Consider the following 56,137-nt stretch of genomic DNA (forward strand, 5'->3'; position numbering starts at 1 on the left):
GCCTCCTACGGGTCATCGAGGAGAACGACGACCCGGACGGCAGCGTGTTCGCGGAGATCGCCGAGCGACGAGCCGAACTCGACCGTGACCGCGAGATCAAGACCGCCGAACTCGCCCACCTCGAAGAAACCATGCCGACCAACCCCGGCAGCGCCGACATCCTCGCCGACCTTCCCGAGATGGAAATCAAACTCGGCCTGCTACCCACGGACCGTCTCCGTCGCCTCCTGGACGCCTTCGCCGTCCAGATCCACCACGACGTCCGCACCAACCAGGTCTCGTTCCGAGCCACCGTCAGCCAACACGCCGCCCCACACCTGGCCCGGCTAACCCGCGCCACGGCAAGTGGCCCCCGCACCGCCACCCACCACCACACCAGCACAAACGACGCTGCCCCCGCCGACGACGGCGGGGGCAGCGACCATTTGCAGTTCTGTGACATGCCCCGCCGGGGGCACCGCTATGACCCCATCAACCGGCTTGTCGCTCCGCTGGGCAAGGACCGTCTGCACAGTTCGCGGCCTCCGAGATCCCCGATGCCGGTCAGATGCCCGGCCACATTCGGGCGCGGCGATGCTCGAGGTATCCGCGTTCGGCGGGGTCGTGGGTGAGGGCGATGGCGCTGTCGTACGCGGCGGCGGCCTCCGTGTGGCGACCGAGCCGTTCGAGCAGGTGTGCCCGCGCGGCCTTGGCGGGCTGGAACCGTCGGGCCCGGTCGTCCGTCGTGTTCAGCAGTTCGTCGAGTCGGGTCAGTCCGGCCGCCAGGCCCTCGACTTCGGCGGTGGCGACCGCGAGGGCGACGGCGCCGCCGAGCGATGGTGCGAGCGTGTGGAGCGCGCGGTGCAGGTCCAGCAGGGCCGGCCAGTCGGTGGTGCCGGTGTGTCGCCGGGCGCAGTGCACCGCCTGGACGGCGGCTTCGAGTTGGAAGCGTCCGAGGTGTCGGCGGGCGTGGGCGGTGCGTAGGTGTTGGTGTGCCCGGTGGATCAGGCGCTCGTTCCAGCGGGTCGGGTCCTGCTCGGCCAGCGGCACGAACCGTCCGTGTTCGTCGAGGCGGGCGGGTAGGCGCGCGGCCGAGAGCTGGACGAGGGCGGCCAGCCCGTGTGCTTCGGGGTCGTCGGGGACCAGCGTGGTGAGTACCTCGGCGAGGTGCAGCGCCTCGGTGGGCACCGGGCGGGCCTGCGGGCCGGTCGTCGCCCAGTCGATGACGTACGCGCCGTAGATGGCCTCGAGTACTGCGGCCATCCGGCCCGGCAGGTCGCTGCGGTCGGGGATGCGGAACGGGATGCCGGTGGTCTTGATGCGTCGCTTCGCGCGTACCAGGCGGGTCGCCATCGTCGAGGTGGGTGTCGAGAAGGCTCGGCCGACCTGCTCGGCGGTGAAGCCGAGCACGGTGTTGAGCATCAGGGGGGTGTGTGCGGTGCGTTCGATCGCTGGGTGCGCGCAGACGAGCATCAGTTCCAGTCGCCGGTCGGGGATGGCGTCGGGGTCGAGCGCGTCGAGGTGTACGGGGGCGTCCCGCTCGACGTCGAGCGGGACGCTGCGCTGCCACTGTGCCGACTTCCAGTGGTCCCGGAGCCGGTTACGCGCGACGGTCAGCAGCCATCCGGTGGGGTTGTTCGGCACGCCCCGCTCGGGCCAGCTGCGCAGGGCCCGCTCGAACGCGTCGGCCAGGGCGTCCTCGGCCCAGACGATGTCGCTGGTCGAGGTGGACAGCAGGGCGAGCAGCCGGCCGTAACTGTCGCGCGCCGCGACGGCTGCGGCCGCCCGACCTTCGTCGCCGGCCGCGACGGCTGCGACCGCCCGCCCCTCGTCGCCAGCCGGGACGGCTGTGGCTGCTCGCCCCTCGTCGCTGGTGGTCAACTCGTCCAGGCTCCGTCGACGAACGCCGTCGCGGTGGGCCGTACCTCGATCACGCCCCACTGCGCGGCCGGGCACTTCTCCGCCCAGCCGATGGCGGCGTCGAGGTCGGGTACGTCGAGGAGGAACACCCCAGCCAGGGCCTCCCTGGTCTCGGCGAAGGGTCCGTCCTGCACCCGCAGGTTGCCGTCTCTGCGGGTGACGGTGGTCGTGGCGGCGGCGGGTTGCAGGATGTCGGCCGCCAGGAGGACCCCGGCGGCGCTCAGCGCCCGGCCGTACGCGTCGAAGGCGGTTTTCGCCTCCGCGATGACCTCGTCGGTGAGTTCGCCCTCGCCCGGCTCGGGGTAGTGGATCATCAGTGCGTAGCGCATCGGCTTCTCCCAGGCTCTCGGTGCGGTGCCGCCTCGGCACCGGCACTGAGATGACGATCGGCGCGGGCCGGAATCGTCAGCCGTCGGCCTGCGGCTCAATCATCTGCCGGAGAGCCGCGCGCAGCGATCGATCCTGCACTGATCATCGCTCACGGGTTGTGACCTGGTGGGCCCGTCGGGCCTGTCCGATCAGGCCGAGGTGGGTGTGTTCGAAGCCCTCGGTGGTCTTGAGGCCGTAGCCGAGGGCGCGGTCCAGGGCGACGTGGAACACCCAGGCGACGGCGAGGATGCCGAGCCAGTCGATGGGTTGTCCGGCCGCCGCCGCGGCCACCGCCACCGCGCCGAGCAGGGCCGGCAGGGTGTACGAGTGCACCAGGTTGTAGCAGGCGGCGCCGAGGTGCGGGCCGCGCAGGTAGCCGAGCATGGAGAGGTCGAAAAGGAGGAACAGGGCGAGCAGCCACCACCACGCGTACCCGACGGCGACGGTGACGACGACGGCGAGGACGGCGACGGCAGCGGACTCGATGCGCTGTGTCATGACCGGCTTCATGTCCGGCTCCCCTCTCGTCGTCTGCCGGGTCGGGCGGCAGTGTGAATGTACGCCGACCTGGCATTCAACGAGCGTGGCCCCCGCGCGCGGGTGGGCCGGCGACCTGCTGTCGCCGGCCCACTCAAGTGTGCTGGTTACCGCACTCGCAACTGCTGGTGGACGGCGGCGGTGGGGGCGTAGGTCGGGTCACCGGAGTAGGCGACGTGGACCGGGTATCCCCCTGCGGGCAGGCCGCTGGTCGGCAGGTCGACCACGGCCGAGCTGTTGGTCAGCGCAACCACCTGGGTGGTTCCGCCGAAGGTCACGGCGATCTCACCGGTCACCGTCGGCGCCTTCTTGTGCTGGGTCTGGGCCCGCAGGTCGACCGTGAGCGAGAAGGTGCCGCCACGGGCGATGGACGCTGGTGCGGCCTTCGCCTTGACCACGACGCGGGTCGTGCCCGGCGCGGTCAGGCTGACCGTGGCCGAGCCGGACTTGGTCGGGTCGACCACCGATGTCGCCACGACGGTGAGCGTCGAGGCGGTCTCGTTCGCGGCCACCGAGAGCAGCCCGTCCGCCGAGATCGTCGTTGCCGCCGAGGCGGCTCCCTCGACCGACCAGGTCACCGCCGGGCTGACGCCCTGGTTGGTGCTCACGTTGGCGGTGAACTGCTTGCGCCAGTTCCAGCCCTTCGTCAGCTCCTCGGTCGCGGGCGACACCGACACCGAATCGACGCCCGTCCAGAGGTGGTCCCGGGCGAAGATCGTGAACAGCTGGCTCGCCGTCATTCCGTCGTGCGCGCCGGGGACCTGGGTCGTCACGGCGGCGTAGCCGCGTGCCCGGAAGTTGTTCGCGATGGTGTTCTGGGCGTTGAGGTTGCCCTCGAAGACGCCGTTGCCGAGGAACACGAACAGGTCGTCGTCGCCGACGGCGGCGGCGACGTTGTCGTAGTCCTGGGCGGTCAGCGACGGGTTACCGGAGAAGTGCCCGTAGAACGCGAAGGTGGTCGGGTAGCCCCGGATGACGTGCGCACCCGTCATCCCGCCGTACGAGAATCCGGCGTACGCGCGCCCCGCACGCTCGGTCGAGACGTTGTACCTGTCCTCGATGAACGGGAGGATCGTCTGCACCAGGTTGTTGGCGGCGTTGGTCTGGTTGTACGAGGCGAAGCCGAGGCTGGTGCCGGTGAAGTGGTTGCCCATGGTGACCACAACCGTCGGCTCGATCTCGCCCTTGGCCGTCATGTTGTCCAGGATGTTCGGGACGTTCGCGGGGACCATGAAGTCGGTCTCGTCACCGAAGATGCCGTGCGCGAGATACGCGACCTTGTACGGCTCGGCGCGGTTGGCGTCGTAGCCGGCCGGCAGGTAGACGCCGAGGTGGTGGCCGCTGTCGCCGAGGATCGTGGTGTACGGGACGTACTGGACGGTGCCCCGGTGTGCGGGGTCGGCCGCAGGCAGTTCGTATGCCGCGCGTTCCTTCAGCACCGGGTCGTTCTGCTTGTCGGCGTACGGCACGTAGACGGCGTCGAGCACGTCGTTGTTCCTGACCCGGAACGAGGACTCGCCCGGCGGTCGAGGGTTCGTCGAGGCGGGATCCCAGATGCGCTTGTTCGCCCAGCCCTGGGTCGGGTCCCAGACCCGGTACCAGTAGCTGAGACTGCCGGCGTGCAGCGGGACCGAGACCGACCAGTATCCGTTCGGATCCTTGGTCATGTCCCTGAGGAACTCGGTACCGCCGGCGTGGTAGCGGCCCGTCTGCCAGGCTTCCGGCTGGTACCGCGTGTTGCCGGTGTTGACGTCGAGCAGAGTCAGGTCCCCGGCGAGGCGGACCTGCGTCGCATTGGGATTGCGGTAGACGAAATCGACGGTGTATCCGGTCGGTGAGCCGTTGTCCGCCCGGACGGTCGCGCCTTCGACGGGCGCGGCGGCGACAGCGGCCGGCGCGGCTACGACGACGCCTATCCCGAGTGACATGGACGCGAGCAACGAGATCACCCGCCTGAGCGGGCGTACTCCGATCGCTCTCCTCATCGAGCATCCTCCTTTGTAGTCCCTGTTGGTGACCTGATCTGCCTCATACGTCCGGTTGGGAATGGATCTCTCGCGCGTCGGTACTGCCGACCGGCGCGGGTACAACGGTGCTAAATCGAATTAGCGGCCACAGTGTGGCCGGGCTCACCTTCCGGTGTCAAGGGCATGCTCCTGGTCACGGCGGCGATGAGGCCGTGCGGCAGGCACACCACGGCGAGGGTCCACACCGAAGCCCACCGGGCGGCGGCGAAGCGACTACGCGATCGCCTTGCTGGACAACTCGCTCAGGTCGCAGCCAGCAAGTGCATCCGACTGGGGTACGTGGGCGAGGTCGAGGTCGGCGAGCCCGAGGCGTCCGTACGCCCTGTGCAACGCCGCCACCACGGCGCCCAGCGCACCGGACAGGTCCCCCAGTTCGGCGCTGTGCACGGTCGCCGCGGCGGCGGGCACGATCTCCCGCAGCCGACCGCCCAGCCGACCAAGCTCGGGTTTGAGCGCGTGGGAGATGCCCCCGCCGAGGACGATCATCTCGGGCTCGTAGGCCACCACCGCGGCGGTGAGGATGATCAGCAGCGCCTGCTCGACGTACTGCTTGACCGGCACCAGGCGGGAGTCGGTGGAGTGGAACACGTCGGCCGGGTTGTCGAACGGCAGGCCGAGGTCGCGGGCGCGGGCGAGGATGCCGGGCCCGCTGATGATCTGTTCGAGTGAGGCGCCCAGCGGGCCGGCCGGCAGGTGCCCGAATTCCCCGACCAGCCCACTGCGGCCACGGAACAGTCGCCGGTCGATGGCGACACCGGCACCGAGGCCGGCACCGATGGTGAACATGACCGCGGTCTGCGCGTCGCGGGCGGCGCCGAAGCGCAACTCGCCGAGGAGTGCGTAGTTCGAGTCGTTGTCCACCTCGACCCCGGTGGCCAGCCGCTTTTCCAGCAGCCGAAGAAACTCCGGGTCCTCCACCTGGGGAAGGTTCGGCGCGTTGGACACCGCGCGGTCGTGCTCCCGGACGGCGCCAGGCAGCCCCACCGCCACGCAGTCGAGCCGGTCCAGGTTGTCGCCGACGGTCTGCCGGATCAGGTCGGCCAGCCACTGGGCCAGCCGGGGGGCGTCGTAGCTGGCCGGAGTGGGAACGGTCCGGCTCACCAGTGGCGTGGCGGCGAGGTCGGCGACCACGATGCGGACGTTGGACCCGCCGACGTCGACCCCGCAGACGACACCGCGTCCGGCGGCGATCGCCACCCGGGTCGCCGGTCGACCACGTGCGGAGGTCGGGGCGCCGTCGGTCTCGATGAGCAGTCCCTCGTCGAGGAGTTGTTCGACGATGCGCGAGACGGTGGCCGGGGAAAGGTCGGTCTCCTGACCGATGGCCGTACGGGTGACCGGCCCGTGCGTCAGGACGTGGGCGAGCACGGTCGACCGGTTGGCACGCCGCGGTGCTCGGGCCTCCACGTCCACCTCCACCGATTTTTTTTCCGTCCGAATGCTAAGGGCCGCGCCGATGGTAGGCAACAACCAATTCCGGAGCCGCCTGGCGCATCGGCACCACCGAGAGTGACCGCACCTGGCCGATGAGCCGCCGCCGGTACGCGCGTGCCGGCGGGAGGAGGCAGCCGAAATGCGGATCGTCCGGGTCGAAACAAGTGCTTGGGATCTCTGACCAGGGCTCTTGACGGAGTGTGACGACCGCGATAATACTTTCAGCCTGAACGGAAATAGAGGTCACCGGCCCCCATCGGTACCCCGGGGCTGCGGCGCGTGCCCCCGTCACGTGCCGCGCCGGTCGCGTCGGAACCCCGTGTCAGTCCGGGACCACCCGGTCCCGGACCCCGTTGCTGGAGGTAAGAGCAATGAAATTCAGCCGTAGACGTGGGGCCGCCCTGGGCGCGCTCTGCGCCCTGGCGCTCATGGTCGGCGCCTGCTCGAACGAGACGTCCGGCGGCAACGGCGGCGCGTCGAGCGGCCCCCGTACCGAACCGAGCCTGTCGTTCGTGGGCCCCGGTGGGGAGACCCCGACCGCCGCCGACCAGCTTTCGCTCACCCCCGAGGAGCGGCAGAAGGTCAAGGACGGCAACTACTCGGCCGCCTTCGTCTGGCACGAGGGCTCCGCGCTGACCCAGGCGGTGGAGTCCGGGGTCCGCAAGGAGTTCGACGAGCTCGGCATCAAGGTGCTGGCCAGCACCAGCGCCGAGTTCGACCCGGCCCGGCAGGCCAACAACGTGCAGACCGTCCTGGCCCTCAAGCCGGACCTGATCGTCACCATCGCGGTCGACCCCACTGCGGCGGCGGCGGCCTTCAAGCCCGCGGTGGACGCCGGCGTCAAGCTGGTCGTGATGACCACCCCGCCGAAGGACTTCAAGGCCGGGGAGCAGATCGTCGGAATCGTCACCGTCGACCTGACCGCGTTCGGTAAGGCCAACGCGGAGCTGCTCGGCAAGGCGCTCGGCGGCAAGGGCAAGGTCGGCTACGTCTACCACGACGCCGACTTCTGGTTCACCAACCAGCGGGACAAGGCGTTCAAGGACTGGCTCGGCTACCTCTACCCGGACATCGAGATCGTCGAGGAGACCGGCTTCTCCGACCCGGCGCGAACCGAGGACATCGCCACCGCGATGCTGACCCGCCACGCCGACCTCAACGGCGTCTACGTCGCCTGGGCCACCGCTGCGGAGGGCGTGCTCGCCGCGACCCGGCAGCAGGGTCGTACCGACGTCAAGATCGTCACCAACGACCTGGAGGCGAACCTCGCCGCCGACCTGGTCAAGGGCGGCAACGTCGTCGGCGTCATCGGCAACGGCTCCACCCGGCTCGGCCAGAACCTGGGCATCGTCGCCGCCTACGGGCTGCTCGGCAAGCAGGCACCGGAGCTGGTCGTCAGCGCGCCGATGGCGGCCACCAAGGAGAACATCGCCGAGGCCTGGCGCGACGACTACGGCCAGGAGCCGCCGGCCGAGGTGCTCGGCAACTGACCGCAGATGACGTGGGGTTCGGGGCCCTTTCTGGCGGAAGGCCCCGGACCCCACCCCCGGCCACACGGCACGGCCCTCGTCCGTGACGCGGCCGCCGGTGCAGCGATCGGCAAGGAGAAGATCAGATGGGGTACGTCCAGACAGTCCTCGGGCCAGTGTCCCCCGAGTCGCTCGGCCGGGTGCTCAGTCACGAACACCTCGGCGCGCTGGTGCCCGGGCCGTGGCTGTCCGGCGGTGCCGGCGACGACCGCGCGGACCTCGCCGTCGACGCGGTACGCGGCCTGCCGGAGCTGGGCTTCGGCACGATCGTGGACCTGTCCCCGTACGAGGTGGTGGGTCATGACGTGACCCTGCTCCGCGAGGTGGCCCGGCGTACCGGACTGCACGTCGTGGCCGGGTCGGCGATCTACCTGGAGCCGTACTCGCCGGGCTGGGCCCTGAACGCCAGCGTGGACGAGATGCGGGAACGCTTCATCGCCGACGCCACGATCGGGGTCGGCGACACCGGTATCAAGGTCGGCATCTTCGGGGAGCAGGCCACCGGACTGAACGAGATCACCCCGCACGAGGAGAAGTGCCTGCGGGCCGCTGCCCGCGCCCACGTGGCGACCGGCCTGGCGGTGAACACCCACACCACGCACGGCACGATGGCGCTGGAGCAGGTCGAGATCCTCCGCGAGGAGAAGGCCGATCTCTCCCGGATCGTCATCGGCCACCTGGACATCAACCCCGACCCCGACTACCTGCGGGCGGTCCTGGCGACCGGCGTCAACATCGCCTTCGACACGCTCGGTAAGCAGTTCTGGGACTTCGTGCTCGCCCCGCTGCCGGAGAACCCGCCGGAGGGCGAGTTCGGCAAGCGGGCGTACCACCGGCCCGACCGTTCCCGGCTGGAGATGCTCGCCGGGCTGGTCCGCGACGGGTACGCCGACCGGATCCTGCTCTCGATGGATCTGACCGGCGCCGAGGCGTACCTGAACCCGGGCACGCACGGCCGCCTCGGGTACTCGTACCTGGGCCGGGAGATCGTGCCGGGTCTCGCCCGGCTCGGTGTGCCGCCGGAGGCGATCGACCAGATGCTGGTGGCCAACCCGGCCCGACTCCTGACGGTCGGCTGATGGCCCGGCACCCGCAGTCACCGTCCGGTCCGGCCGGCTACGTCGCCGGGGTCGATCTCGGCGGCACGAAGGTCCGGGCCGCGCTCGCGGATCTCGCCGGTCACATCGTGGCCGAGGACGTACTGGCCACCGACCCCCGTGGCGGGGTGGCGGTCGCCGCGCAGATCGACACCCTGCTGCGCCGGCTGGCCGTCCGGGGCGGCGTCGACTGGTCGGACGTACGGATGACCGCGGTCGGTCTGCCCGGCGCACCGGACCCGGCGACCGGCACCGTGGACCTGTCCCCGAACGTCTCCGACCTCGGGGCCCTCGACGTGCGCACCGAACTGACCCGCCGGCTGGGACACCCGGTGGTGCTGGACAACGACGTCAACATGGCAGCCGCCGGGGAACGGTGGCTCGGCAGCGGACGTACCCATCGGCACTTCGTGTTCGTGGCGGTCGGCACCGGGATCGGCATGGGCATCGTGCTGGACGGCGAGTTGGTCCGTGGCGCTCGTGGCGCGGCGGGGGAAATCTCCTACCTGCCGCTGGGCACCGATCCGTTCGACCCTGCGAACCAGGTCCGCGGCGCGTTGGAGGAGGCGGTGGCCGGTTCCGCCCTCTCCGGCCGGTACCAGGCGGCGACCGGCGAGCAGGTCAGCGTGCCGGTTGTCTTCGACCGGGCCGCGGCCGGCGATCAGACTGCCCGGGCCGCCATCGACGAGGAGGCCCGGCTCATCGCCCTGGCCGTCGTCGCGATCACTGCCGTGCTCGACCCGGAGGCGGTCGTCCTGGGCGGTGGGATCGGTGCCCGGGTCGAACTGGTCGAGCCGGTCCGGCGTTGGGTCGCCGCGCTGAGCGCGGACCTCCCGCTGATCAAGACCAGCCAACTCGGCGACCGGGCCGGCCTGCTCGGCGCCATCGCGGTCGCCCGCCAGCAGGCTGGCGCCCAGCTCGATTCCGCGGCTCGGCCCGTAGCGGCCCAGCTCGGCCGGAACACCTCTTACCAATCAGCGGAGGGACGATAGATGACCCAGACCGATGCGGCGGTGAAGGCCGGCAGCGGACCGGCCTGGCGCAGGGTCAACTGGCGCGACTACGTGGTCTACATCGGCTTCGCCGTCGTGTTCCTGTTCTTCGCCATCACCCAGGGCAGCAACGGCTTCCTGACCACCAGCAATCTCACCAACATCATCATCCAGACCGCGCCGATCACGATCATGGCGATCGGGCTGGTCTTCGTACTGGCGGCCGGCGAGATCGACCTGTCGATCGGCTCGGTCGTCGCGCTCTCCGCGCTGGTCGGCGCGGTGACGTTGCGGGAGACCGACAACATGCTGCTCGGCGCGGCTGCGGGGTTGGCTGCCGGCGCGGCGGTCGGCCTGGTCAACGGGCTCTTCGTCACCCTGGTACGGCTGCCCTCCTTCCTGGTCACCCTCGCCACCATGGGAGCGGTGGCCGGCCTGGCCCGCGAGGTCACCGGCCTGCAGTCGGTGCCGGTCAGCAACGACGCGTTCCTCTCCCTCTTCGGCCAGGGCGAGGTCTTCGGCATCCCCAACCTGGTGCTCTGGTCGGTGGTGGCAACGGTCGTCGGTTACCTCGTGCTGCGGCAGACCCGGTACGGGGCACACACCCTCGCGATCGGCGACAACGTGGCCGCGGCCCGGGTCAGCGGCATCAAGGTGATCCGCGTCAAGATCATGGTGTTGATGGGCAGCGCGATGTGCGCCGCACTCGCCGGTCTGCTGTACGCGGGCCGCCTGCAAGGCGCCCGGTACACCCTCGGCGAGGCCGACCTGATGTCCGTGATCGCCGCCGTGATCGTCGGCGGGACCAGCCTGTTCGGCGGCAAGGGCTCCATCGTCGGGGCGCTGCTGGGCAGCCTGCTGATGGGCATGCTCAACAACGGCCTGATCCTGGCCGGGCTCTCCGTATCCCAGCAGATGATGGCGCGCGGCGCGATCATCCTCGTCGCTGTCTCCCTCTCGCTGCGCGAGCGGCGCAGCTGACCCGGAAGGAAGCAAACACATGTTTCTGGATCTGCTGCGACGCCGTAACCCGGGCTTCCTGGCCGCCGCCGCGAACCTGCACAGCAACGGCGATCTGCCGGCCAACTGCTACGCGCTGGACCTGGACACCGTCGCGGCCAACGCCGCAGCCATCCGGCGCGAGGCGGACCGCCTGGGGCTGTCCGTCTACGCGATGACCAAGCAGGTCGGGCGGAATCCCGACTTCTGCCGCACGATCCGCGCCGCCGGAATCACCGAGGCGGTCGGCGTCGACCTACAGTGCGCGCTCGCCGACTGGCACGGCGGGCTCGGCATCGGCCACCTCGGTCACCTGGTGCAGATCCCCCGGCACGAGGCGGCCACCGCCGCCGCGCTCTCCCCCGCGTACTGGACCGTCTTCAACGACACCAAGGCCGGCGAGGCGGCAGCCGCGAGTGCCGCGACCGGCCGGGAGCAGGCGCTGCTCGCCCGGATCATGGCCCCCGGCGACCGCTTCTACCGAGGGCACGAGGGCGGCTTCGCGGCCGAGGAGATCGTGGCGGTCGCCGACCGGCTCGACGCCCTGCCCGGAGCGCGGTTCGCGGGTGTCACCAGCTTCCCGACCCAGCTGTTCGATCCGGCCGCCGGCCGCGTCGTGCCGACACCCAACCTCGACACCCTGCGGACCGCCGCCGCCGCGCTGCGCGCAGCCGGGCGTTGGCAGATCGAGATCAACACTCCCGGTACGACGTCCGTCGCGATCCTGGCCATGCTCGCCGAGGCCGGTGCGACGCAGGTCGAGCCCGGCCACGGGCTGACCGGCACCACGCCCTGGCACGCCGTGACCGACCTGGTCGAGGAGCCGGCCGTGCTCTACGTCAGCGAGGTCTCCCACCTGTGGGACGGCCGGGCCTACGTCTTCGGCGGTGGGCTCTACGTCGACCCGGTGCTCGGTCTGGGCGGCACCCGCGCCCTGATCGTGCCCCGGGGCGGCGATCTCGACGACGCGTACCTGGTCGACGTGGAGATGCCCGCGCCGGAGGCGATCGACTACTACGCGATGGCCGACGTCAGTGACGTACCGGCCGTCGCGCCCGGCGACACCGTCCTGTTCGGGTTCCGGCCCCAGGCGTTCGTCACCCGGGCACTGACCGCAGGCGTGACCGGCGTCCGATCCGGCAATCCGGCCGTACCCGGCATCTGGGCCGCCGACGGTTCGGCGCCGATCCGGCTGGACGACACCGACACCCGCACCCACGTGGCTGGCAACACCGGGAGGGCATCATGAGCGCGGTAACCAAGAACGCCGTCCCGACCGGCGACGCGGCCGGTACGGGCGCCCCGCCGTTGCAGCTGAGCGGTATCCGTAAGCAGTTCGGCGGGGTCGTCGCGATCGAACGCTTCGACCTGGAGCTGGCCGCCGGGGAGATCACCGCCCTGGTCGGCGACAACGGTGCCGGCAAGTCCACCCTGGTGAAGATCATTTCCGGGGTGTACCAGCCGACCGAGGGTGAGCTGCGGATGCACGGCAAGTCGGTGTCCTTCCGGGACGCCTCCGACGCCCGGCGGCAGGGCGTCGAGGTGGTCTACCAGGACCTGGCCCTGGCCGACTCGCAGCCGGTCTACATGAACATGTTCCTCGGCCGGGAGCTGACCCGCGGCCCGCTGCGGCTGCTCGACCGACGCCGGATGGCGCGCGAGACGCAGGAACTGGTGGACGCCTTGGACGTCCGTATCCCCAGCGCCAAGGCGACCATCCGGGACCTCTCCGGCGGACAGCGGCAGGCGGTGGCGATCTGCCGCGCGACCCACTGGGCCAGCGGCCTGGTGCTGATGGACGAGCCGACCGCCGCGCTGGGCGTGGCCGAGACCGCCAAGGTCGAGCAGTTGATCCTCAAGCTGCGTGACCGGGGCGCCGCCGTGCTGGTCGTCAGCCACAACCTCGACCAGGTGTTCCGGATCGCCGACCGGGTCGCCGTGCTCCGTCGGGGACGCCAGGTCGGGGTCCGGCACATCACGCAGACCAGCCGCAACGAGATCGTCTCGATGATCACCGGCGCGTCGGCACCGGACGAGGCACCCTCGTCGTAGCCGCTGCCTGGACAACGACGGCGACGCCGGGCCCCAGGCTGCCCGTGCCGTTCTATCCCGACCGGGTGACGATCCTGGTGGACGGCGAGTCGGTCAGTCCGAACACGTCACCCCGGTGAGTCGCGCCGCCTCCGCCCACATCCGCCGCCCGTTCTCCGGATCACGGGCCGGTGCGCTCGCCCGTACCTCGGTGACCGGTCCCCGGATCTCCTGGAACCCCCGCGGCCCGAAGAACTGGCCACCTCGTACGCCGGTCGCGGTCGCCGCGCACAGTTGTGGCCGGGCACCCTCCCTGACCGGGCTGACCAGCAATGGGTTGAGCCGGCCGACGGCTCGCAGCAGCACGTTGCGGTTGGCCAACGCCCGTGCGCTGAGGTTGGTGTGGGTCATGCCCGGATGGGCGAGCACACTGATCACCGGTGATCCGGCGGCGCGCAGCCGGCGATCCAACTCCAGGCCGAGGATGGTGGCGACGAGCTTGGACAGGGAGTACGCCCGGGGCCCGCGGTAGGAACGCTCGGACATCAGATCGCTCAGGTCGAGGCCGCGCCGCCGGTGCACGATGGAGGACACGGTGACCACGCGAGGCCGCGTCCCGGCAGCCAGCCTGTCGAGCAGAAGTCCGGTCAGCGCGTACGGCCCGAGCGCGTTCGTGCCCATCTGCGCATCGAATCCGTCCACGGTCAGCGGAGGTCGCGGGCCGGTCAGCGCCACGCCAGCGTTGTTGACCAGCAGGTCGACGCCCCCCGGCAGATCCGCCGCGAAGGCCCGGATCGACGCGAGCGACGCCAGGTCCAGCGACCGCACCTCGATCCTGGCGTCCGGCACCGTCCGCCGGATCTCCTGCGCCGCTTCCTCGCCCGAGCCGACGTTGCGTACGGCGAGCACCACCTCGGCACCGTTCCGGGCCAACTCCAGCGCGGTGACCCGCCCGACGCCCGAATTCGCCCCGGTCACCACCGCGCGCCGGCCGCGCTGGTCGGGGATCTGTTCTTCGGTCCAGTTCAGCATGGACGGAACGTTAGGAAGCCGCGCGGACGACCGGAGAGACCTGACCAACCTGGGACCACGCGACCTACCTTGGCGGCTGCTCGCACCGGCACACTTGGTGGTGTGACGACCACGGCCTATGCCCGCGAGCTGGCTGACTTCCTGCGTAACCGCCGGTCCCGGTTGCGCCCCGAGGACCTCGGCCTGGTGCCCGGCCCACGCCGCCGGGTCGCCGGACTGCGCCGTGAGGAGTTGGCCCTGCTCGCCGGGGTGAGCACCGACTACTACCTGCGCCTGGAACAGGGCCGGGACGTACGCCCGTCCGACGACGTGCTGACCGGTATCGCCCGCGCCCTCGCCCTGAACGCCGAGGAGACCCGCCACCTGCGCGCCCTCGCCCGACGCGCGCAACGGCCACCGAAGCCGCGCCGCCGTACCCGTGAGACCGTCCCGGAGAGCATCGGTCGTCTGCTGCACAGCTTGCACACCCCGGCGGTGGTGGTCAGCCGCCATCTGGATCTGCTCGCCTGGAACGATCTGGCCACCGCCCTCTACCCGGGCATCGGCCCAGGCAACGCGCTGATCGACATGTTCACCCACGCCGAGACCCACGGCCGGTGCACCGGCTGGCGGGAGACGGTGCTCGACTACCTCGGCTTTCTGCGAGCTGCGGTCGCCGCCGATCCGGAGCACCCACGCGCTCAGGAGATCGTCGGTACGCTGAGTATCCGCAGCGAGGAGTTCCGGAAGCTATGGGCCCGCCACGATGTGCGCGAGTCGGTCCATGGCAGCAAGACGTTCCAGCATCCGCAGGTGGGCGAGTTGCGTCTGGACTGGGACGCGTACTCGCCGCCGGGACGCACCGGACCGATCCTGATCGCGTACACCGCCGCACCCGGCAGCGCCAGCGCCGAGCGACTGTCACTGCTCGCCGCGTTGGGTGACAGGCGTTCCTGAGACGGCCGACACCTTCGGCAGAACGTGTCGGGGACCGGTGCCGGCCCGCCGCGCTGGCGTGACCTTGGTCAGAAAGTGCCCCTCCAGGGGCGATTTCATACCAAGATCCACACCTTGATACCCCCACAGGGTATTAGGGTGACGGGGAGGAGGCGATGAGATGGCGCGCGACGCACATCGTCCCAGCGGCGACGAGCACGGTGAGCACGGTGAGCACGGCAAACACGGTGGACATGCCGAGCACGGTGGGCATGACAAGCATGCGGGGCACGATCCGGAGGCGTTCCGTCGTAAGTTCTGGCTGAGCCTGGTACTGACCGTGCCGATCGTGGTCACCAGCCACATGGTGATGGACTGGTTCGGCTACGAACTGGACTTTCCCGGGATCGGCCTGGTGGGACCGGTGCTGGGGACCGTGGTGTTCGCGTACGGCGGATGGCCCTTCCTCCAGGGGGCGGTACGCGAGGTCCGCGACCGTGCGCCCGGCATGATGCTGCTGATCGCGATGGCGATCTCGGTCGCCTACCTGGCGTCACTGGCCACCGCGATCGGCGCGTTCGACCTGGACTTCTGGTGGGAGCTGGCCGCGCTGGTCACCATCATGCTGCTCGGCCACTGGCAGGAGATGAAGGCGATCGGCCAGGCCCGGGGCGCCCTGTCGGCGCTGGCCGCGTTGTTGCCCGACGACGCGGAACGACTCGGTGCGGACGGTCGGACGGACCGGGTGTCCGTGGCCGACCTGCGCGTCGGGGACACCGTCCTGGTGCGGCCGGGTGGACGGGTCCCGGCGGACGGCCAGATCGTCGACGGCCAGGCCGAGTTGGACGAGTCAATGATCACCGGCGAGTCGCGGCCGGTGGCACGGGCGACCGGTGATCGGGTGGTGGCCGGCACGGTGGCCACCGACGCGGCCCTTCGGGTACGCGTCGACGCGGTCGGCGACGACACCGCGCTGGCGGGCATCCAGCGGCTGGTGGCGCAGGCGCAGCAGTCCAGTGGCCGGGCGCAGGTGCTCGCCGACCGCTTCGCCGCCTGGTTGTTCTACATCGCGAGCGCGACCGCCGTGGTGACCCTGCTGGTGTGGACCGTGCTCGGCAACCTGGGCGAGGCGGTGGTGCGTACGGTCACCGTGCTGGTCATCGCCTGCCCGCACGCGCTTGGTTTGGCCATCCCTCTGGTGATCGCCCTGTCCACGGCGGTGGCCGCCAAGGGCGGGATCCTGGTCAAGGACCGGTTGGCGCTGGAGCGGATGCGCACCGTCGACACGGTGCTGTTCGACAAGACCGGGACGCTGACCCGAGGCGCGCACACCGTCACCGGCATCGCCGCCACCGCCGACGCAGCCGGCCAGCATGGCACCAACGGCACACCAGGCCAGGACGACACCGCCGAGCCATCAGGCCAGGACGGCGCCGGGCAGGCGACGCCCGGACAACGGGAGGTGCTGGCGATCGCGGCGGCGGTGGAGGCCGACAGCGAGCATCCGCTGGCTCGGGCGATCGTGTCCGCCGCCGAGGCGCAGGGGCTCCGGCGGACGGCGACGGGCTTCCGGTCGCTGACCGGTCGGGGCGTACGCGCCGAGGTCGACGGGGTCGGTTACGCCGTCGGCGGGCCGGCGCTGTTGCGGGAGTTCGACGTCGCCGTCCCCGAGGCTCTGGCCCGGCAGCAGGAGGACTGGTCCCGTCGGGGCGCCGCCGTGCTGCACCTGCTGCGACTGTCCGACCGCCAGGCACCCGACGGCCAGGCATCCGACCGCCAGGCACCCGACCGCCAGGCATCCGACGGACGGGCGGAGGTGCTCGGGGCGCTCGCCCTGGAGGACGAGGTGCGGCCGGAGGCGCGGCAGGCCATCACCGACCTGCGCCGGCAGGGGGTACGGAAAATCGTCATGATCACCGGGGACGCCCGTCCGGTCGCCGAGGCCGTCGCCGCCGACCTGGGGTTCCGGGCCGGCGCGGACGAGGTGTTCGCGGAGGTACTGCCGGCGGACAAGGACGACGCGGTGGCCGACCTGCAACGCCGGGGTCTGCGGGTGGCGATGGTCGGTGACGGCGTCAACGACGCTCCGGCGCTGGCCCGCGCGAACGTCGGCATCGCGATCGGCGCCGGCACCGACGTGGCGATCGAATCCGCCGGGGTGGTGCTCGCCTCCTCCGACCCGCGCGGCGTGACCGGAGTGATCCGGCTGTCGCGGGCCGCGTACCGGAAGATGATCCAGAATCTGGCCTGGGCGGCGGGTTACAACGTGGTCGCGTTGCCGCTGGCCGCCGGCGCCCTGGCCTGGGCCGGGGTGGCGCTGAGCCCGGCGGTCGCGGCGGTGTTGATGTCGGCCTCGACGATCGTGGTGGCGCTCAACGCCCAGTTGCTGCGCCGGCTCCGGCTACGCCCGCAGGACTGAGCGGCAACCACCGGGGCGGAGGTCAGTCCGAACCGACCGCGGCCGGGTAGGCGCGGGTCTCGGCGGCCTTCACCGCGGCCCAGACCGGTTGCCCGGCAGCCAGTTTCAGTTGCGCGGCGGCGGCCGGGGTGACGTCGGCGGCGACCTCGATCGGGCCGGCGAGTTGGATCCGCAGGTTGTCGCCGTGCCGTTGGATGCCGGTGATGGTGGCCGGCCAGGTGTTGCGTGGGCTGCCGTCCGGTTGGCGGGGGTGCAGCGCCACGGCCGCCGGTGCGAAGGCCACGAAGACCTCCCCGTCGTGCTGGTCGCCGGTGGTCAGCACATGACCGCCGGTGAGCCGGACCTGGTGGCCGGTGGCGTGCCCACGGTAGAGGTTGAGCCCCACCAGGCGGGCCACATAGTCGGTACGCGGTTGCGCGGTGATGGTGGCGGCGTCACCTTCCTGCACCACCCGCCCGTCCTCGATGATCACGAGCCGGTCGGCGAGCACCAGGGCGTCGAGGGGGTCGTGGGTGACCAGCAGCGTGGCTCCCGGGTGGGCGGCGAGATGCTGTTGCAGCTGCGCCCGGGTGTCGAGCCGGGTACGCGCGTCGAGGGCGGCCAGTGGCTCGTCGAGCAGCAGCAGCGCCGGCTCGACGGCCAGAGCGCGGGCCAACGCGACCCGTTGGGCCTGGCCGCCGGAAAGCTGGCGCGGCTTGCGCCGGGCGTGTTCGGCCAACCCCATCCGGGCCAGCCAGCCGGCTGCCCGCTGCCGGGCCTGCTGCCGGTGCAGGCCGTGCCGGCGCGGCCCGAAGGCGACGTTGTCCAGCGCGCTGAGATGTGGAAAGAGCAGGTAGTCCTGGAAGACCACGCCGATCGGCCGCCGCTCGGTGGGGATCCAGATCCGGCGGTGCGGGTGGTCCAGGTCGCGGCCGGCGAGGGTGAGGTGCCCGGCGGAGAGCGGGTGCAGACCGGCGAGGGCCCGCAGGGCGGTGGTCTTGCCGGCGCCGTTGGGCCCGAGCAGGGCGACGACCTCGCCGGGGGCGATGGTCAGCGGCAGGTCGAGCCGGAAGCCGCCCCGCTCGACCATCAGGTGCGCGTCGAGCAGCGCGGTCATGGCGCGCTCACCCAACGGTCCCGGAGGCTGGCCAGGATCACCACGGAGACGGTGAGCAGGATGAGGCTGAGCACGATGGCGGCCTCCAGGTCGGTCTCCAGCGCGAGGTAGACGGCCACCGGCATGGTCTGGGTACGGCCGGGGTAGTTGCCGGCGAAGGTGATGGTGGCGCCGAACTCACCGAGCGCGCGGGCCCAGCCCAGCACCGCTCCGGCGGCCACACCGGGCGCGACCATGGGCAGAGTGACGTGGGTGAAGGTGATCCAGCGACCGGCACCGAGGGTGGCGGCGGCCTCCTCGTACCGGGTGTCGGCACCGCGCAGCGCACCCTCCACCGCGATGATCAGGAACGGCATGGCAACGAACGTCTGTGCCAGCACGACCGCGGTGGTGCTGAACGGCACGGTGATCCCGAACGTCTCGTCCAGCCAGGAGCCAACCAGTCCACGACGGCCGAAGACCAGCAGCAACGCCACGCCGCCGACCACGGGTGGCAGCACCAGCGGGACGGTGACGAGGGCGCGCACCAACCGACGGCCGGGAAACGGGACCCGGGCCAGCAGCCAGGCCAGGGGCACGCCGAGGACCAGGCAGAGCAGGGTGGCGAGGGTGGCGGTCTGCACCGACAGCCGCAACGCGGTGAGTACGCCCGGCTCGGTGAGCCGCTGCGGCAGCGTGGCCCAGGGCGTACGGACGAGCAGCCCGACCAGCGGCAGCAGGAGGAACAGCAGACCGATCGCGGCGGGTAGCAGCAGTGCGACCGGCACCCGGCGGGTGCGGCGGCTGTCGGGTCGACGCACCGGCTACGGCACCTGGAATCCGGCGGCGGTGAGCACCGCCCGGCCGGTGTCGGAGCGGACGTGCTCGATGAAGGCGCGGGCGGCGGCCGGGTTGGTGGCGCCGGCCAACACCACGATCGGATAGTCGTTGATCGCCCCGGCCGACTCGGGGAACTCGACGCCGTCGACGTCTTCGGCAGCGGCTCGCGCGTCGGTGCGGTAGACCAGGGCGGCGTCCACCTCGCCGAGCCGTACCTTGGCCAGGGCCGCCTTCACGTCCTGTTCCAGGGTCACCGGGGTCAGGGCGACCCCGGCGGCGTCCAGCGCCGCGCGGGCCGCCGCCCCGCACGGCACCTGCTCGGCGCAGAGCGCCACCTTCCGGTCGGGCCCGGTGAGATCGCTCAGGCTGGTCACCCCGTCCGGGTTGCCCTTGGGTACGGCGATGACGAGCTGATTGCGTACGAAGGTGACCGGCTCGTCGGTGCTGTTGCCGGCGTCGACGACGGTGGCCATGTTGGCCGGTGCGGCGGCGGCGAAGACGTCGGCGGGTGCCCCCTGGTTGATCTGGGCGGCCAGCGTGGAACTGCCGGCGAAGCTGAAGGTCACCTGCACCCCCTGGACGGCCTCGAAGTCCTGGCCGATGCGGGTGAACGACTCGGTCAGCGAGGCGGCGGCGAACACGGTCAGCCCCTCGTCGGCCGCTGACGGGTCGCTGCGGTCATCGGTGCAGCCGGTCACGGCCAGCACCGCGAGCACGGTGCCGGCTGCCAGGGTGGTGCGCAGCCGGGTCACGGGTTGGCCCGCACTCGGCTCCCGGCGGGCGCGGACGGGCGCTCGACCATGACCGTGGTCGACTTGATCACCGCTACGGCCACCGAGCCGACTTCCAGGCCGAGTTGGTCGACAGCTTCCCGGCTCATCAGCGACACCAGCCGGAACGGGCCGGCCTGGATGTCCACCTGGGCCATCACCGCGTCCTTGACCACGGCGGTGACGATGCCGCGCAACCGGTTACGCGCCGAGGACTCCTCCGACCGGTGATCCGGGTCGCCGGCCTGTGCCCGGACGAAGGCGGCGAGGGCCACCCCGTCGATCACCCGGTGGCCCTGCTCGTCGCGGCTCGCGGCGAGCCGACCGCCGTCCACCCAGCGTCGCATCGTGTCGACGCTGACCCCGAGCAACTCGGCCGCCTCACCCATCCGGAACACCGCCACAGCGAGCATGTTAGATGACCGCACCTGCGATGGATACCCGGCCGAACAGACCGCATCCACAGCTACGACAGGCAACCTCACGCTGCACATGCAGCATGTCAACGAATTCCCGTCCGGTCACCTCGGCCGGGGCGACCGAGTGACCACAGTTGCGGAATCGGTGGAACTTGTGGCTGGTCGCGGGCGACCAACTTCACGACGTCGCTCCCTGAGAGGAAACCTATGTCCAGCGCCACCACCGGTCGGTTCGTGCGCCCGGCCGTACTGTTCACCGGGGTTCTCCTCGCCAGCCTGGTCGCCGGCTGCGGCTCGTCCGACGACGACTCCACGGCCGCACCCAGCCCGTCGGCCACCGCCGCACCCTCCGCCACCGCAGTTGCGGCGGACAGCGTGCTGACCGTCCAGGACCCGTGGGTCAAGGCGGCCGACGCGGGGATGACGGGGGCGTTCGCCACCCTGGTCAACAACACCGACGCCGACGTCACCATCACCGGCGCGACCTCCACCGTCTCGCCCATGGAGCTGCACGAGATGACCATGCGCGACGGGCAGATGGTCATGCAGGCCAAGGAGAGCGGTACGGTGATCAAGGCCCGGAGCGAGTATCGGTTGGAGCCCGGCGGCGACCACCTGATGTTGATGAACCTCGCCCAGCCGGTACGGGCCGGCGACGAGGTCAGCTTCACCCTCACCTTCGCCGACGGCCGGACGCAGACGTTCACCGCCGTGGCCAAGCCGTTCACCGGTGCGCAGGAGAGCTACGCCCCCGGCCACGGTCAGGGCGAGCCCTCGCACGCTCCGTCGGCCAGCCACAGCCCGGCACCATGACCGCGACAAACCGGCCGGTGAGCCGGCGCGGCCTGCTCACCGGCGGCGCGTTGGCCGCCGGTGGCACGCTGGTCGGCGCCGCCACGGTCGCCACCGCCCGCAACGAGAGCACCGCAGGCCCGCCGGAACAGGTGCCGGTGGCCACCGTCGGCGAGGCGGTCGAGCCGTTTTACGGCGTACGACAGTCCGGTGTCGCCACCGAGCCCCAGGCGCATGCGGCGTTCGTCGCGTTCACCCTGCGTCCCGGAACCGACCGCGCCGCGCTCGGCCGGATGCTGCGCCTGCTCTCCGACGACGCCGCCCGCCTCACCCAGGGCCGGCCCGCGCTGGCCGACACCGAACCGGAACTGGGACTGCTGCCGGCCCGGCTGACCGTCACGTTCGGCTTCGGTCCCGGCCTGTTCACCGCCGCCGGCCTCGACGAGCGCCGGCCACCGTCGGTGGCCGACCTGCCGCCGTTTCCGATCGACCGGCTGCAACCGCGCTGGTCCGGCGGGGACCTGCTGGTGCAGATCTGCGCCGACGACCCGGTCACGGTCGCCCACACCCAGCGGGTCCTGGTCAAGGACAGCCGCCCGTTCGCCACCGTCCGCTGGGTTCAGCAGGGTTTCCGGCGGGCGGCCGGCGCCGAACCGGGCCGGACCCAGCGCAACCTCTTCGGCCAGCTCGACGGCACCGCCAATCCGAAGCCGGGTGCTCCGCTGGACACGGCCGTGTGGATCCCGGACGGGCCGGACTGGCTGCGCGACGGCACCACGCTGGTGGTCCGGCGGATCAGCATGGACCTGGAGACCTGGGACCTGCTCGGCCGCACCGATCGGGAGTTCAGCGTGGGTCGGCGGTTGGACACCGGCGCCCCGCTGACCGGCACCGCCGAACACGACGAGCCGGATTTCGCCGCCCTCGGCCCCGACGGGCTAACCGTGATCCCGGACTTCTCCCACCTGACCCGGGCCCACGTCAGCGACGACCGGTTCCGGATCCTGCGCCGCCCCTACAACTACGACGGGGTGCCGGCCGCCGACGGCACCGCCGACAGCGGATTGATCTTCGCCGCCTACCAGGCGGACATCGCCCGACAGTTCCTACCCATCCAGCAGCGGCTCGCCGAGCGGGACCTGCTCAACGAATGGACCACCCCGATCGGCTCCGCCGTCTTCGCCATCCCACCCGGTTGCCCTGAGGGCGGCTGGGTCGGCCAGCAGCTGCTCGACTGAGGAGGAGAATCGTCATCATGCGCACCCGACTCCGCCACCTGTCCGCCCTGAGCCTGGCCGCCACCCTGCTGGCCGCCACCGCCCTGCTGGCCGTGCCGGCTTCCCCGGCCTACGCGCACAACGTGCTGCGCAAGGCGACGCCCGCCCAGGACGCCGAGCTGACCAAGGCACCCAAGAAGATCACGCTGGACTTCCTGCAGAAGCTGAACCCGTCGTTCACCACGATCACGCTCAGCGATGCCGACAAGCAGCCGGTGTCCACCAGCGAGCCGGAGGTGGAGGGCACGAAGGCCATCGTGACCATCGACTCGCCGCTGCCCAACGGCGTCTACACAGTGGCGTACCGGGTGGTCTCCAACGACGGGCACCCGGTGCAGGGGTCGTACAAGTTCACCGTGGCCGACCCGACCGCCACCGCCGAACCGAGCCCGAGCCCCAGCCCGGAGGCGACCGAGCCGACGGAGAGCCCCAGCCCGACCGCCGAGCAGACCTCCGTCGCGCCCGCCAGCCCCGCCGCGAGTGACTCCTCCGGTGGCGGTGCGGGTACGGCCGCGCTGCTGACCGGCGCCGCCGTACTGGCCGCCCTGGCGATCGGTGCGGTGGTCGTCCTGCTGCGACGCCGTCGCTCCGGTGACAGCGCGGCGTAGTGAGCACACCGGCGTGACCGGTGCCGTGCACGCGCCGGTGTGCTCAGCACACCGACCGTGCCGCGCCGGTCAGCCGACCAGCCCGTCGGCACGTCGCCGGAACAGCGCCCGTTCGCCGTCGTTGCGGGTGAGTTCGGCGGCCCGGAGGAACTCGTCGCGGGCCGGCCCGGCGTGGCCCAGCCGGGCCAGCAGTTCGCCGCGTACCGCCGGCAGCTGCGGGTAGTCACGCAGCGCCCGTTCCTGCGCCAGTTCGTCGACCAGGACCAGGCCCCGTGTCGGATCACCCGCCAGACCGACGGCCGCAGCCCGGTTGAGCAGCACCACCGGGCTCGGCTGGAGGTGGGCGAGGACCTCGTACAGGGCGACGATCCGTGGCCAGTCGGTCTGCTCGGCGCGGGTCGCCCGGGCGTGGCACGCCGCGATGGCGGCCTGAAGGGTGTAGCTGCCGATGCCCAACGATTCGGCGCGGGCCAGGCCATCCAGTCCGCGCCGGATCAGCAGCCGGTCCCACGACCGGCGGTCCTGGTCCAACAGGGGCACCGGCTGGCCGGCGGCATCGACCCGGGCGCGCAGCCGGGACGCCTGAAGTTCCATCAGGGCCAGCAGGCCGTGCACCGCGGGCTCGGCGGGGAGCAGCCCGGCGAGCAGCCGCCCCAGCCGCAGCGCTTCGTGGCACAGCTCCGGACGCGCCCAGTTCGGGCCACTGGTCGCCGCGTACCCCTCGTTGAAGATCAGGTAGACGACCTCCAGCACCGCCGCGAGCCGCTCCGGCAACTCGGCGCGGGTGGGCAGCTCGAACCGCACGTTCGCGGCGACCAGCGTCCGTTTCGCCCGTACGATGCGCTGGGCCGCGGTGGACTCGGGCACCAGGAACGCTCGGGCGATCTCCGGGGTGGTCAGGCCGCCGAGCAGCCGCAACGTCAACGCGACCTTGGCCTCGCCGGAGAGCACCGGATGGGCGGCGGTGAAGACCAGCCGCAGCAGGTCGTCACCGATGTGGTCGTCCAACTCGGCGTCCCGCTCCGCCTCCGCGTACTCCTGCCGGATCTGCGCGTCCCGGGCGAGCAGGGTGAGCTTGCGCGCGTACCGTTCCTGCCGGCGCAGCCGGTCGATCGCCCGATGCTTGGCGGTCGCCAGCAGCCAGGGCCCGGGATCCTCCGGCACCCCGGTCTGCGGCCAGCGTTCCAGGGCCACGACCAGCGCGTCCTGGGCCAACTCCTCGGCCAGCCCGACGTCGGAGACGAGCCGGGCCAGGCGGGCGATCAGCCGGGCCGACTCGATCCGCCACACCGCCTCGACCGCCCGGTGGGTGGCCCGCCTCGCGTCTTGCGGGGTTGGATCGGCAGCCGTCACGGCTACCGATCCAACACCGTCAGGCCGGCGGTGCGAAGTCCTCCGGCCCGAACACCTTGCGCACCTCGGTCTCGCCCGACCAGCCCGGCCACATGTCCCGGTGCAGTTTCATGAACCGTGACGTCCACTCGACCGCCTCCTCGCGATCGCGTACGTCGTAGACCGCGTAGCTGATGATCTCCTTGGCCTCGGCGAACGGCCCGTCGGTGACGGCCAGCTTCCCGGCGGAGACGTCGACCCGCCAGCCGGCTGCGCTCGGCAGCAGCCCACCCTGGTCGAGTAGGACCCCGGCGGTGGTGGCCTCCTCGCCGAGCTTCATGATCGCTGCCATCAGCTCCGGTGGGGCCGGGGTGTCGGGCTGGATGGCCTTGAGCAGTGCCAGGTACCGCATATCGATCTCCTTCTGGTCGGTAGGTCAGCGGTTCAGATCGCCGCTACCAGGAAGCTCGAACGGGCAGACCGGAATTCGACAGTACGGCCCGACTATTTTCGGCGAATTCGTCGGCGTCGGAGTCAGGCGCCGCGTGGGGCGTACATGATGACGGCCACGCCGAGCAGGCAGATCGCCGCTCCGGTCAGGTCCCACCGGTCCGGGCGGAAGCCGTCGAAGATCATCCCCCAGGCGAGCGAACCGGCGACGAAAACCCCGCCGTACGCGGCCAGGATGCGCCCGAAGTTCGGGTCCGGCTGAAAAGTGGCGACGAAGCCGTACGCGCCGAGCGCGAGCACCCCGGCGGCCACGAACCACAGCCCACGGTGCTCACGCCAGCCCTGCCACACCAGCCACGCCCCACCGATCTCGGCGATGGCGGCCAGCACGAACAGCACGACGGAACGCAGCACGGTCACCCGCGCACCCTACTGCGCGTCACCGGGGCGGCAACGAGTTGCCGGAGCTATTCTCGTCCCCCGTTGAGGAGGTGGTGACCATGCCGCCCGAGCAGCCACCCGTCGATCCGGACGTCGACCTCCGCGTCCCGCGCCAGCGTGCCGAGTTGCGCGGCGGCACCGTCACCCTGCTGGCGGCGATCGCCCTCGGCGGCATGGTCGGTGCCGTCCTGCGGCACGGGTTGGCCGTGGCGTTTCCACACTCCCCCACCGGCTTTCCCTGGGCCACCTTCGCGGTCAACGTCTCAGGCTGCCTGCTCATCGGCGTACTGATGGTGTTGATCACCGAGGTGCGGACCGCGCCTCGACTGGTCCGGCCCTTCCTCGGCGTCGGGGTGCTCGGCGGATACACCACCTTCTCCACGTACGCCGTGGAGGTGCAGCAGGCCATTGCGGTCGGTGCGACGCGGACGGCGCTGCTGTACCTCGTCGGCACCCTGGTCGCCGCGCTCACCGCCGTCCGGGTCGGCCTCACGCTCACCCGCCGGGTGACCGGCGCACAGCGGCTGCGGAGTACGGGGTGACCGTGCTGCTCGTGGCGCTCGGCGCCGCCGTCGGCGCACCGCTGCGCTATCTGCTCGACCGGGCGGTGCAGGCCCGCCACGATTCGGTGTTCCCGTGGGGCACCCTCACCGTCAACGTGCTCGGCTCACTGATCCTCGGGGTGCTGATCGGTGGCGCGGGAGCGGGCGCGGTGTCCGGTTCCCTGGTCGCCCTGCTCGGCAGCGGCCTGTGCGGGGCGCTGACCACCTACTCGACCTTCGGCTACGAGACGATCCGCCTCGTCGAGACGGGTGCCCGCCGGTACGCCCTGGCCAACGCCGTGGTCAGTGTCGCCGCTGCGCTCGGTGCCGCGCTCGTCGGCGTCACCCTGGCCGAGGCGCTCTGGGCCTGACCGCCTGGTTTGCCCCGGCCTAAGGCGGGTAGACGGCGGCCCGCTGAGCTGGGCGAGGAGGCTCCGGTGCGGGGTGAGCTGGCCGTGGACCCGCAGTCGCCGCTGCCCGACCTGCTGCACCGACTCGACGCCAGCGAACACGGGCTGACCACAGACCAGGCCCGCCAACGGCTCGCCGAGTACGGCCGCAACGAGCTGCGCCGAACCCGTGGACGAAGTTGGTGGCGGGAGCTCGGGCGGCAGCTGATCCATCCCCTCGCCCTGCTGTTGTGGGTGGCCGCGATCCTCGCCTGGGTGGCCGGTACCGCCGTGCTGGGCGCGGCGATCCTGGCGGTCATCGCGGTCAACGCGGTGTTCGCCTCGGTGCAGGAACGACAGGCCGAGCGGGCGGTCGAGGCACTGACCCGGTACCTCCCCCAGCAGGCGCGGGCCTTGCGAGACGGCAACTGGCAGGAGGTTCCCGCTGGGGAACTGGTCCCGGGTGACGTCATCGCCATCGGCGAGGGAGATCGGATCAGCGCCGATGCCCGGCTGCTCGACGGCGGTGTCGAGGTCGACCTGTCCGCCCTGACCGGCGAGTCGCAGCCCGCCTACCGCAGCGCCGACGCGACAGGTCCGGCCGACAGCCTGACCGAGGCCGGCAACCTGGTGTTCAGCGGTACGTCCTGCCTGTCGGACGAGGCACGCGGAATGATCTACGCGACCGGGATGCGTACCGAGCTGGGCCGGATCGCCGCCCTGTCCCAGCGGGTCGGTCGGGAGGAGAGCCCGCTCGAACGGCAGGTACGTCGGGTGGCCTGGCTGATCGCGGCGGTGGCGATCGGTGCCGGTGTGGTCTTCTTCCCGATCGGGGTGCTGGCCGCCGGTATGCCGATCTCCGACGCGTTCACCTTCGCGATCGGGTTGCTGGTCGCGAACGTGCCTGAGGGACTGCTGCCCACCATCACGTTGGCGCTGGCCGTCGGCGTACGCGGACTCGCCCGGCTGGGTGCGGTGGTCAAGCGGCTCAGCGCCGTGGAGACCCTCGGCTCCACCACCGTCATCTGCACCGACAAGACCGGCACCATCACCGAGAACCGGATGCGGGTGACCGCCGTACGCGCCGCCGACGAGTTGCTGGACCCGCTGCCCGACCCGCTGCCGTCGCCCGGTCCCACGCTGTCCGCTCTGGCCGCCACTGCAGCCGCCTGCAACAACGCCGAACTACGCCCGGACGCCGACGTCGGCGACCCGACCGAGACCGCGCTGCTGCACTTCGCCACGAAGATCCGGCAGCCGGCCGGCAGCCAGCGGCAGAGCCAGTTCCACTTCGACCCGAGACTGCGGCTGATGTCCACCGTCGACGCCGTCGGTGCGGATCTGTGGCTGCACACCAAGGGTGCGCCGGAGGAGGTGCTGCGCCGCTGCACCCGGATCATCGGTGCCGACGGCGACGACCGGCCACTGACCGAGCAGGCACGGGCCGAGCTGGCCGAAGCGGTGACCGGGCAGGCTCGGCAGGGCCGCCGCGTCCTCGCCCTGGCACGACGCCGGTTGACCGGGCCGCCCGGGGACCGGGCGACGACCGAGCGGGAGTTGACCTTCCTCGGCTTCGTCGCCATGGTGGATCCACCCCGGGCAGCGGTGCCGGACGCGGTGGCCAAGTGCCACACCGCGGGGATCCGGATCATCATGGTCACCGGCGACCACGGGTTGACCGCGACCGCCGTGGCCCGGCAGGTCGGGATCACCCGGGGCGATCCGACCGTGCTGACCGGCGCGGATCTCGACCGGATGACCCCGCAGGCGCTGCGGGACCTGCTCGCCGAGCAACGCGAAGTGATCTTCGCCCGGGTGTCGCCCGAGGCCAAGCTGCACATCGCCGAGGCACTGCGCGCGGACGGCCAGATCGTGGCGATGACCGGCGACGGGGTCAACGACGCGCCGGCCCTGCGCCGAGCCGACATCGGTGTGGCGATGGGACGTTCCGGAACGGACGTGACCCGGGAAGCCGCGACGATGGTGCTCACCGACGACAACTTCGCCACCATCGTGGCCGCCGTCGGTGCCGGTCGCCGGGTCTACGCCAACGTCCGCAAGTTCATCCTGTACATCCTCGCCCACACCACGCCCGAGGTCCTTCCGTTCCTGATCTTCGCGCTCTCCGCCGGGGCGGTGCCGCTGCCGTTGACCGTGCTACAGATCCTCGCCATCGACCTGGGCACGGAGACGCTGCCCGCCCTGGCGCTGGGTCGTGAGCCGGCCGAGCCGGGATTGATGAACCGCCCACCCCGACGGCGTACCGAACGGGTCATCGACCGGCGGATGCTGCTGCGGGCCTGGGCGTTCCTCGGGCTCGTCTCCGCCGTACTGGTGATGGCGGGTTTCTTCGCCGTTCTGCTCACCGGCGGCTGGACCCCGGGCACGCCGACCGGGCCGGGCAGCCCGCTGCACGAGACCTATCTCCAGGCCACCACGATGACCTTTCTCGGCATCGTGGCCTGCCAGATCGGCACCGCGTTCGCGGCCCGCACCGAACGCGCTCCGTTGCGGGCCGTCGGTGTGTTCTCCAACCGCCTGCTGCTGTGGGGCATCGCCTTCGAACTCGCCGTCGCCGCCGCCATCGTGGCTCTGCCGCCGTTGCCGGAGGTCTTCGGTACGCGGCCACCACCGGCACCGGCCCTGGCGCTGCTACTGGTCTTCCCCGTCGTCGTGTGGGGGGCCGACGAACTGCGGCGCAGGTTGATCCGGGGACGGACGCACCCGGCGGTGGGCTAGTCGACGGGGTGGGCCATCGTGGTGGCGAGGGCCACCGCGCCGGGCAGTCGGGTGTCCTGCCGCAGGAACTGCACCACCACCGGCACCGGGGAGCGGAGCACACAACCGTACGGGCGGTCGAGGCGGACGGCCTCCGGGTCGATCAGGTCGTTGACCCGTACGTGCCGGATCCGCCGAGCGCCGACGACCAGCCGGTACGGCCCGACCGGCTCGGTGTCCTCGTAGTAGAAGTCGAGCCGCAGGTCCGCCTCGGCGTCGCCCGTGTTGAGCACGCACAACTGGTCGAAGCTGGTGTATTCGGGCTCCGGGCCGGTGCCATCGAACGGGACACGCCCACCTGGCACCACCCACATCCGCGCCCCGAGCTGTGCCATCAGGTCTCCTCCAGCAGTCGGGTCAGGTCGGGGGTGAGGAACACCCCGTCGGGGTCGAGACGGCGACGCACCGCCTGGAAGTCGTCCCACCTGGGCAGCAGCGGGCGCAGCTCCCGGGCGGTCAACCAGTGCTTCTTGCCCCAGTGCGGCCGGCCGCCGTAATGCCGGAAGACCGATTCCATGTCCCGGAAGTAGTCCTCGTACGGCAGCGTGGTGTTCTGTAGGCAGGCGATGGTGGTGGTGGAACGGCCGTACGCGTTGCTCAGCCAGATGTCGTCCGCCGCGATGGTACGGATCAGCACCCGCCAGCCCACGTAGCGGCGGTGCCGGGCCAGGATGCGCCGCCGGACCTCGGCGAAGCAGGCCGGGAACGCCTCCGAGGGAAGCATGTACTCGATCTCCTCGAAGCGCAGCTCCCGGCTCTGCGGGATGGTCCGGTGGGTCGGCCCGACAGCGACCTCCCGAAGCTCGCCCTCCGGGCCGGACTCCAGCATCTGGCGGGTCTCCCAACGCGGTCCCTGCCGCGCCTCGTCCGCCCGGTTCATGGTCCGGACCTGGGTCAGGTCGCTGCGCGGATACCAGTAGAAGTCCATGTTGCGGTTGGTGTGCTGCAACTCGGCCAGGTGGTCCAAGGTCCAGTCGACCGGCGCGCACCAGGCCCGTCGGTGCAACTCGTAGCGGGGCTGCACGTCGAGCGTCAGCTGGGTGACCACGCCCAGTACGCCCAGCGACAGCCGGGCGGCAGGCAGCAGTTCGGCGTTCTGCTCCGCCGAGATGTCGAGCGTCTCGGCGGTGCCGGTGACCAGCCGCACCCCGGTCACCTGGGTGGACAGGTTGCCGAAGCCGAGCCCGGTGCCATGGGTGCCGGTCGCGGTGGCACCGGCGATCGACTGGTAGTCGACGTCACCGAGGTTGTCCATTGCCAGACCGGCCTCGTAGAGGCCCTCACCGAGCGCCTTTAGCCGGGTACCGCCCCGGACGGTGGCCCGCTCGCCGGCCTGATCGACCACCCCCGCCATCCGGTCCAGGCTCACCAGGATGCCGTCGGTACGCACCAACGGGCTCGACGAGTGCCCGGAGCCCATCGGCCGCAGGGTGCTGCCCGACTCGCGGGCCCGCCGGATCAGGTCCCGCACCTCGTCCTCGCCAGCCGGTTCGACGTGCTCGGCCGGGGTGAAGCAGAGGCTGCCGGACCAGTTCACGAACGGACGGGACACCCCACCTCTCCTCTGCTCACGCGGGGCCGGACGCTTACCCCGCACCTCGCGCGGTAGTCGTAGCGGTCGCTGACCAGCACCGAAGCTGCCCGGTGGGGAACCAGGCCGGCCCGATGAGCGACTATCGGTACATGGGGTGCGAGCAGTGGCGGGAGATTCTGTCGGCGCAGTTGGACGGCGAGGCGACGCCGGACGAGGAACGTGCGGCCGACGGGCACCTGGAGACCTGCACGGCCTGCCAGGGCTGGTTCAGCCGGGCCGCCACCGTGACCCGGCGGGCGCGTACCCAGGTGGTGTCCGAGCTGCCGGATCTGACCGAGGCCATCCTCAGCGCCGCGCCGCCGCCTCGCCGCAGCAGGCGTACGCCGGTCGCCGTCCTTCGGCGTCAGCGCTGGTCCGCCGCGCTCGCCGGGCGGATCACCAAGGTCACCGCATTGCGCGCCGCGCTCGGCCTGCTCGGCGCGGTGCAGTTGGTCCTCGGTCTGGCCCAGGTCGGGCGGGCCGAGGTGGCCCAGCACGTGCACGCCAACGGGCAGCACCTGTGGCACGAGTCCGCCGCCTGGAACGTGGCGGTCGGGGCCGGCTTCCTCTTCGTCGCGCTGCGCCGGAGCCGCCCCTCCGGCCTGCTGCCGATGCTCAGCGCCTTCGTGGCGACGCTCGTCCTACTGTCGATCAACGACCTCGTCGCCTCCCAGGTCGCCGTGGAACGCCTGGTCAGCCACGGCTTCCTGGTGGTCGGCTATCTGATCACCGTGCTGCTGGCGCGCAGCATGCGGCAACCGGGCGACCCGAGCGAGCGGCAGCGCCCGGAGCGGCCCCGCTGGCGGCTCCGCCTCGACGAAGCCGACGAGCCGGCCACCCTGCGCCTGCTACCGCCCTACTCAGCCCAGACCCACTACTCGACCCAGACCCACCACGGCCCCCAGCACGCGCCCCGCCGCGCCGCCTGACCGGCCCGCCCTGCCTGACCTGGGACCGAGCCGGACGGCTACGGCGCCACCCGCCACGAACAGCAAACCGCCGGACGGGAGGTGCCGGAGCGGCCGGCAGGAGGGCGGCTCAGCCGACGGCGTCGGGGCGGTCGCCGCGACTGCCGGTGGCCGGGCGCATCGCCGCGACCAGGTCTTCCCGGGCCCGAGCCACTCGCGACCGGATGGTGCCCACCGGCACGTCGCACACCTGCGCGGCTTCGACGTACGACAGGCCGAGCAGTTGGGTGGTGACGAACGCTTCCCGCCGCTCGGGGGCGAGGCCGTCGAGCAGGCCGTGCAGCACCACCTCCTCGTCCACCCCGGCCCGTACTCCGGCCGAGGTCGCCTCGGCGGCGGCCTGCCAGTCGACGAGGTTTGCGGTGCGGGGGCGGGCGGTGGCGGCCCGCACCTGGTCGACGGCGACCCGGCGGGCGATGGCGAGCAGCCAGGTCCGTGCCGTGGAGCGGCCGGCGAACGACGGCAGGGCCCGCCAGGCCCGCAGGTACGTCTCCTGGACCAGGTCGTCGACGTCACGCACTCCGGGCAGGTGGGCCAGGAACCGGCGGATGTCGCGCTGCGTGGCGCGGACGAACGCCGCAGCGGCGGCATGGTCGCCCCGGCCCGCGGCGAACGCGTACCCGGTGATCTCGTCGGTCGCGGCTGTCATCGCCGTATTGGTCGGTCGGTACGGCGGGTTGGTTCCCGTACGGTCCTACATTGACGCAGTCCGCTTGGCCGCGCGGGCCGATGTGCGCCGTACACTGCGACGATGAGGCGCGTGACGTGACCGGCCAGGCCCTACCGTACGGGCACCTGTGCTGGGCCTACGACGACCCGGCCGAGTTCACCGCCCGGGCGGAGGACTTCCTGCGTGCGGGTCTGGCCGCCGGTGAGCGGGTCTGGTTTGTCGTCGCCGGCTCGCCCGAGCCGGTCCTGGACCGGTGGCGCGATCTCGACCTGTTCGCCGAGGCGTTGCCGTCCGGCGCCGCCGAGGTAATCCCCCTCGACGCGGCTTACCCCGACGTCACGGTGATCGACCCGGCCGGTCAGGTGTCGACGTACCAGATGGCCACCCGGGCCGCGATCGCCGCCGGCTACAGCGGCCTGCGGGTGGCCGCCGCCTGCACCGATCTGGTCCGTACGCCCACCCAGCGCGAGGCGTTCGCCCGCTACGAGCAGCAGACCAACCGGATGATGCGCGGCGAGGCGTTCCAGGCCATGTGCGGGTACCAGCGACCGGAGCTGGGCGATCGGGCAGTAGCCGAGCTGGCCTGCCTGCATCCGGAGCACAACGTCCCCGGCCTGCTGTTCCGGTTGTACGCGCCGACGGCGCACGAAGGTCACGCCGTGCTCGTCGGGGAACTCGACCCGGCCAACCAGGACCTGTTCCGCACCGCGCTGGAGCACACCGAGCTGCGACCGGTCGGCGGCGAGTTGGTGCTGGACGCCCACGGGCTACGTTTCCTCGATCACCGTACGCTGGTGCACCTGAGTGAGTACGCCCAACAACGACGGGCGAGACTGGTGCTGCGCGGCTGCCCAGCCGGCACTGCGCGGCTCGTCGCCCTGTTGGAGCTACCCGGTCTGTGTGTGGAGGTGACCCGGTGAGGACGGGTCCGGCCGCCGGACGGTCCGGCTACTTCCACGAGGCCCTGTGCTACGCCTCGGACGAGGAGCTGCTCGCCGTCACGGTGCCCTTCCTGCTCGACGGGGTCGCAGCCGGCGAGCCGACCTTCGTGGCGCTCGGCGAGCGCACCGGCGGTCTGGTCCGCTCGGCGTTGCCGGCCGGCTGCGGGGTGGAGTTCCTCACCGGTTCCGGGGTGTACGCCCGGCCCACCGCCGCGATCCGGATGTACCGCAAGCTCCTCGCCGACCTGGTGGCCGACGGCGCGGATCAGATCCGGATCATCGGCGAGGTGCCGCCGCCCGCACTCGGGTCGACCTGGGACTGGTGGGCCCGGTACGAGGCGGCGATCAACCGCGCGTACGACGACTGGCCGTTGTGGAGCATGTGCGCGTACGACACCCGGATCACGTCGGCCGACGTGCTGGCCGATGTCGCCGCCACCCACCCGCACTTCGCCACCGCCGGAGAACGGCACCTGCCCAGCCCCGGCTACCTCGCCCCGGAGACCTTCCTGCGGCGGAACCGGCCGGTGCCACCCGACCCGATCCAGGCGTACCCACCGCTGCTCGAACTGACCGACCCGACCGCCGCGCAGGCCCGCTCGGCGGTGCACCGCGCCGGTCCGGGGCAACTGCCGGCGGAGGATTTCGACGACTTCGTCATCGCGGTCAGCGAAACGGTGACCAACGGGCTGCGGCACGGCTGTCCTCCCGTCCGGCTACGGGTGTGGACGGCGCCGGACCGCATCGTGGCCACCGTCAGCGACGCTGGCAAGGGCCCGGATGATCCCTACGCCGGCCTGCTGCCGCCCGCCGACGGCAAACCGGGCGGACTGGGATTGTGGATCACCCATCAGTCGTGCAACCACGTCACCCACTACCGCGACGCCGACGGCTTCACTCTCCGGCTCACGGCTGGTCAGCCACCGGGCCTGGCCGCAGCCCCGCAGACCGAACCGCCGGGCGGCGATGGCCGGCCCGGCGGTTCAGTGGATCAGCAGTTCAGCTCCGGAACGCGTCCTTGATCTTCTCACCGGCCTGCTTGATGTTGGCGCGGGTCTGATCGGCACGGCCCTCGGCCTCCAGCCGCTCGTTGTCGGTGGCCCGGCCGACGCCTTCCTTGACCTTGCCGGTGGTGTTCTCGGTGCTGTTGTTGAACTTGTCCTCGACACCCATGTCAGCCTCCCGGGTTCGTTCGTTGGCTACCTGGCATCAGGTACCCAGCCGCGCCCGGTCGAACCACCCGAGTCAGCTGACCGGACGGAACCGACGCAGCCGCAGGCTGTTGGCCACCACGAAGACCGACGAGAAGGCCATCGCCGCCCCGGCGATCATCGGGTTGAGCAGGCCGGCGGCGGCCAGCGGCAGCGCCGCCACGTTGTACGCGAAAGCCCAGAACAGGTTGCCCTTGATGGTGCCCAGCGTGCGACGGGCCAGTCGGATGGCGTCCACTGCGGCCAGCAGGTCGTCCCGGACCAGGGTCAGGTCGGACGCCTCGATCGCCGCGTCCGTGCCGGTGCCCATGGCCAGTCCGAGATCGGCCTGGGCGAGCGCGGCGGCGTCGTTGACCCCGTCACCGACCATCGCCACCACCCGGCCCTCGGCCTGAAGCCGGGACACGACGTCGACCTTCTCCGCCGGCAGCACCTCCGCGATCACCTCGTCGATGCCCACCTCGGCCGCCACCGCCGCGGCAACGGTGGCGTTGTCGCCGGTGAGCAGCACCGGGGTCAGGCCGAGGGCGCGCAGTCGGCGTACCGCCTCCCGGCTGGTCGGCTTGACCTGGTCGGCCACCGCGAGCACGGCGCGGGCCCGGCCCGCCCAGCCGACCAGCACCGCCGTACGGCCGGCCGACTCCGCGTCGGTCGCCGCCCGCGCCAGGTCGTCCGGTACGACCAGACCACGCTCCTGCAACAGCCGGGGTCGGCCGAGCAGCAGCTCGCGTCCGTCCACGGTGCCGGTGACGCCCAGCCCGGCGACGTTCGCGAAGCCTGTGACCGGCGGCAACTCGCCGACCTCGGCGGCTCCGGCGACCACGGCCCGCGCCACCGGATGCTCCGAGCCGGCCTCCAGCGCGGCGGCCAGCCGAAGCACCTCGACACGCTGCTCGCCCGCGCCCGGAACCACCTCCAGCAGGGTCATCCGGCCGGTGGTGACGGTGCCGGTCTTGTCCAGCACCACGGTGTCCACCCGCTTGGTGGACTCCAGCATCTCCGGCCCCTTGATCAGTACGCCGAGTTGCGCACCGCGTCCCGTGCCGACCAGCAGCGCGGTCGGCGTGGCCAGACCGAGGGCGCACGGGCAGGCGATGATCAGCACCGCCACCGCGGCGGTGAACGCCGCGGTCGGTCCGGCACCGGAGCCGAGCCACCAGCCCAGCGTCCCGGCCGCCAGCAGCAGCACGATCGGCACGAAGATCCCGGAGATGCGGTCCGCGAGCCGCTGGGCGGCGGCCTTGCCGGACTGCGCCCGCTCGACCAACCGGGCCATCTGGGCCATCTGGGTGTCGCCGCCGACCCGGGTGGCGGTGACCACCAGCCGACCGCCGGCGTTGACGCAGCCGCCGACCACGGCGTCACCCACCCCGACCTCGACCGGCACCGACTCACCGGTGACCAGGCTGGCGTCGACCGCCGAGGAACCCTCGTCCACCTTTCCGTCGGTGGCGATCTTCTCGCCGGGCCGCACCACGAACCGGTCCCCCACCGCGAGCTGCTCGATCGGGATCCGGTTCTCCACCCCGTCGCGCAGCACCGACACGTCCTTGGCACCGAGTTCGAGCAGGGCCCGCAGGGCCGCCCCGGCGGTGCGCTTGGACCGGGCCTCGAAGTACCGGCCGGCGAGGATGAACGCGGTCACCCCGGCCGCCGCCTCCAGGTAGATGTTGCCGGCACCATCGGTACGGCCGATGTCGAAGCTGAACGGGTGGGTCATGCCGGGCACACCGGCGGTGCCGAGGAACAGCGCCCACACCGACCAGCCGAAGGCGGCCAGGGTGCCCACCGAGACCAGGGTGTCCATGGTCGCGGCGCCGTGTCGCAGGTTCACCAGGGCGGCCCGGTGGAACGGCAGCCCGCCGTAGACCACGACCGGGGCGGCCAGCACCAGCGACAGCCACTGCCAGTAGGTGAACTGCCAGGCCGGCACCATGGCCAACACGATCACCGGCACGGTCAGCGCCACCGAGACCCACAGCCGGGTACGCAGGCTCCGCAACTCGTCCACCGGCTCGCCGGTGCTTTCCGCCGGGGTGGGCGGCGCAGGCACGCTCGCCCGGTAGCCGGTCTTCTCCACCGTGGCGATCAGGTCGTCCGGGGTGACCGGCGCGTCGTAGGAGATGCTCGCCTTCTCGGTGGCGTAGTTGACGCTCGCCTGCACGCCGTCCAGCCGGTTCAGCTTCTTCTCGATGCGAGCGGCGCAGGCGGCGCAGGTCATCCCGCCGATCGACAGCTCGATCTGGTTCGTCGCGGTGGACAGCGGTCTGCTGGTGGTCATCGCTGGTCCCGTCAGTTGTGCTCGTGTCCGGGCGCGCCGTGCTCGTCGGCGGCGCCGTGCGGGATGGGAATGCTGCCCGGGTCACCGACGTGCACGGTGAACTCGGCGGTGCGTACCACCCCGCCGTGGCGGAAGTCGAGATAGAGCCGGTACGCCCCGGCCGAGGGGAACTCGGCGCCGAAGCTCACCTGCGGCCCCGGCGCGGTCCGCCCGTCGCCCGGTACGCCCTCGGGGTGCACGTGCAGGTAGGCGAGGTCCCCCTGGCGCAGCGCGACCAGGTGGCCGTACGCGCCCAGGTACGGTTCGAGATCGGTGACCGGTACGCCGTCCCGGCTGACGGTGAGCGTCAGCGTCGTGCTGCTACCCGGCTGTGGCGTGCCGTGGAGGTCGACGGTGTAGCCGTCGACCGTGGTGCTGCTCGCCGGGGCGGGCAGGGGCCGCTCGGTCAACTCGCCGGGCACGGTCAGGTCGACGCCGAGGGTCAACGGCTCGCCGCCGGTCGGGGTGAAGTCGGCGAACGCCCGCCACACCCCGGGCGAACTCAACGGCGAGGCGACCCGCCAGGTGCCGTCGGTGTCCAATTCCGGGTGCACGTGCTGGAAGCCGGCCAGATCACGCCGGGCGACGATCAGGTGCATCTGCTTGTCGTGGGTCACGTCGTACCTGGTCACCGGCGCGCCGTCGGGGCCGGTGATCCGGAAGGCGAACTCGCCCTCGGGGGCGGCGGCGACCGGCACCAGCGTGTAGCCACGGTCGGAGACGAGCAGCCCGCCGGGCAGGTGCCCGCCCGACTCCGGCGTGTCGTGCCCGGTCGTGTCATGCCCGGGTGCGGCGGTGCCGTGCGGGCCGCCGCCCGCGTCATGGCCGTCGGCGACGACCGGGGCGGCGGGGCCGGTCACCTGGCCGACCCCGTACGCCGCGCCGAACACCGCCGCAAGGCCGAGCGCGAAGCCGGTCAGCTTCGTCGCTGCGTTCATCGATTGCACCTCGGTTTCCGCCGCCGGTCGCCTCAGGCGCCGAGCAACTCGTATCCGGCCTCGTCGACGGCCGCGCGTACCGCGTTCTCGTCGAGCGGCTGCTCACTGGTGACGTTGACCTGACCGGCGGCCAGGTCGACCGCCACATCGGTGACACCGGGCAGCGCACCGACCTCGGCGCTGACCGCGCTGACGCAGTGCCCGCAGGTCATGCCCTTCACCTGGTACGTCGTGGTGACCATGAAGCTCTCCTTCTCCGTGGCCCGACCGAGGGGCGGCCGACGCCTCCGCATACCCATGGGGGGTATCACAACGACGACCGTACCATACCCCCTGGGGGTAGGCTATTCTCGTGCCCATGACCACTCCCGCGCCGATCCGTGGCTACACCGCCAGCAAGGACCAACTGCTCGCCCGGCTGCGCCGCGTCGAGGGCCAGGTGCGCGGCGTCGAGAAGATGGTCGACGACGATCGCTACTGCATCGACGTGCTCACCCAGATCTCCGCCATCCAGGCCGCACTCGACAAGGTCGCCCTCGGGCTGCTCGACGGGCACGCCCGGCACTGCATGCACACCGGTGCCGCCGAGGGCCGCGCCGACGAGATGGCCACCGAGATGATGGCCGCCGTCGGCCGCCTCATGAAGCGCGGCTGAGCCCGCTTTCCCGGCACACCCCGTCGCCCACGGCCGGGCCGCGAACCGCCGACACACCCGCGCGCCCTGCGATCCGATCCCGGGCTGGCTACCATTCGCACACGATGGCCTGCCGACATCCGCGCCTCCCGGCCCGCGCCCGCCGCCGGACGCGCACCTCCACCGCCGCCGCTTCCCGGCGCCCGGCGAGGGCCGGCCCGACACTCACCGTACGCAGCGGGTCCGCCACGTTCCGGCCGCCTCGGCCGCCCACCGCGACAGTCGTACGACCGGGCTGAACCGACTCGCCCGCCGACACGTACTCCGCCCTGGAATCGTTGGGAGACTATTGAATGGGCGCCGATCACAGCCGTGCCGCTCCGCCCACCCCGCCCGGGGTGCGGCGGATCCTCATCGTGACGGTGGTCCCCCTCTTCCTCGTCACGTTGGTCGCCGCCCTGGTGCTCTGGCCTCGCGACGCCCCTCGCCCGGAGGCCGGCGACGACCTGCCCCGATACCACGGCACGGTCACCCGGGTGGTCACCGAACCCTGCCCGCCCAACCCTGCGGTTCCCGAGGGCACCCCGACGACGGCCGGTGGACCGTGCGGCACCGTCACGGTACGGATACAGGACGGCCCGGACGCCGGCCAGGACGTCGACACGCCCATTCCGGCCGGGCCGGGCGCACCTTCGGTCAGCGTCGACGACGACGTCATCCTGGTCTCGCTGATCGATCCGGAGGATCCCTCGATCAGCACCTACAACATCGCCGAGCACCAGCGTGGCATGCCACTGATCTGGCTGGGGGTGCTCTTCGCCGCCGCCATCGTGGCCTTCGGGCGGCTGCGCGGGCTGGCTGCCCTGGCCGGCTTGGCGGCCAGTTTCGCCATCCTGCTCACCTTCGTGCTGCCGGGCATCAGCGCCGGCCAGCCGCCGTTGGTGGTCGCCATCGTCGGCGCCGCGTTGATCATGTTCGTGGTGCTGTACCTGACGCACGGGGTGTCCGCGCAGACCTCGGTCGCCGTACTCGGCACCCTCGGCGCCCTGGTGCTCACCGGGCTGCTCGGCCTGGCCGCGACCAACGCGACTCACCTGACGGGTTTCGGCAGCGAGGACGCCACCACCCTGTCGATGTTCCGGGCCGACGTCGACCTGCACGGTCTGCTGCTGGCCGGCATCATCATCGGATCACTGGGCGTCCTCGACGACGTCACGGTGACCCAGGCCGCGGCGGTCACCGAGTTGGCCCACGCCAACCCGAACCTGTCCCGCCGCGAGTTGTACCGCTCGGCGACCCGGGTGGGACGGGCACACATCGCCTCGGTGGTGAACACCATCGTCCTGGCGTACGCCGGCGCGTCGCTGCCCCTGCTGCTCCTGCTCACCGCCGACTCCCGCGCGCTGGGTCAGATCGTGACCAGCGAATTCCTCGCCCAGGAAATCGTCCGCAGCGTGGTGGCCACCCTCGGGCTGATCGCCGCCGTACCGCTGACCACCGCTCTGGCGACGATGGTGACCACCGCCGGACGGCAGCGCACCGGGGCGAGCGCCGCGCACGAAGCGACCGACGACGTGGCCGCCGCCCTCCCACGACCGGCTACGGACCGGTCGGAGGCGCTCCAGGCCCTCAGCACACCGCGCACCCGTAACACGCCCCCCGCCACCCGTTCGGAGTGGCCCGAACCGGACAGGAGCACCGACACCCCATGGTGACACTCCTCAACGTGAGCACATCGACCCCGACGGTCGATATGCGTGTCACTCGTCACTCAACGCGATTACGAAATGACACATCTCGCCGGGTTCGGCGCGTAGAGGCCCAGACGGACTGTCGGGTAACCTCACTGCCGGTCACCGCCGAAGGCGCGCACCGGCGCCTGCGGTGCCACCGCCCAATCGCCACCAGGCGAGCCGGGAACCCAGGTACGTGGGGTGAATCCGCGAAAGCGGTAGGGGCCACTTCCGTCCCGAACCCGTCAGCTAACCCGGTCGGCGGTCGATGGAAGGGAAGACAGTGACGGCACCCCTACGCCGCTGGTTGACACCCGTGGTGGCCGTGTTCGCCGCGTTCGCCGTCTTCGCCGGCCCCCTGCCGGCGACGGCTGCGCCCAACGCCCCGAAGCCAGCGGGCCATGACGACGATCCGCCGATGCTCAACGAGCTGATCGAGGCGACGAACCGGGACTACACCAAGGCCAAGTCGAAGCTGGAGAAGTCCAAGAAGAAGCAGCTCAAGCTCGCCGTCGAGGTCCGCCGGGCCGAGGCCGACCTGGACGCGCTCGCCCCACAGGTCGCCGAGATCGCCACCCAGTCGTACCGGACCGGTCGGGTGGGCGCGATCGCGATGCTGTTGCAGAGCAACGCCCCCGACTCGTTCATCCACCGCGCCTCCGCGCTGGACGAGTTGAACCTGGTCAACGGCAAGAAGCTGGGCGAGGTCAACGCGGTGAAGCGCCGCGCGGAGACGGCCAAGCTGGCCCTCGACGCCGAGGTACGCGAGCAGCAGAAGCTGACCAACGACATGGCCCGGAAGAAGAGCGACGCGGAGAAGTCGCTCCGGCTGGTCGGTGGCGTCGGTCTCACCGGCGGCCTGGTTTCTGCCACCTCCCCGGTCGCCCGGCCCGGCCCCAACCGGGCTTCCGACGGCGGCTGGAAGTCCGAGTCGTGCAACCAGGACGACCCGACCACGTCGGGCTGCATCACACCGCGCACCCTGCACATGTACAAGGAGGTCAAGCGGGCGGGCTTCAACCGGTTCGTCGGCTGCTACCGACCCGGTGACAAGTGGGAGCACCCCAAGGGCCGGGCGTGTGACTGGTCGTTGCAGAACAGCGGCTTCCGACCCTGGTACAACAACGACACTCGGATCTACGGCAACAACCTGGCCGCGTTCCTGGTCCGCAACGCCGACCGGTTGGGCATCTACTACGTGATCTGGAACCGGCAGATCTGGTTCCCGGCGACCGGCTGGAGTTCCTACAGCGGCCCGTCGAACCATACGGACCACGTACACGTCTCGATGCTCTAGACCGTCTCCGGTATCGCTTCGAGGGCCGTCCCGCCACTGGTGGGGCGGCCCTCGACCGTTGCGTCGGCTCGTGCCGTTCGCGGCCGGATGGTCGGAGTCAGGCGGCGGGCGTCAGGCGGCGGGCGCGACCGTGGCGACCAGGTCGGCCGGTTCCGCGGCCACCGCCCGCACCTCGCCGGCGGCCAGCCGGTACGACATGCCGACCACCGCGCAGCGCCCGGCGGAGACCTCGGCGGCCAGCGTCGTGGACGAGTTCAACATCGACGTCACGGTCTGCGCGATATGGATGTCGACGATCTGGTTCAACTCCGCCACCCCGGCGGCCTGTGCCCGGCGCAGGCTGGGCACCACGGCGTCCACCACCGCGCCCAGGTGCCCCGCGGGGGTGGCGCCGGTGGCCAGCGCCGCACGGGCCGCCTGCACGGCACCGCACGAGTCGTGCCCGAGCACCACGACCAACGGCGTACGCAGCACCGACACCGCGTACTCGACGCTGCCCAGCACCTCGGGGCCGACGGTGTGCCCGGCGGTACGGACCACGAAGAGGTCACCCAACCCGCGGTCAAAGATGATCTCGGCAGCCAGCCGGGAGTCGGAGCAGCCCACGATGACCGCGAACGGGTGCTGCTCGGCGGCGACGGCAGCGCGGCGCCCGGCGTTCTGATTGGGATGCCACAGCGTGTCGGTGACGAACCGTCGGTTGCCGGCCATCAGTTCGGCGAGCGCCCGCTGCGGGGCGCCCGGAAGATCCGCAGTGAGCAGTTCCCGCTCCGGCCCCGGCTGTGTTGCGATCGGTCCGGGTCGACTCATCCGGCGTCACCTCGCTTCTCATGCGATGCCTGGTCATCCCGGCCGACGCTGGTCACGGGCTGCCTCCAACCGTCACACGCAGTGCAAGCCGCGTCAAGGAATGCGTGATATGCATTTCAGGTATCCCTCGACGCTTGCGTCCGGGCGGAAGGGGTGCGCGGCCGGACGGCGTGACCCGAAGAAGCTGAAGGGCTCATACGATGGGCGTCATGGCAACGACAGGCGAGCGGGAGAGCGCCCGTAACTGGACTTTCCTCACCAACCACGCACATGTGCTGCTCGCCATCGCTCGTAACCCGACAGCCCGGCTACGCGACGTCGCCGACGAGGTGGGTGTGACCGAGCGGGCCGCCCAGGCCATCGTCGCCGACCTTGAGGCCGGGGGTTACCTGCACCGCACCCGGGTCGGGCGGCGCAACGAATACACCCTCAACCCGGCCGGCCGGTTCCGTCACCCCGCCGAGGCCGACCGCCAGGTCGGCGACCTGCTGGCGCTGTTCACCAAGGAGCCGGTGGCCGGCCCCACGCCGTAACCCGGTCGAGTCCGACCCGTGCCGAACGTCGGCGTGGTGGGCTTCACCATCCCGGTACCATCGGGCCACTGCGATCCTCCGGCAAGGGCGATAGGTTTGACCCGTGCCGACTTTCGCGTTTTCCCGTCCACTGTGGCCGGTGACGCGCTGCGCGCTGACGGATCTGACCCGCCTGGCGCTGGTGGCACTCATCCTGGCCGTCGGTCTCGGCGGTGCCACCGGCACCGATCCCGCACGACTTCCCGACGCCACTGATTTCCCGGCCCCGCCGGCCGCCGCCCTGGTCGACAACCGACCCGTGGTCGCGCCCCTGGCCGCCCGATCCGGCACCGCGCCCCTGGCCGCCGGAGCCGCCGCGCCTCTGGCCGCCCGAGCCGGCACCGCGCCCGTGGTCACCGTCCGGCCCGTCGCCACGAGCGTCCAGGTACCGGTCCAGCCGGTCCGAGCGCTTGCCACGGCCGTGGCGCCGCACCCCGGGCCCGCCGACGCCGCCGCTCCGGCCGCCGCGACCCGGCCCGTCGCCGTACACCTCGCCACCGGCGCCGGCGAACCGACCCGGCGCGGCCCACCGACCGACTGACCGGGGGCAGGCTTACGAGCACCGCCTGGCCGGTGCGGGATCGTCCCTGCCCGCCATGGCCGCCGGCCGAGTACGCCACCGCGATACGCCACCCGCCGTTCCGGCCTCGTCCCCCTTCCCTTCCAGCGCAGCCGACGACCCCATCCGCCAGAGGTGCTGATGATGCATACCCCTCTCTCCGCCGCCGTCCTGCTCGACGTGCCCCGGGCCGCCGCGATCTGGCTGAGCCTGTTGGGCATCGTCACGCTTGCCGTCTCCGGCCTGTTGCTGCGTCCCCGGCGACTCCGGTTCGACGCAGGTGCCCGGATCCGCGAGGCCGCCCTGCCGAGCCCGCCGGAGCCGCGGGACGAGGACCGCTGGGCGGAAGAGGTCATGGTCGCCGCCGACCGGGCTGCGGCCACGGCGCGCCGCCAACGCGACGAATGGCTCGCCGCGCAGGGCGAGGCCGATCAGGCGTGGCAGGCGTACCAGGCGGCGGAGGCCCATGTCCGCCGGTTGTCCGACGCGGCCAGCATGCCGCTGCCGCAGACCCCACGCACCCCGTCCGAGTACGCCGACCGGGAGCGCTGGCTGCACCGGGCGGCGCTGGATGCGTACTGGCGGCGGGAACTTTCGGTGGAACAGCTCAGCGATGTCTTCGCGCACCGGGGCTGGGACCCCCGACTGCACCCGGTCGAGCAGGAGTTGGTGCTGCGCCGGGCGATACGCGACCACCTGCACGCCCGGCAGCGGATGGCCCGGGAGCGGGAGCAGGAGGCCTGGCACGCCGCCGAGGTCGCCGCTGCGGCGGCTCGCAACCTGCGCGCGGAGACCGTCTCCGCGCTCCTGCCGGCACCCGAGCAGCAGGATTCGATCCTCCCGCTGACCGCAGCCGGTGACCTGGACCAGACCGCCCCCGCCACCTCCGAGCAGACCCGCGAACTTCCAACCCCACCCATTACCCCCACCCCCACCCCCGCCTACTGACCCGACCCCCGGAGCGTTGATCAAGAAGTTTTGGTCTGGTCCAGCTCGAATACCGACCAAACCTCTTGGTCATCCAGTTTGACCGGGAGGTTGATGGTCTGGGCGGTGTCGGGTAGGTGCTGGGTGGGTACGTCCTCGCGGACGCGAGGAGGGCGACGTGGTCGCAGCGGGTGCCGGGCGTACGCCCGATGAGGCGGCGGATCGGGGCGCCGGACCGCGCCAGACCTGGGCGGCCCTGCCCTGGTTGGTTCGCTCCGCCGTGGTGTGGAGCGCCTGCCTGGTGGTGATCGCCGCCGGGCTCTACCTGCTGGCGCGGATCACCATGCTGGTCACGCCACTGGCCATCGCGCTGGCCGCCACTTTCTTCCTCGCCGCGCTGCTCGACCCGGTGCAGCTCGCGCTACGTCGGCTGCGGCTGCCCGCCTCACTGGCCGCCCTGCTCACCGTCCTGCTGCTGCTCGGCATCCTGGGCGGGGTCGGGGTGCTGGTGTGGAACCTGACCGCCAACCAGTTCAGCGAGCTGGGTGACGAACTGCGGCAGGGCCTCGGGCGCACCCGCGACCTGATCACCTCCACCCTCCCGGTGACCGACCAACAGCTCGACGGTCTGCTCGCCCAGCTACGTCAGGCGGTCACCGAACAGCAGGTCGACCCGGTCGCCAGTGCCCGCACCGTGGCCGAGGTGTTCGGCTCCGCCCTGCTCGCCCTGGTGCTGCTGTTCTTCCTGCTCAAAGACGGCCGGACGATGTGGCGGTGGACCTTGAACCGGATGACCGGACCGAACCGGGAGGTCGCCGCCGAGGCCGGTCGGGTCGGTTGGCGCACGCTGGGCTCGTACAGCCGGGGCACCATGCTGATCGCGGGCATCGACGCGGTCGGCATCGGCCTGGCGCTGGTCCTGCTCGGAGTGCCGCTGGCCTTCCCACTGGCCTTGATCACGTTCATCGGCGGGTTCGTACCGATCATCGGGGCGACCGTGGCCGGCGCGGTCGCTGTGCTGGTGGCGCTGGCCGCCAACGGCCCCACCACGGCGCTGCTCACCCTGGCTGCGGTGATCGCCGTGCAGCAGATCGAGGGGAACCTGCTGGAGCCGCTGGTGATGAAGCGTCAGGTCCGGCTGCACCCGGTGGTGATCCTGTTGGCGGTGACCGCCGGCACCCTCATCGCCGGCATCGCCGGTGCCTTCGTCGCGGTGCCGATCGCCGCCGTCGCCTGGCGGGTCATCGACAGCGTGCAGCGCCAACGACAGGGCGCCGCACCATCCCGACCGCAGCCGCGCGCGCCCGGCGCACCCGAACCGTCGCCCCCGTCGCGCCCCGAACCAGCTTGAGCCCACCGCACCCCGATCAGGCCGGGGCGGGTTGGGGGTGCAGGTGGTCGTGGAACCAGTCGGCCGCAGCCTCGGCGACCTGCTCCAGGGTGCCGGGCTCCTCGAAGAGGTGCGTCGCACCGGGGATCACCCGCAGGTCGGCCGGTGCCGTCAGTTGGCCCAACGCGTGCTGATTGAGCGAGATCACCTGCTCGTCGAGGCCACCGACGAGCAGCAGGGTGGGGGCGCGTACGTCGCTCAGGGCGGTGCCGGCCAGGTCGGGGCGACCGCCTCGGGACACCACGGCGTGCACGTGCTCCGGTCGTCGGGCCGCCGCGACGAGGGCGGCGGCAGCACCCGTACTGGCCCCGAAGATGCCGACCCGGGCCGCGCCGAAGGGCTGCTCGGCGGCCAACCAGTCCACGATCGCGGCCAGTCGCAGGGCCAGCAGGTCGATGTCGAAACGCAGTTCGGCGGTGACCGCGTCCACCTCGGCCTCGGCTTCGGTGAGCAGGTCGACCAGGACGGTGCCGAGCCCGCCGGCACTGAGCGAGCGCGCCACGGCGAGGTTGCGCGGACTGTGCCGGGAACTGCCGCTGCCGTGCGCGAACAGCACCGCTCCGACCGGTTCGGCCGGCACCAACAGGTCCGCCGGCAGATCGGCCGCACCCGCCGGGATCGTCGCCGTGCTGCCCCGAACATCCATCTTCATCCTCCAGATCACGGCCGGACCGATCCCTCCGGACCTCGCCGAGCCCGTCCCGTCGAGCACTGCGGGACGCGGGCCGTGCCGTCGTCGCATCCACGCATACCCCGCCAGGCGGATGCCACGCCGGTCCTCACGGTTACCGGCCGCGTTTGCCGTGGACCGGGCCGGGTAGCCGTCGGGAGACCGCAGACGGACCGGTGCCATCGGTGCCGGCGACCAGATCGCGAGGACCGTCATGCCGCATCACCACCGTGAGCCCGTCGACCAGGCCGCCGAGAGCAAACGGCAGGAGCAGGACGCCCGGCGCGGCCGAGACTGGGCGGACGAGGCGGCCCAGGCGCGGTCGGCCGACGACCCGCGCGCCCGGACACCGCACGATGCCACCGGTCGCCCCTCTCAGGGCGAGCCGATCTGACCCCAGCGGCCCCTGCTCAGGGCAGGTGCTCGGGCAGGCGTAGCAGCGGGGCCCGGCCGGAGGCCTGCTCCACCGTGGGCAGGTTCTCCGGCGGCGGCGGAATCGGTACGGTCACCGGTTCGGCGCAGGTGACCCGGATCAGCTCGCCGTGGTGGCGTACCTCCATCACCGCGTCCTGCGCGGCGTGGTGCAGGGCGTACGTCGTCTCGTGGGGTCGTACGCTCACCCGCAGTCGCATCCCACACCACTGGAGCGAGAACGCGAACCGGCCGATCCGGCTGGGTAGCCGGGGGGCGAACGAGGGCACCCCGTCGTGGTCCCGCAGCCCACCGAAGCCGGCGACCAGCGCGATCCAGGAGCCGGCCAGCGAAGCCATGTGCACACCGTCGCGGGTGTTCTCGTTCAGGTCGTGCAGGTCCATCAGCGCCGCTTCGCGCAGATAGCTGTGCGCCAACTCCAGGTAGCCGACCTCCGCCGCCAGCACCGACTGGGTGCAGGCCGACAACGACGAGTCCCGGACGGTACGCCGTTCGTAGTAGAGGAAGTTGCGCAGCTTCTCGTCGGCGGTGAAGGCGTCACCCCGCCAGTGCATGGCCAGCACCAGGTCGGCCTGCTTGACCACCTGCTTGCGGTACAGGTCGAAGTACGGGTAGTGCAGCAGCAGCGGGTACTTGTCCTGGGGAGTGTGCGCGAAGTCCCACTCCTCCAACCGGGTGAAGCCCTCGACCTGCTGATGTACGTCGATTTCCTCGTCGTACGGAATGTGCATGGCCGCGGCGGCGTCCCGCCACGCGGCGGCCTCCTCGTCGGTGACCCCGAGGTGGTACGCCTCGTCGCGGTAGCGCATCGCCACCTCCGCAGCGGCACACAGGTTTCGCTGCGCCATCAGGTTGGTGTAGATGTTGTCGTTCTTGACGGCGGTGTACTCGTCGGGGCCGGTGACCCCGTCGATGTGGAACTGGCCGTTGCGGTCGTGGTGCCCGAGCGAACGCCACAGCCGGGCGGTCTCCACCAACAGGGTCAGCCCGATCTCGCGTTCCAACTGCCGATCGCCGCTGACCAGCACGTAGCGCCGAAGCGCGTCGGCGATGCCTGCCGCGATGTGGAACGCGGCGGTGCCCGCCGGCCAGTAGCCCGACGACTCCGGGCCCTCGATGGTCCGCCACGGGAAGGCCGCACCCGCCAGATTGAGCGTACGAGCCCGCTCGTGCGCCTGCTCCAACGTGGAGTACCGCCAGTACAGTGCGTCCCGCACGGCCGCCGGGTGGGTGTAGGTCAGCACCGGCAGCACGAACATCTCGGTGTCCCAGAACGCGTGCCCGTCGTACCCGGGGCCGGTGAGTCCCTTGGCCGCGATGGGCCGGCGTTCCGCGCGAGCCCCGGCCTGGAGCACGTGGAACAGTCCGAACCGGACGGCCTGCTGCACCTCCGGGTCACCGTCGACCTCCACGTCGGCGGCGTCCCAGAACTCGTCCAGATACTCCCGTTGTTCGCGGACCAACCCGTCCCAGCCGTCGAGTCGCGCGGCGGCCAGGGCGGCGCCGACCTGATCGCGTACGGCGGGAAGGGAGCGTCGGCTGGACCAGCCGTAGGTCAGGTACTTCACCACGCGCAGCGTCTGGCCCGGCTCCAGCACGCATCCGACGGTGGTCCGCACCCAGTCCTCGTACCCCTCGGACTCAAGGCTGGTCCGGGCCGGTGAGTCGATCTCATGCTCCATCGCCGCAGCGACCCGCAGGCCGGACACCCTCGTCCGGTGGATCAGCAGTCCGCCGTCGGAGGTGGTCAACTCCTCCTCCGCCTGCAACGGCGATTCCAGCACCGCGGCGACCCGAGGGTCGCGGCTCTGCGGCGGGAGGGTTTCGTTGGCCACCAACTCCGACTGGATGATCAGCCGCAGCGGCCGGTCGTCGGCGACTTCCACCTCGTAGCGGATGGCGGCCACCGAGCGCTGCCGGAACGAGACCAGTCGGGTGCTGTGCACCCGCACCTCCCGGCCGGCCGGCGAGCGCCAGTGCAGTGTCCGGTGCAGGGTGCCGGCGCGCAGGTCGAGGACCCGCTCGTGGGCAAGCAGCTCGCCGTAGCGCACGTCCAGCGGCTCGTCGTCGACCAGCAGCCGGATCAGCTTGCCGTTGGTCACGTTGACGATGGTCTGACCGGACTCGGGAAATCCGAATCCGGCCTCCGCGTACGGCAGGGGACGCAGCTCGTAGAACGAGTTGAGGTAGGTGCCGGGCAGCCCGTGCGGCTCACCTTCGTCCAGGTTGCCGCGCAGCCCCACATGCCCGTTGGACAGCGCGAAGACCGATTCGGACTGGGCCAGCACGTCCATGTCGAGCCGGGTTTCCCGAACGTGCCACGGCTCGACCGGGTACGCCCGCTCCCGGATCACTCGGGCCGTCCGGCTTCGAGCAGTTCGGCCAGGTCGGTGACGACCACGTCGGCACCGTGGGCGCGCAACTCGTCGGCCTGGCCGGCGCGATCGACCCCGACGACGTACCCGAAGCCGCCGGCCCGCCCGGCCTCGACGCCGGCGAGCGCGTCCTCGAAGACCGCGGCCTGTTCCGGCTCGACGCCGAGCCGCTTCGCTCCGGCGAGGAAGGTGTCCGGGTGCGGTTTGCCACGCAATCCCTCGGCCCGTGCGGTCAATCCGTCCACCCGTTCCTCCAACAGCGGTTCCAGCCCGGCGGCGGCGACCACCTCCCGGCCGTTGGCGCTGGCCGTGACGACCGCGCGGCGTAGCCCGGCCTCGGTCACCGCCTTCAGGTACGCCACCGAGCCCGGGTAGACGTCCACCCCGATGCTGCGGATCCGCTCCAACACCAGAGCGTTCTTCTGGTTACCGAGGCCGTGCACGGTCTGCGCGCCCGGCGGGTCCTCCGCCGTACCCTCCGGCAGCGTGATGTCGCGCGAGGCGAGGAAGTTGCGGATCCCGTCGAGGCGGGGACGCCCGTCGACGAAGCGGTGATAGTCCGGGCCCGGGTCGAACGGCCGGTACGCCGCACCGCCGGCGTCGGCGTGCCGACGCAGGAAGTCGTCGAACGTCTCGGTCCAGGCGGCATTGTGCACCCGGGCGGTCTGCGTGAGCACACCGTCCAGGTCGAAGAGACACGCGGTCACGTGATTCGGCAGGCCGAGCACCGCACCAATCTATCCACGGTCCCCGGCCGGCAAACGTACTTCGCCCAACCTGGCGCGCCGCCCGACGCCGCATCGACGATCAGTGCTGCTTGGCGTACGCCACGAAGGACCGCCAGGTGTCGGGGGTGAAGGTGAGCACCGACCCCTGCCGGTCCTTGCTGTCGCGTACGCCGACGACCCGCGCCAGGTTGTCGGCCACCTCCACACAGTCGCCCTGATTGCCACTGCTGCGGGTGCTCTTGCGCCAGATCGCGCCGGTCAGGTCCATGATTCCGCCACCTCCGAGATCAGCTTGAGGGTGGCCCCGTGGGGCAGCGCCTCGGCCCGGACAGACTCCCAGTTCTGTCGCAGGGAGTTTACGTCCACGGTGCGTTCCACAATGGTGCCTCGCAACTGGTTGTCCAGGTAGGCGATGTCTTCGCCCTCGGCCGGGGTGGCGATCACGAAGGCACCGTTGAGCCCCGGATAGGCCCCCACGTCCTTGGGCACCACGTGCAGGTGCACCCGAGGTCGACGGCCCACCTCCACCAGGTGCCGCAACTGCTCACGCATCACCTTCGGGCCACCGACCGGGCGGTCCAGCACGGTGTAGTCGAGCACCGCCACCAGCAGCGGCGGGTTGGGCCGGGCAAGCACCTTCTGCCGGTCGAGCCGGGCGGCCAACGGCTGCTCGATCTGCTCGCCGACGAGTTGGCTGGCCCCCTCGTAGAGCGCGCGGGCGTACCCCTCGGTCTGGAGCAGGCCGGGCACCACCAGCGGCTGGAAGCTGCACAGCGCGGTCGCCTCCTGCTCGATGGTCACCCACTCCCGGAACCACGGCATCAGGCTCTCCTTGAGGATCGCCTCGCGGATGCGCACCAGCAGCCCCTCGCCGGTCAGGGCATCGTCGCAGCGCTGGGTGAACTCCTCCCGGGGTGGCCGGCGGCACTGCTCCACCGAGGCCACCAGCGAGGCCGAGTAGTTGACCTGCTCGGCCAGGCTCTCCTGGGACAGGCCGGCTTTTGTCCGCAACCGGCGTAACTCTCCGGCGAACAACTCCAGCATGGGCATCCGGTCCATCTGCACACCTCTGCACGTCGAGGCCCGCCGGGTCGTACGGCCGGGCTGGTAGGGGACGGTCCACTTCCGTACGTAGCGACCGCTTCACCAGACTGTCACCAACGGATACCCCTGGCCGCGGCAACTCGCGGGGTTTCCCGGGGCCGCCCTCAATTCCCCCTGGGGGCGGCCCACCCAGTTCCCACGCCCGAGGAGGTCGACTGTGCCGAGTCAGTCAGGCGATCACGTGATCAGTCACCAGCTGCCCCAGCCGGTCGACGGTCCGGCGGCCGAGCGGCCCCGGGCGTACCCGTCGCACGAGAAGCCGCACACCCCGCTGCGCCCGATGTGGTGCTGCCGCGCCTGCGGGCATCCGTGGCCCTGTGCCACCGCCCGGCTGCTGCTCAAGTTCGAGTACCGCAGCAACGAGATCGGCCTGTCGATCTACCTGTCCGGGCTGTTCTACGAGGCGACCCGCGACCTCCTCCGACTCAACCCCGACGACGGTCCTACCCCACGCGAGCTGTTCACCCGCTTCGTCGCCTGGTCCCCCTACCGCCGCCCACTCATCGAGCCGTGTTAACAGGGGGCCCTTTCTCTACCGCAGGCGTTAATAAGGTGCCCTTCCTTACCGCCCCTCAGCGCCAGCCGACGTCGATGCGGTCGCCGCGCTCGTCGAAGAAGTGCAGGGCGTCCATGCGTACCTTGATGGCCAGCGGGTGACCGGCGGAGACGGCGGGGTACGGCGCGAGCCGCACCGCCAGTTCGGCCGGGCGGCGGTGGTGCCGGCCGGGGTCGGCCAGGACGCTGGCCTGGCTGCCGTTCGGGTTCGCTTCCGGCACGGCGGCCCGGCCGGTGAAGCGTTGCATCACCTGACCGAAGCGGCGTAGGCCACGCTGGCCGAGCGGGGTGTCGCTGTCCGGCGGCGCGCCGACCTCGTCGACCACGATCGCGGTCGCCCCGATGTCGAGGAAGGCCAGCGACTCGTGCCCGTGGTGTTCCAGGTAGCGGATCCGGCCCTGGAGCACGTCGCCCGGTGAGTCCGGGGCGACCGGGGTGAGCGCTTCGGCCCGCATCCCGACCACGATCCGCTCACCGTGGTAGTGCGCCACCGCGCGGCTGCGGATGTCGTCCCATGGCAGGTAGAGCGCCTGATCGCCGAGGGTGAGGGTGACGTACCGGTCAAGGTGGACGTAGACCGACGCCTCCAGCAGGTTCATCCGAGGGCTGCCCAGGAATGCGGCGACGTAGAGGGTCGCCGGGCGGCCGTACACCTGGGTCGGGGTGCCCACGTCCTGAAGGACGCCCTTGCGCATGATGGCGACCCGGTCGGCCATGGTCAGCGCCTCGGCCTGGTCGTGCGTGACGTAGATGGTGGTGACCCCCAGCTCACGGGTCAGGCCGGAGATCTCCGCCCGCAACTCCGCCCGCAGACCGCTGTCGAGGTTGGACAGCGGCTCGTCCATCAGGAACAGACCCGGACGGCGGACGATGGCCCGCCCCATCGCGACCCGCTGCCGCTGCCCGCCAGAGAGCTGGCTCGGGCGGCGTGCCAGCACGTCACCGATGCCGAGGGCGCTGGCCACGTCGGCGACCCGCTCACCACGCGGGGACGGCTCGACGCCGGCCAGCTTGAGCGGGAAGGCGATGTTGTCGCCGACGCTCATGTGCGGGTACAGCGCGAAGTCCTGGAAGACCATGGCGATCTTCCGCTCCCGGGGTGGCAGGTCGTTGGCCACCTCTCCGTTGAGCATCACCGCGCCCGAGGTCGGCTCCTCCAGCCCGGCCACCATGCGCAGCACCGTCGACTTGCCACAGCCGGAGGGCCCGAGCAGCACCATGAACTCGCCGTCGTTGACGTCGAGATTGATGCTGTCCACCGCGACTGTGCCGTCTCGGAAGACCTTCGTGACATCCTTGAGCGCGACGGTGCTCACCCGTCTTCCTCCCCCACCTCGTCTGCCGAACCCGGCAATGACTGTGACCAGGGTCATGCCGGTCGCACATCGGGTAAACGTGTCATGTTCGGGTCGTGACAGACCTATTACGTTCCATCGAGTAGCGGCAATCGACTGAAATTTCCAACTCAGCCGGCGGTGTCACCGAGGAAGACCTGGCGAACGACCCGCTGCGCGGCCTGCCCGTCCTCCAGCGCGCAGAACCGCTCCCGGAACCGCGTTCGCGCCTGGTCGGCCGCAATGGAGTCGAGCAGCCCGCCGCGCAACACATCCAACAACTCGGCGAAGGTACGCGCCACCGGGCCGGGAGGCTCGGCGACAAGGTCGAAGTAGACCCCACGGGTCAGCCGGTACGCGTCCCAGTCCGGCGCGTAGACGACGATCGGTCGGTCCAGCACCGCGTAGTCGAACATCGCCGACGAATAGTCGGTGATCAGCACGTCGGCCGCGAGATACAGATCCTCGACCCGGGGGTGGGAGCTGACGTCGACGATCCGACCCCGGCCGGTCGGTGGCCACGCCCGCCGATTGCGGTCGTGGAAATAGTGACTGCGCATCAGCAGCAGCCCCGACGGGCCGAGCGCGTCGAGAACCCGCTCCGGATCGAACGGCGGCCGGTAGCCGGGCAGGTGCTCCCGGTGCGTCGGCGCGTACAGCACGACCTGCTCGCCCAGGCCGGCGCCGACCTCGGCGCGCAGCCGCAACACCTCCTCGGCGGTCGCGGTGACCAACCGGTCGTTGCGCGGATAACCCACCTCCAAGGTGGCGTACGCGGCCGGATAGGCCCGCTCCCACATCTGGGTGGAGAAGCTGTTCGCGCTGATGCTGTAGTCCCAGCGGTCCACCCGGCGCAGCAGGCCGGCGAAGTCCATCCCGACCGCGCCCAACGGATAGCGCTGCTGGTCGAGCCCCATCACCTTGACCGGGGTGCCGTGGTGGGTCTGCACGTGTACCGCACCCGGGCGTTTGCGCACCGAATCCGGGAAGTTCACGTTGTTGATCAGCCACTTCGCGCGGGCTAGGACCCGGTGGTACGCGGGCGTGCCGGCCACCACGTACTCGACCCCCTCGGGCAGGGTGTGCACCCGGTCCCGGCGGACGATCCACACGCCCCGGATCTGTGGCGCCAACCGTCGGGCGGCCTCGTAGATCGCCGCCGGATTGCACGCGTAGCCGCGGTACCAGTAGGCCGCGTACACGGCGAGGTCGTCGTCCAACGGTCGGCGCAGTTCGGCGCGGTGGTAGCCGTACAGCGCGACGTCCCGCGCCGTCCGCAACGCGGCCCGGGCCGGCGGCACCACCCGGCGCTTGACCCGCCCGGCGGCCCGGCGGGCGTTCTCGCTCGTTCGGCTGGTGGCCCGCAACGCCGAGTACGTCCGCCACTGCCCGGCCGCCACCAGCCGATGCTTGAGCCCCTGCACCCCCGCCGGGATGCGGTGCCCGCCCGGCGGCCGGAGGCGGGCATGCTCGACGGCTACCCGGGCGAAGAAGGTCGGCCGCAGCTCCGGGGCGATTCGATCACCGTTGCCGAGCACCGTCAGGTAGTGCCACATCATCCGTTCGAAAAGCGCCGGCCGCAGCTCGTCGGTGCCGAGCCGGTCGGACTCCCGGAACACCCGGTGCCACTGCTCGAAGACCTCGAAGTGCCGCTCGCCCCGGGTCTTCGTGATCGCGCCCGCCCGCCGCTGCCGGTAGTTCACACAGACCGTGTCGAGTACGCCGATCCGGTCGGCGGCCAGCAGCACCGGATAGCTGAACGACACGTCCTCGTACCAGCCGGGGGCGAAGCGCAGCCCGACCTCGGCCAGGAACTGCCGGCGGACCAACCGGTTCCAGGCGGTGTGCAGCAGTTCCAGGGTCTCCGGCCGTTCCCGCAGCCGGAAGGTGACCGGCCCGGTCGGCTCCGGGAACACCTCGGCCATCGCGCTGCGGGTCACCGTGTCGTCCCAGTGCGCGCGGACGTGGTCGACCAGCAGTACGTCGGGCCGGGTGGTACGCAGCCGCTCGGCCACCTCGACCAGACAGTCCGGCACCAGCCAGTCGTCACCGTCGACGAACCAGACGTACTCGCCGACCGCCCGGTCCAGCCCGGCGTTGCGGGCCGGCCCGAGCCCCACGTTGCGTTCCAGCCGGACGGCCTGTACCCGGTCGTCACGGGCCGCGTACTCGTCGAGGATGTCGCCGCTGGCGTCGGGTGAGCAGTCGTCGACCCCGATCACCTCGATGTCGGCGACCGGCTGGGCGAGTATCGAATCCAGGCATTCCCGCAGGTAGCCCTGCACGCGGAAGGCCGGGACGACGAAGCTGATCAGCGTCATCGTCCCGGCCCCCGTCAGATTGTCGCGCTGCCCCCGACACCCGCCGACACCCGCGCCGGCTGGACGAACCAGGCCAGCACCACGCTGGCCGCGAAAAGCACCAACAGGTATATACCGAGTGTAGCCAGACCAATACTCGCAATTCCCGCAATCGCTGTCAGCCCCAGCAACACCGACCGCCCCTCCCAGCCGAGGGTCGCCGCGTGCAGCGGCGGCGCCGGTTGCCGCTTCTCCAGCCGAGCCACCAGGTCGTAGTGGTGCAGGGTGAGCACGAAGACGTACCCGAAGATCAGCCAGGCGGGTGCCCCACCGATCACCCCGACCGCGATGGCGAAGAGATACTCGGCGGCCCGCAGCGCAGCCGGCACCAGCCAGTCCAGCGGCCCGTTGTGCGCCGCCCCGGCACCGGCCGCACCGAGCAGCAGCACCAGCAACACCACCGGCACCGCCCAGCGCAACCACGCCACCTCGTCGCCCACCAGCAACGCGGCGAGCAGCAGGACCGCCGCGCCGAACGCGGCGACCACCGCGAGCACCAGCGGCCCCGGCCGACGCACCACCGGCGCCCGGGCGGCCAGGGGACCGTCGTCGCGGTGCAGGGTGGCGTCGAGCGTGTCCAGCACCGGCACCCACATCCAACGGGCCCGCAGCGTACGCAGCGCCCCGGTGTACGCGAACGCCAGCACACCCCAGGTCAGTACGGCCAGCAGCGCGACCCGCTGGTCGAACAGCGCCGCAGCCAACGCGATCAGTGCCCACCGCTCCCCGATCGGGAAGACCACCGTGCGCTTGAGCCAGTACGACAGCGAGCCGGTGTCGGCCTGCACCTTCGTGGACGCGGCGTTCAGCCGGTCACCGATGCCGCCACCCCCGCCGGTGCCGACGGACTTCGGGCGCCGGGCCGCCTCGTCGTGCAGTACGCCGTACCACGCGTCGGTCATGTGCCGGACGGTCTGCAACGTCATCGCGGCGATGGCCAGGGCCCAGCCGTACCGCACCCCGGCAGCCGTGGCACCCCACCCGAGCCCGGCATAGACCAGGTACTCCTTGGCCCGGTCGGCCATGGTGTCCAGCCAGCCGCC

Annotated in this window: 55 protein-coding genes, 1 pseudogene and 1 riboswitch (1 of these 57 cut by a window edge); of the genes and pseudogenes, 27 read left to right on the forward strand and 29 right to left on the reverse strand. The window is 71.4% G+C overall.

Going from position 1 to position 56,137, the window contains the following annotated elements; all coding sequences use genetic code 11:
• Window positions 1–611, forward strand: a pseudogene (locus AB0M35_RS23305) (recombinase family protein); the annotation flags it as partial.
• On the opposite strand, the gene AB0M35_RS23310 reads toward AB0M35_RS23305, so the two are convergent.
• The 5 genes from AB0M35_RS23310 to AB0M35_RS23330 all read right to left on the reverse strand — a co-directional run bounded on the left by AB0M35_RS23310 (window position 544) and on the right by AB0M35_RS23330 (window position 6,251).
• Window positions 544–1,860, reverse strand: a complete 1,317-nt coding sequence (locus AB0M35_RS23310) for a DUF6596 domain-containing protein (protein ID WP_363747812.1) — start codon at window positions 1,858–1,860, stop codon at window positions 544–546. The pseudogene AB0M35_RS23305 and the gene AB0M35_RS23310 sit on opposite strands and share 68 nt — an antisense overlap.
• On the reverse strand, window positions 1,857–2,228 hold the full coding sequence (locus AB0M35_RS23315; protein WP_363747813.1) for a YciI family protein: 372 nt from the start codon (window positions 2,226–2,228) through the stop codon (window positions 1,857–1,859). Before AB0M35_RS23315 ends, AB0M35_RS23310 begins: the two co-directional genes overlap by 4 nt.
• 142 nt (window positions 2,229–2,370) lie before the next feature.
• The gene (locus tag AB0M35_RS23320) at window positions 2,371–2,766 is read right to left on the reverse strand and encodes a DUF4260 family protein (RefSeq protein WP_363747814.1); all 396 of its coding nucleotides are present in this window, start codon (window positions 2,764–2,766) and stop codon (window positions 2,371–2,373) included.
• Window positions 2,767–2,912: 146 nt separating this feature from the next.
• Window positions 2,913–4,790 (reverse strand): alpha/beta hydrolase-fold protein, encoded by a 1,878-nt coding sequence (locus AB0M35_RS23325; protein WP_363747815.1) that lies wholly within the window; start codon window positions 4,788–4,790, stop codon window positions 2,913–2,915.
• Between the two features lie 255 nt (window positions 4,791–5,045).
• A complete protein-coding gene (locus AB0M35_RS23330; RefSeq protein ID WP_363747817.1) occupies window positions 5,046–6,251 on the reverse strand; it encodes an ROK family transcriptional regulator in 1,206 nt (401 codons plus the stop codon).
• Window positions 6,252–6,637: 386 nt separating this feature from the next.
• Here AB0M35_RS23330 and AB0M35_RS23335 point away from each other — a divergent pair, with 386 nt between their 5' ends.
• The 6 genes from AB0M35_RS23335 (at window position 6,638) to AB0M35_RS23360 (ending at window position 12,935) form a co-directional block, all read left to right on the forward strand.
• Complete coding sequence (locus AB0M35_RS23335) at window positions 6,638–7,756, forward strand: substrate-binding domain-containing protein (RefSeq protein ID WP_327039046.1); 1,119 nt, start codon at window positions 6,638–6,640, stop codon at window positions 7,754–7,756.
• A 125-nt stretch (window positions 7,757–7,881) separates the two neighbouring features.
• Window positions 7,882–8,874, forward strand: a complete 993-nt coding sequence (locus AB0M35_RS23340; RefSeq protein ID WP_363747818.1) for an aryldialkylphosphatase — start codon at window positions 7,882–7,884, stop codon at window positions 8,872–8,874.
• Complete coding sequence (locus tag AB0M35_RS23345; RefSeq protein ID WP_363747820.1) at window positions 8,874–9,884, forward strand: ROK family protein; 1,011 nt, start codon at window positions 8,874–8,876, stop codon at window positions 9,882–9,884. The genes AB0M35_RS23340 and AB0M35_RS23345 overlap by 1 nt, the downstream gene beginning before the upstream one ends.
• A complete protein-coding gene (locus tag AB0M35_RS23350) occupies window positions 9,885–10,865 on the forward strand; it encodes an ABC transporter permease (protein ID WP_363747821.1) in 981 nt (326 codons plus the stop codon).
• A gap of 19 nt (window positions 10,866–10,884) precedes the next feature.
• Entirely contained in the window at window positions 10,885–12,132 is a 1,248-nt protein-coding gene (locus AB0M35_RS23355; protein WP_363747823.1) for an alanine racemase, read from the forward strand.
• A complete protein-coding gene (locus tag AB0M35_RS23360) occupies window positions 12,129–12,935 on the forward strand; it encodes an ATP-binding cassette domain-containing protein (protein WP_363747824.1) in 807 nt (268 codons plus the stop codon). The genes AB0M35_RS23355 and AB0M35_RS23360 overlap by 4 nt, the downstream gene beginning before the upstream one ends.
• Before the next feature lie 93 nt (window positions 12,936–13,028).
• Here AB0M35_RS23360 and AB0M35_RS23365 read toward each other — a convergent pair whose 3' ends face one another.
• The gene (locus tag AB0M35_RS23365) at window positions 13,029–13,946 is read right to left on the reverse strand and encodes an oxidoreductase (protein WP_363747826.1); all 918 of its coding nucleotides are present in this window, start codon (window positions 13,944–13,946) and stop codon (window positions 13,029–13,031) included.
• Between the two features lie 102 nt (window positions 13,947–14,048).
• Between AB0M35_RS23365 and AB0M35_RS23370 the strand changes: the two genes are divergently transcribed.
• Together AB0M35_RS23370 and AB0M35_RS23375 are read left to right on the forward strand one after the other, a co-directional pair.
• Complete coding sequence (locus AB0M35_RS23370; RefSeq protein WP_363747828.1) at window positions 14,049–14,882, forward strand: helix-turn-helix transcriptional regulator; 834 nt, start codon at window positions 14,049–14,051, stop codon at window positions 14,880–14,882.
• A gap of 160 nt (window positions 14,883–15,042) precedes the next feature.
• A complete protein-coding gene (locus AB0M35_RS23375) occupies window positions 15,043–17,280 on the forward strand; it encodes a heavy metal translocating P-type ATPase (protein ID WP_363747830.1) in 2,238 nt (745 codons plus the stop codon).
• 22 nt (window positions 17,281–17,302) lie between these two features.
• On the opposite strand, the gene AB0M35_RS23380 is transcribed toward AB0M35_RS23375, so the two are convergent.
• From AB0M35_RS23380 to AB0M35_RS23395, 4 genes are read right to left on the reverse strand one after another with little or no spacing between them, the layout of a single operon-like run.
• On the reverse strand, window positions 17,303–18,376 hold the full coding sequence (locus tag AB0M35_RS23380; protein WP_363747831.1) for an ABC transporter ATP-binding protein: 1,074 nt from the start codon (window positions 18,374–18,376) through the stop codon (window positions 17,303–17,305).
• Window positions 18,373–19,176 (reverse strand): ABC transporter permease, encoded by an 804-nt coding sequence (locus AB0M35_RS23385; protein WP_363747832.1) that lies wholly within the window; start codon window positions 19,174–19,176, stop codon window positions 18,373–18,375. The genes AB0M35_RS23380 and AB0M35_RS23385 overlap by 4 nt, the downstream gene beginning before the upstream one ends.
• Before the next feature lie 3 nt (window positions 19,177–19,179).
• Window positions 19,180–19,947, reverse strand: coding sequence for a molybdate ABC transporter substrate-binding protein (gene modA, locus AB0M35_RS23390; protein ID WP_363747833.1), 768 nt, complete (start codon window positions 19,945–19,947; stop codon window positions 19,180–19,182).
• Window positions 19,944–20,369 (reverse strand): TOBE domain-containing protein, encoded by a 426-nt coding sequence (locus AB0M35_RS23395; protein WP_363747835.1) that lies wholly within the window; start codon window positions 20,367–20,369, stop codon window positions 19,944–19,946. Before AB0M35_RS23395 ends, modA begins: the two co-directional genes overlap by 4 nt.
• A gap of 222 nt (window positions 20,370–20,591) precedes the next feature.
• Between AB0M35_RS23395 and AB0M35_RS23400 the strand changes: the two genes are divergently transcribed.
• From AB0M35_RS23400 to AB0M35_RS23410, 3 genes are read left to right on the forward strand one after another with little or no spacing between them, the layout of a single operon-like run.
• On the forward strand, window positions 20,592–21,197 hold the full coding sequence (locus AB0M35_RS23400; RefSeq protein ID WP_363747836.1) for a copper chaperone PCu(A)C: 606 nt from the start codon (window positions 20,592–20,594) through the stop codon (window positions 21,195–21,197).
• Window positions 21,194–22,414 carry a Dyp-type peroxidase gene (locus AB0M35_RS23405; RefSeq protein WP_363747837.1) on the forward strand — a complete coding sequence of 407 codons (1,221 nt, stop codon included), beginning with the start codon at window positions 21,194–21,196 and terminating at the stop codon, window positions 22,412–22,414. The genes AB0M35_RS23400 and AB0M35_RS23405 overlap by 4 nt, the downstream gene beginning before the upstream one ends.
• Window positions 22,415–22,431: 17 nt before the next feature.
• Entirely contained in the window at window positions 22,432–23,061 is a 630-nt protein-coding gene (locus AB0M35_RS23410) for a copper resistance protein CopC (protein ID WP_363747839.1), read from the forward strand.
• 69 nt (window positions 23,062–23,130) lie between these two features.
• Here the strand turns inward: AB0M35_RS23410 and AB0M35_RS23415 are convergent, their stop codons facing one another.
• From AB0M35_RS23415 to AB0M35_RS23425, 3 genes are all read right to left on the reverse strand, one after another.
• Window positions 23,131–24,414 (reverse strand): DUF6596 domain-containing protein, encoded by a 1,284-nt coding sequence (locus AB0M35_RS23415; RefSeq protein WP_363747841.1) that lies wholly within the window; start codon window positions 24,412–24,414, stop codon window positions 23,131–23,133.
• A 19-nt stretch (window positions 24,415–24,433) separates the two neighbouring features.
• Window positions 24,434–24,805: a YciI family protein gene (locus tag AB0M35_RS23420; protein ID WP_363747843.1), complete on the reverse strand. Its 372-nt coding sequence runs from the start codon at window positions 24,803–24,805 to the stop codon at window positions 24,434–24,436.
• A 122-nt stretch (window positions 24,806–24,927) separates the two neighbouring features.
• Window positions 24,928–25,263, reverse strand: a complete 336-nt coding sequence (locus AB0M35_RS23425) for a YnfA family protein (protein WP_203224123.1) — start codon at window positions 25,261–25,263, stop codon at window positions 24,928–24,930.
• 80 nt (window positions 25,264–25,343) lie between these two features.
• On the opposite strand from AB0M35_RS23425, the gene crcB (AB0M35_RS23430) reads away from it, so the two are divergent.
• The 3 genes from crcB (AB0M35_RS23430) to AB0M35_RS23440 all read left to right on the forward strand — a co-directional run bounded on the left by crcB (AB0M35_RS23430) (window position 25,344) and on the right by AB0M35_RS23440 (window position 28,954).
• Entirely contained in the window at window positions 25,344–25,826 is a 483-nt protein-coding gene (gene crcB / locus AB0M35_RS23430) for a fluoride efflux transporter CrcB (RefSeq protein ID WP_363747844.1), read from the forward strand.
• Window positions 25,823–26,197, forward strand: a complete 375-nt coding sequence (gene crcB / locus AB0M35_RS23435; protein WP_363747846.1) for a fluoride efflux transporter CrcB — start codon at window positions 25,823–25,825, stop codon at window positions 26,195–26,197. Before crcB (AB0M35_RS23430) ends, crcB (AB0M35_RS23435) begins: the two co-directional genes overlap by 4 nt.
• Window positions 26,198–26,263: 66 nt before the next feature.
• Window positions 26,264–28,954, forward strand: coding sequence for a cation-transporting P-type ATPase (locus tag AB0M35_RS23440; protein WP_363747848.1), 2,691 nt, complete (start codon window positions 26,264–26,266; stop codon window positions 28,952–28,954).
• Here the strand turns inward: AB0M35_RS23440 and AB0M35_RS23445 are convergent.
• On the reverse strand, window positions 28,951–29,328 hold the full coding sequence (locus AB0M35_RS23445; protein ID WP_363747850.1) for a sensory rhodopsin transducer: 378 nt from the start codon (window positions 29,326–29,328) through the stop codon (window positions 28,951–28,953). The two genes, AB0M35_RS23440 and AB0M35_RS23445, sit on opposite strands and share 4 nt — an antisense overlap.
• The gene (locus AB0M35_RS23450) at window positions 29,328–30,545 is read right to left on the reverse strand and encodes a D-arabinono-1,4-lactone oxidase (protein ID WP_363747851.1); all 1,218 of its coding nucleotides are present in this window, start codon (window positions 30,543–30,545) and stop codon (window positions 29,328–29,330) included. Before AB0M35_RS23450 ends, AB0M35_RS23445 begins: the two co-directional genes overlap by 1 nt.
• A gap of 131 nt (window positions 30,546–30,676) precedes the next feature.
• On the opposite strand from AB0M35_RS23450, the gene AB0M35_RS23455 reads away from it, so the two are divergent.
• Window positions 30,677–31,495 (forward strand): zf-HC2 domain-containing protein, encoded by an 819-nt coding sequence (locus AB0M35_RS23455; RefSeq protein ID WP_363747994.1) that lies wholly within the window; start codon window positions 30,677–30,679, stop codon window positions 31,493–31,495.
• A gap of 109 nt (window positions 31,496–31,604) precedes the next feature.
• Here the strand turns inward: AB0M35_RS23455 and AB0M35_RS23460 are convergent, their stop codons facing one another.
• Window positions 31,605–32,183 (reverse strand): sigma-70 family RNA polymerase sigma factor, encoded by a 579-nt coding sequence (locus tag AB0M35_RS23460; protein WP_363747854.1) that lies wholly within the window; start codon window positions 32,181–32,183, stop codon window positions 31,605–31,607.
• Window positions 32,184–32,299: 116 nt separating this feature from the next.
• Here AB0M35_RS23460 and AB0M35_RS23465 point away from each other — a divergent pair, with 116 nt between their 5' ends.
• Together AB0M35_RS23465 and AB0M35_RS23470 are read left to right on the forward strand one after the other, a co-directional pair.
• The gene (locus tag AB0M35_RS23465) at window positions 32,300–33,124 is read left to right on the forward strand and encodes an MEDS domain-containing protein (protein ID WP_363747856.1); all 825 of its coding nucleotides are present in this window, start codon (window positions 32,300–32,302) and stop codon (window positions 33,122–33,124) included.
• Entirely contained in the window at window positions 33,121–34,167 is a 1,047-nt protein-coding gene (locus AB0M35_RS23470) for a sensor histidine kinase (RefSeq protein ID WP_363747858.1), read from the forward strand. The genes AB0M35_RS23465 and AB0M35_RS23470 overlap by 4 nt, the downstream gene beginning before the upstream one ends.
• Here the strand turns inward: AB0M35_RS23470 and AB0M35_RS23475 are convergent.
• The 4 genes from AB0M35_RS23475 to AB0M35_RS23490 all read right to left on the reverse strand — a co-directional run bounded on the left by AB0M35_RS23475 (window position 34,145) and on the right by AB0M35_RS23490 (window position 37,856).
• The gene (locus tag AB0M35_RS23475) at window positions 34,145–34,318 is read right to left on the reverse strand and encodes a CsbD family protein (protein ID WP_363747860.1); all 174 of its coding nucleotides are present in this window, start codon (window positions 34,316–34,318) and stop codon (window positions 34,145–34,147) included. The genes AB0M35_RS23470 and AB0M35_RS23475 overlap by 23 nt on opposite strands.
• A 72-nt stretch (window positions 34,319–34,390) precedes the next feature.
• Entirely contained in the window at window positions 34,391–36,637 is a 2,247-nt protein-coding gene (locus AB0M35_RS23480; RefSeq protein ID WP_363747862.1) for a heavy metal translocating P-type ATPase, read from the reverse strand.
• Between the two features lie 11 nt (window positions 36,638–36,648).
• Entirely contained in the window at window positions 36,649–37,614 is a 966-nt protein-coding gene (locus AB0M35_RS23485) for a hypothetical protein (protein ID WP_363747863.1), read from the reverse strand.
• A 32-nt stretch (window positions 37,615–37,646) separates the two neighbouring features.
• Window positions 37,647–37,856, reverse strand: coding sequence for a cation transporter (locus tag AB0M35_RS23490; RefSeq protein WP_363747865.1), 210 nt, complete (start codon window positions 37,854–37,856; stop codon window positions 37,647–37,649).
• Window positions 37,857–37,972: 116 nt separating this feature from the next.
• On the opposite strand from AB0M35_RS23490, the gene AB0M35_RS23495 reads away from it, so the two are divergent.
• The 3 genes from AB0M35_RS23495 to AB0M35_RS23505 all read left to right on the forward strand — a co-directional run bounded on the left by AB0M35_RS23495 (window position 37,973) and on the right by AB0M35_RS23505 (window position 41,278).
• Window positions 37,973–38,269 (forward strand): metal-sensitive transcriptional regulator, encoded by a 297-nt coding sequence (locus tag AB0M35_RS23495; RefSeq protein WP_131300674.1) that lies wholly within the window; start codon window positions 37,973–37,975, stop codon window positions 38,267–38,269.
• 332 nt (window positions 38,270–38,601) lie between these two features.
• Complete coding sequence (locus AB0M35_RS23500; RefSeq protein ID WP_363747868.1) at window positions 38,602–39,963, forward strand: YibE/F family protein; 1,362 nt, start codon at window positions 38,602–38,604, stop codon at window positions 39,961–39,963.
• A gap of 166 nt (window positions 39,964–40,129) precedes the next feature.
• Window positions 40,130–40,261, forward strand: a riboswitch (cyclic di-AMP (ydaO/yuaA leader).
• Between the two features lie 3 nt (window positions 40,262–40,264).
• Window positions 40,265–41,278: a hypothetical protein gene (locus AB0M35_RS23505; RefSeq protein WP_363747870.1), complete on the forward strand. Its 1,014-nt coding sequence runs from the start codon at window positions 40,265–40,267 to the stop codon at window positions 41,276–41,278.
• 111 nt (window positions 41,279–41,389) lie between these two features.
• Here the strand turns inward: AB0M35_RS23505 and AB0M35_RS23510 are convergent, their stop codons facing one another.
• A complete protein-coding gene (locus tag AB0M35_RS23510; RefSeq protein WP_363747872.1) occupies window positions 41,390–42,088 on the reverse strand; it encodes a carbonic anhydrase in 699 nt (232 codons plus the stop codon).
• Between the two features lie 200 nt (window positions 42,089–42,288).
• Here AB0M35_RS23510 and AB0M35_RS23515 point away from each other — a divergent pair, with 200 nt between their 5' ends.
• The 4 genes from AB0M35_RS23515 (at window position 42,289) to AB0M35_RS23530 (ending at window position 45,497) form a co-directional block, all read left to right on the forward strand.
• On the forward strand, window positions 42,289–42,621 hold the full coding sequence (locus AB0M35_RS23515) for a MarR family winged helix-turn-helix transcriptional regulator (RefSeq protein WP_363747874.1): 333 nt from the start codon (window positions 42,289–42,291) through the stop codon (window positions 42,619–42,621).
• 103 nt (window positions 42,622–42,724) lie between these two features.
• A complete protein-coding gene (locus tag AB0M35_RS23520; RefSeq protein WP_363747875.1) occupies window positions 42,725–43,201 on the forward strand; it encodes a hypothetical protein in 477 nt (158 codons plus the stop codon).
• A 159-nt stretch (window positions 43,202–43,360) separates the two neighbouring features.
• Window positions 43,361–44,167, forward strand: coding sequence for a hypothetical protein (locus tag AB0M35_RS23525; protein ID WP_363747877.1), 807 nt, complete (start codon window positions 43,361–43,363; stop codon window positions 44,165–44,167).
• 157 nt (window positions 44,168–44,324) lie between these two features.
• The gene (locus AB0M35_RS23530; protein ID WP_363747879.1) at window positions 44,325–45,497 is read left to right on the forward strand and encodes an AI-2E family transporter; all 1,173 of its coding nucleotides are present in this window, start codon (window positions 44,325–44,327) and stop codon (window positions 45,495–45,497) included.
• 16 nt (window positions 45,498–45,513) lie between these two features.
• Here the strand turns inward: AB0M35_RS23530 and AB0M35_RS23535 are convergent, their stop codons facing one another.
• Window positions 45,514–46,182 carry an alpha/beta fold hydrolase gene (locus AB0M35_RS23535; protein ID WP_363747995.1) on the reverse strand — a complete coding sequence of 223 codons (669 nt, stop codon included), beginning with the start codon at window positions 46,180–46,182 and terminating at the stop codon, window positions 45,514–45,516.
• A 238-nt stretch (window positions 46,183–46,420) separates the two neighbouring features.
• Between AB0M35_RS23535 and AB0M35_RS23540 the strand changes: the two genes are divergently transcribed.
• Complete coding sequence (locus AB0M35_RS23540) at window positions 46,421–46,600, forward strand: hypothetical protein (RefSeq protein ID WP_363747881.1); 180 nt, start codon at window positions 46,421–46,423, stop codon at window positions 46,598–46,600.
• 16 nt (window positions 46,601–46,616) lie between these two features.
• Here AB0M35_RS23540 and AB0M35_RS23545 read toward each other — a convergent pair whose 3' ends face one another.
• From AB0M35_RS23545 to AB0M35_RS23560, 4 genes are all read right to left on the reverse strand, one after another.
• On the reverse strand, window positions 46,617–48,992 hold the full coding sequence (locus AB0M35_RS23545) for a glycosyl hydrolase family 65 protein (RefSeq protein ID WP_363747883.1): 2,376 nt from the start codon (window positions 48,990–48,992) through the stop codon (window positions 46,617–46,619).
• On the reverse strand, window positions 48,989–49,741 hold the full coding sequence (locus AB0M35_RS23550; RefSeq protein WP_363747885.1) for a beta-phosphoglucomutase family hydrolase: 753 nt from the start codon (window positions 49,739–49,741) through the stop codon (window positions 48,989–48,991). Before AB0M35_RS23550 ends, AB0M35_RS23545 begins: the two co-directional genes overlap by 4 nt.
• 79 nt (window positions 49,742–49,820) lie before the next feature.
• Complete coding sequence (locus AB0M35_RS23555; protein ID WP_363747887.1) at window positions 49,821–50,009, reverse strand: DUF397 domain-containing protein; 189 nt, start codon at window positions 50,007–50,009, stop codon at window positions 49,821–49,823.
• Entirely contained in the window at window positions 50,000–50,800 is an 801-nt protein-coding gene (locus AB0M35_RS23560) for a helix-turn-helix transcriptional regulator (protein WP_363747889.1), read from the reverse strand. The genes AB0M35_RS23555 and AB0M35_RS23560 overlap by 10 nt, the downstream gene beginning before the upstream one ends.
• 226 nt (window positions 50,801–51,026) lie before the next feature.
• Here AB0M35_RS23560 and AB0M35_RS23565 point away from each other — a divergent pair, with 226 nt between their 5' ends.
• Window positions 51,027–51,362 (forward strand): hypothetical protein, encoded by a 336-nt coding sequence (locus tag AB0M35_RS23565; RefSeq protein ID WP_363747891.1) that lies wholly within the window; start codon window positions 51,027–51,029, stop codon window positions 51,360–51,362.
• 55 nt (window positions 51,363–51,417) lie between these two features.
• Here AB0M35_RS23565 and AB0M35_RS23570 read toward each other — a convergent pair whose 3' ends face one another.
• The 3 genes from AB0M35_RS23570 to AB0M35_RS23580 all read right to left on the reverse strand — a co-directional run.
• On the reverse strand, window positions 51,418–52,716 hold the full coding sequence (locus AB0M35_RS23570) for an ABC transporter ATP-binding protein (protein ID WP_363747893.1): 1,299 nt from the start codon (window positions 52,714–52,716) through the stop codon (window positions 51,418–51,420).
• A 149-nt stretch (window positions 52,717–52,865) separates the two neighbouring features.
• Window positions 52,866–55,055, reverse strand: coding sequence for a bifunctional glycosyltransferase family 2 protein/CDP-glycerol:glycerophosphate glycerophosphotransferase (locus AB0M35_RS23575; protein ID WP_363747895.1), 2,190 nt, complete (start codon window positions 55,053–55,055; stop codon window positions 52,866–52,868).
• Between the two features lie 14 nt (window positions 55,056–55,069).
• Window positions 55,070–56,137: the 3' portion of a DUF5941 domain-containing protein gene (locus tag AB0M35_RS23580; protein WP_363747996.1), read on the reverse strand. 909 nt of this gene lie beyond the right edge of the window; 1,068 of the gene's 1,977 nt are visible here — the last part of the coding sequence; the start codon falls outside the window, past its right edge; its stop codon occupies window positions 55,070–55,072.

Source organism: Micromonospora sp. NPDC051196 (genome assembly GCF_040682415.1).
GTDB lineage: Bacteria > Actinomycetota > Actinomycetes > Mycobacteriales > Micromonosporaceae > Micromonospora.

Coding starts and splice junctions, on each gene's coding strand:
- AB0M35_RS23460 (WP_363747854.1), bottom strand. CDS start 32,183: ATGACAGCCGCGACCGACGAGATCACCGGGTACGCGTTCGCCGCGGGC.
- AB0M35_RS23315 (WP_363747813.1), bottom strand. CDS start 2,228: ATGCGCTACGCACTGATGATCCACTACCCCGAGCCGGGCGAGGGCGAA.
- AB0M35_RS23420 (WP_363747843.1), bottom strand. CDS start 24,805: ATGCGGTACCTGGCACTGCTCAAGGCCATCCAGCCCGACACCCCGGCC.
- AB0M35_RS23410 (WP_363747839.1), top strand. CDS start 22,432: ATGCGCACCCGACTCCGCCACCTGTCCGCCCTGAGCCTGGCCGCCACC.
- AB0M35_RS23380 (WP_363747831.1), bottom strand. CDS start 18,376: ATGACCGCGCTGCTCGACGCGCACCTGATGGTCGAGCGGGGCGGCTTC.
- AB0M35_RS23475 (WP_363747860.1), bottom strand. CDS start 34,318: ATGGGTGTCGAGGACAAGTTCAACAACAGCACCGAGAACACCACCGGC.
- AB0M35_RS23335 (WP_327039046.1), top strand. CDS start 6,638: ATGAAATTCAGCCGTAGACGTGGGGCCGCCCTGGGCGCGCTCTGCGCC.
- AB0M35_RS23445 (WP_363747850.1), bottom strand. CDS start 29,328: ATGGCACAGCTCGGGGCGCGGATGTGGGTGGTGCCAGGTGGGCGTGTC.
- AB0M35_RS23525 (WP_363747877.1), top strand. CDS start 43,361: ATGATGCATACCCCTCTCTCCGCCGCCGTCCTGCTCGACGTGCCCCGG.
- AB0M35_RS23455 (WP_363747994.1), top strand. CDS start 30,677: ATGGGGTGCGAGCAGTGGCGGGAGATTCTGTCGGCGCAGTTGGACGGC.
- AB0M35_RS23345 (WP_363747820.1), top strand. CDS start 8,874: ATGGCCCGGCACCCGCAGTCACCGTCCGGTCCGGCCGGCTACGTCGCC.
- AB0M35_RS23325 (WP_363747815.1), bottom strand. CDS start 4,790: ATGAGGAGAGCGATCGGAGTACGCCCGCTCAGGCGGGTGATCTCGTTG.
- AB0M35_RS23535 (WP_363747995.1), bottom strand. CDS start 46,182: ATGGATGTTCGGGGCAGCACGGCGACGATCCCGGCGGGTGCGGCCGAT.
- AB0M35_RS23320 (WP_363747814.1), bottom strand. CDS start 2,766: ATGACACAGCGCATCGAGTCCGCTGCCGTCGCCGTCCTCGCCGTCGTC.
- AB0M35_RS23340 (WP_363747818.1), top strand. CDS start 7,882: ATGGGGTACGTCCAGACAGTCCTCGGGCCAGTGTCCCCCGAGTCGCTC.
- AB0M35_RS23485 (WP_363747863.1), bottom strand. CDS start 37,614: ATGAACGCAGCGACGAAGCTGACCGGCTTCGCGCTCGGCCTTGCGGCG.
- AB0M35_RS23500 (WP_363747868.1), top strand. CDS start 38,602: ATGGGCGCCGATCACAGCCGTGCCGCTCCGCCCACCCCGCCCGGGGTG.
- AB0M35_RS23375 (WP_363747830.1), top strand. CDS start 15,043: ATGGCGCGCGACGCACATCGTCCCAGCGGCGACGAGCACGGTGAGCAC.
- AB0M35_RS23360 (WP_363747824.1), top strand. CDS start 12,129: ATGAGCGCGGTAACCAAGAACGCCGTCCCGACCGGCGACGCGGCCGGT.
- AB0M35_RS23560 (WP_363747889.1), bottom strand. CDS start 50,800: ATGGACCGGATGCCCATGCTGGAGTTGTTCGCCGGAGAGTTACGCCGG.
- AB0M35_RS23490 (WP_363747865.1), bottom strand. CDS start 37,856: ATGGTCACCACGACGTACCAGGTGAAGGGCATGACCTGCGGGCACTGC.
- AB0M35_RS23575 (WP_363747895.1), bottom strand. CDS start 55,055: ATGACGCTGATCAGCTTCGTCGTCCCGGCCTTCCGCGTGCAGGGCTAC.
- AB0M35_RS23365 (WP_363747826.1), bottom strand. CDS start 13,946: ATGCTGAACTGGACCGAAGAACAGATCCCCGACCAGCGCGGCCGGCGC.
- AB0M35_RS23400 (WP_363747836.1), top strand. CDS start 20,592: ATGTCCAGCGCCACCACCGGTCGGTTCGTGCGCCCGGCCGTACTGTTC.
- AB0M35_RS23355 (WP_363747823.1), top strand. CDS start 10,885: ATGTTTCTGGATCTGCTGCGACGCCGTAACCCGGGCTTCCTGGCCGCC.
- AB0M35_RS23555 (WP_363747887.1), bottom strand. CDS start 50,009: ATGGACCTGACCGGCGCGATCTGGCGCAAGAGCACCCGCAGCAGTGGC.
- AB0M35_RS23405 (WP_363747837.1), top strand. CDS start 21,194: ATGACCGCGACAAACCGGCCGGTGAGCCGGCGCGGCCTGCTCACCGGC.
- AB0M35_RS23480 (WP_363747862.1), bottom strand. CDS start 36,637: ATGACCACCAGCAGACCGCTGTCCACCGCGACGAACCAGATCGAGCTG.
- AB0M35_RS23495 (WP_131300674.1), top strand. CDS start 37,973: ATGACCACTCCCGCGCCGATCCGTGGCTACACCGCCAGCAAGGACCAA.
- AB0M35_RS23350 (WP_363747821.1), top strand. CDS start 9,885: ATGACCCAGACCGATGCGGCGGTGAAGGCCGGCAGCGGACCGGCCTGG.
- AB0M35_RS23510 (WP_363747872.1), bottom strand. CDS start 42,088: ATGAGTCGACCCGGACCGATCGCAACACAGCCGGGGCCGGAGCGGGAA.
- crcB (WP_363747844.1), top strand. CDS start 25,344: ATGCCGCCCGAGCAGCCACCCGTCGATCCGGACGTCGACCTCCGCGTC.
- AB0M35_RS23540 (WP_363747881.1), top strand. CDS start 46,421: ATGCCGCATCACCACCGTGAGCCCGTCGACCAGGCCGCCGAGAGCAAA.
- AB0M35_RS23515 (WP_363747874.1), top strand. CDS start 42,289: ATGGGCGTCATGGCAACGACAGGCGAGCGGGAGAGCGCCCGTAACTGG.